47 protein-coding genes and 1 pseudogene (2 of these 48 running past the window's edge) are annotated in these 57,671 nt (G+C 39.2%); 23 read left to right on the top strand and 25 right to left on the bottom strand.

Features of this window, described 5'->3' with window-relative positions; all coding sequences use genetic code 11:
- The 8 genes from ADS77_RS05355 to ADS77_RS05315 form a co-directional block, all read left to right on the top strand.
- On the top strand, positions 1-2,814 hold the 3' portion of the coding sequence (locus ADS77_RS05355) for a hypothetical protein (RefSeq protein WP_054453297.1). 1,491 nt of this gene lie to the left of the window's left edge; 2,814 of the gene's 4,305 nt are visible here — the last part of the coding sequence; its start codon lies beyond the left edge, outside the window; its stop codon occupies positions 2,812-2,814.
- A 1-nt stretch (position 2,815) separates the two neighbouring features.
- The gene (locus tag ADS77_RS05350) at positions 2,816-6,928 is read left to right on the top strand and encodes a poly-gamma-glutamate synthase PgsB (protein WP_235575711.1); all 4,113 of its coding nucleotides are present in this window, start codon (positions 2,816-2,818) and stop codon (positions 6,926-6,928) included.
- A 318-nt stretch (positions 6,929-7,246) separates the two neighbouring features.
- On the top strand, positions 7,247-8,461 hold the full coding sequence (locus ADS77_RS05345; protein WP_152960586.1) for a DUF642 domain-containing protein: 1,215 nt from the start codon (positions 7,247-7,249) through the stop codon (positions 8,459-8,461).
- A 331-nt stretch (positions 8,462-8,792) separates the two neighbouring features.
- Positions 8,793-10,223: a peptide MFS transporter gene (locus ADS77_RS05335; protein ID WP_054453295.1), complete on the top strand. Its 1,431-nt coding sequence runs from the start codon at positions 8,793-8,795 to the stop codon at positions 10,221-10,223.
- Between the two features lie 439 nt (positions 10,224-10,662).
- Positions 10,663-11,709 carry a 4-hydroxyphenylpyruvate dioxygenase gene (gene hppD, locus ADS77_RS05330; RefSeq protein ID WP_054205112.1) on the top strand — a complete coding sequence of 349 codons (1,047 nt, stop codon included), beginning with the start codon at positions 10,663-10,665 and terminating at the stop codon, positions 11,707-11,709.
- A 152-nt stretch (positions 11,710-11,861) separates the two neighbouring features.
- Complete coding sequence (gene fahA / locus ADS77_RS05325; protein ID WP_054453294.1) at positions 11,862-13,175, top strand: fumarylacetoacetase; 1,314 nt, start codon at positions 11,862-11,864, stop codon at positions 13,173-13,175.
- Positions 13,176-13,328: 153 nt separating this feature from the next.
- Positions 13,329-14,486, top strand: coding sequence for a M23 family metallopeptidase (locus ADS77_RS05320; RefSeq protein WP_054205110.1), 1,158 nt, complete (start codon positions 13,329-13,331; stop codon positions 14,484-14,486).
- Positions 14,476-14,967, top strand: a complete 492-nt coding sequence (locus ADS77_RS05315) for a polymer-forming cytoskeletal protein (protein WP_054205109.1) — start codon at positions 14,476-14,478, stop codon at positions 14,965-14,967. Before ADS77_RS05320 ends, ADS77_RS05315 begins: the two co-directional genes overlap by 11 nt.
- Positions 14,968-14,984: 17 nt before the next feature.
- Here ADS77_RS05315 and ADS77_RS05310 read toward each other — a convergent pair whose 3' ends face one another.
- Entirely contained in the window at positions 14,985-15,455 is a 471-nt protein-coding gene (locus ADS77_RS05310; protein WP_054205108.1) for a hotdog fold domain-containing protein, read from the bottom strand.
- A gap of 183 nt (positions 15,456-15,638) precedes the next feature.
- Between ADS77_RS05310 and ADS77_RS05305 the strand changes: the two genes are divergently transcribed.
- From ADS77_RS05305 to ADS77_RS05295, 3 genes are read left to right on the top strand one after another with little or no spacing between them, the layout of a single operon-like run.
- A complete protein-coding gene (locus ADS77_RS05305) occupies positions 15,639-16,841 on the top strand; it encodes a multidrug effflux MFS transporter (protein WP_054205107.1) in 1,203 nt (400 codons plus the stop codon).
- 2 nt (positions 16,842-16,843) lie between these two features.
- Positions 16,844-17,476: a LysE family translocator gene (locus ADS77_RS05300; protein WP_054205201.1), complete on the top strand. Its 633-nt coding sequence runs from the start codon at positions 16,844-16,846 to the stop codon at positions 17,474-17,476.
- 17 nt (positions 17,477-17,493) lie between these two features.
- Positions 17,494-17,958 carry a methylglyoxal synthase gene (locus ADS77_RS05295; protein WP_054205106.1) on the top strand — a complete coding sequence of 155 codons (465 nt, stop codon included), beginning with the start codon at positions 17,494-17,496 and terminating at the stop codon, positions 17,956-17,958.
- 286 nt (positions 17,959-18,244) lie between these two features.
- Here ADS77_RS05295 and yegD read toward each other — a convergent pair whose 3' ends face one another.
- From yegD to ADS77_RS05260, 7 genes are all read right to left on the bottom strand, one after another.
- Positions 18,245-19,612, bottom strand: coding sequence for a molecular chaperone (yegD, locus tag ADS77_RS05290; protein ID WP_054205105.1), 1,368 nt, complete (start codon positions 19,610-19,612; stop codon positions 18,245-18,247).
- A gap of 64 nt (positions 19,613-19,676) precedes the next feature.
- Positions 19,677-20,564: a DNA ligase gene (locus tag ADS77_RS05285; RefSeq protein WP_082355607.1), complete on the bottom strand. Its 888-nt coding sequence runs from the start codon at positions 20,562-20,564 to the stop codon at positions 19,677-19,679.
- A 30-nt stretch (positions 20,565-20,594) separates the two neighbouring features.
- Entirely contained in the window at positions 20,595-21,251 is a 657-nt protein-coding gene (locus tag ADS77_RS05280) for an HAD family hydrolase (RefSeq protein ID WP_054205104.1), read from the bottom strand.
- Between the two features lie 60 nt (positions 21,252-21,311).
- Positions 21,312-21,611 carry a hypothetical protein gene (locus ADS77_RS05275; protein ID WP_054205103.1) on the bottom strand — a complete coding sequence of 100 codons (300 nt, stop codon included), beginning with the start codon at positions 21,609-21,611 and terminating at the stop codon, positions 21,312-21,314.
- Between the two features lie 112 nt (positions 21,612-21,723).
- The gene (locus ADS77_RS05270; RefSeq protein WP_054453292.1) at positions 21,724-24,015 is read right to left on the bottom strand and encodes a TonB-dependent receptor; all 2,292 of its coding nucleotides are present in this window, start codon (positions 24,013-24,015) and stop codon (positions 21,724-21,726) included.
- Positions 24,016-24,831: 816 nt separating this feature from the next.
- Positions 24,832-26,466 (bottom strand): methyl-accepting chemotaxis protein, encoded by a 1,635-nt coding sequence (locus tag ADS77_RS05265; protein WP_054453289.1) that lies wholly within the window; start codon positions 26,464-26,466, stop codon positions 24,832-24,834.
- A 231-nt stretch (positions 26,467-26,697) separates the two neighbouring features.
- Positions 26,698-27,567, bottom strand: coding sequence for a mechanosensitive ion channel family protein (locus ADS77_RS05260; protein WP_054205100.1), 870 nt, complete (start codon positions 27,565-27,567; stop codon positions 26,698-26,700).
- Between the two features lie 496 nt (positions 27,568-28,063).
- On the opposite strand from ADS77_RS05260, the gene ADS77_RS22505 reads away from it, so the two are divergent.
- From ADS77_RS22505 to ADS77_RS05240, 5 genes are all read left to right on the top strand, one after another.
- Complete coding sequence (locus tag ADS77_RS22505; protein ID WP_167349697.1) at positions 28,064-28,219, top strand: hypothetical protein; 156 nt, start codon at positions 28,064-28,066, stop codon at positions 28,217-28,219.
- Between the two features lie 269 nt (positions 28,220-28,488).
- A complete protein-coding gene (locus ADS77_RS05255) occupies positions 28,489-30,621 on the top strand; it encodes a M3 family metallopeptidase (RefSeq protein ID WP_054453287.1) in 2,133 nt (710 codons plus the stop codon).
- 85 nt (positions 30,622-30,706) lie between these two features.
- The gene (locus tag ADS77_RS05250) at positions 30,707-31,570 is read left to right on the top strand and encodes a carboxylate/amino acid/amine transporter (RefSeq protein WP_054453285.1); all 864 of its coding nucleotides are present in this window, start codon (positions 30,707-30,709) and stop codon (positions 31,568-31,570) included.
- Between the two features lie 80 nt (positions 31,571-31,650).
- Positions 31,651-32,994, top strand: a complete 1,344-nt coding sequence (locus tag ADS77_RS05245) for a glycerophosphodiester phosphodiesterase family protein (protein WP_054453283.1) — start codon at positions 31,651-31,653, stop codon at positions 32,992-32,994.
- Positions 32,995-33,155: 161 nt separating this feature from the next.
- Entirely contained in the window at positions 33,156-33,890 is a 735-nt protein-coding gene (locus tag ADS77_RS05240) for a dienelactone hydrolase family protein (RefSeq protein ID WP_054205199.1), read from the top strand.
- A 13-nt stretch (positions 33,891-33,903) separates the two neighbouring features.
- Here ADS77_RS05240 and ADS77_RS05235 read toward each other — a convergent pair whose 3' ends face one another.
- Positions 33,904-34,821, bottom strand: a complete 918-nt coding sequence (locus ADS77_RS05235; RefSeq protein ID WP_054453281.1) for a LysR family transcriptional regulator — start codon at positions 34,819-34,821, stop codon at positions 33,904-33,906.
- 144 nt (positions 34,822-34,965) lie between these two features.
- Here ADS77_RS05235 and ADS77_RS05230 point away from each other — a divergent pair, with 144 nt between their 5' ends.
- Together ADS77_RS05230 and ADS77_RS05225 are read left to right on the top strand one after the other, a co-directional pair.
- Positions 34,966-35,649, top strand: coding sequence for a type 1 glutamine amidotransferase domain-containing protein (locus tag ADS77_RS05230; protein WP_054205094.1), 684 nt, complete (start codon positions 34,966-34,968; stop codon positions 35,647-35,649).
- A gap of 105 nt (positions 35,650-35,754) precedes the next feature.
- On the top strand, positions 35,755-36,351 hold the full coding sequence (locus tag ADS77_RS05225) for a rhomboid family intramembrane serine protease (protein ID WP_054205093.1): 597 nt from the start codon (positions 35,755-35,757) through the stop codon (positions 36,349-36,351).
- Between the two features lie 19 nt (positions 36,352-36,370).
- On the opposite strand, the gene ADS77_RS05220 is transcribed toward ADS77_RS05225, so the two are convergent.
- Positions 36,371-37,408, bottom strand: a complete 1,038-nt coding sequence (locus ADS77_RS05220) for an endonuclease/exonuclease/phosphatase family protein (RefSeq protein WP_054453350.1) — start codon at positions 37,406-37,408, stop codon at positions 36,371-36,373.
- A gap of 410 nt (positions 37,409-37,818) precedes the next feature.
- Here ADS77_RS05220 and ADS77_RS22335 point away from each other — a divergent pair, with 410 nt between their 5' ends.
- Positions 37,819-37,959 carry a hypothetical protein gene (locus ADS77_RS22335; RefSeq protein WP_157601493.1) on the top strand — a complete coding sequence of 47 codons (141 nt, stop codon included), beginning with the start codon at positions 37,819-37,821 and terminating at the stop codon, positions 37,957-37,959.
- Between the two features lie 129 nt (positions 37,960-38,088).
- Here the strand turns inward: ADS77_RS22335 and ADS77_RS05215 are convergent, their stop codons facing one another.
- The 5 genes from ADS77_RS05215 to ADS77_RS05195 all read right to left on the bottom strand — a co-directional run bounded on the left by ADS77_RS05215 (position 38,089) and on the right by ADS77_RS05195 (position 42,465).
- Positions 38,089-38,619, bottom strand: coding sequence for a hypothetical protein (locus tag ADS77_RS05215; protein ID WP_082355606.1), 531 nt, complete (start codon positions 38,617-38,619; stop codon positions 38,089-38,091).
- Between the two features lie 87 nt (positions 38,620-38,706).
- The gene (locus ADS77_RS05210; RefSeq protein ID WP_054453279.1) at positions 38,707-39,087 is read right to left on the bottom strand and encodes a hypothetical protein; all 381 of its coding nucleotides are present in this window, start codon (positions 39,085-39,087) and stop codon (positions 38,707-38,709) included.
- 10 nt (positions 39,088-39,097) lie between these two features.
- The gene (locus ADS77_RS05205; RefSeq protein ID WP_054205090.1) at positions 39,098-39,565 is read right to left on the bottom strand and encodes a hypothetical protein; all 468 of its coding nucleotides are present in this window, start codon (positions 39,563-39,565) and stop codon (positions 39,098-39,100) included.
- A 433-nt stretch (positions 39,566-39,998) separates the two neighbouring features.
- Positions 39,999-41,654, bottom strand: a complete 1,656-nt coding sequence (locus tag ADS77_RS05200; protein WP_161803874.1) for a sensor histidine kinase — start codon at positions 41,652-41,654, stop codon at positions 39,999-40,001.
- A gap of 109 nt (positions 41,655-41,763) precedes the next feature.
- Positions 41,764-42,465, bottom strand: coding sequence for a response regulator transcription factor (locus ADS77_RS05195; protein WP_054453275.1), 702 nt, complete (start codon positions 42,463-42,465; stop codon positions 41,764-41,766).
- Between the two features lie 172 nt (positions 42,466-42,637).
- Here ADS77_RS05195 and ADS77_RS05190 point away from each other — a divergent pair, with 172 nt between their 5' ends.
- Entirely contained in the window at positions 42,638-44,782 is a 2,145-nt protein-coding gene (locus ADS77_RS05190; RefSeq protein WP_054453273.1) for a TonB-dependent receptor plug domain-containing protein, read from the top strand.
- A gap of 577 nt (positions 44,783-45,359) precedes the next feature.
- On the opposite strand, the gene ADS77_RS22050 is transcribed toward ADS77_RS05190, so the two are convergent.
- Positions 45,360-45,620 (bottom strand): hypothetical protein, encoded by a 261-nt coding sequence (locus tag ADS77_RS22050; RefSeq protein WP_152960585.1) that lies wholly within the window; start codon positions 45,618-45,620, stop codon positions 45,360-45,362.
- A gap of 277 nt (positions 45,621-45,897) precedes the next feature.
- Complete coding sequence (locus tag ADS77_RS05180; protein ID WP_054453271.1) at positions 45,898-46,425, bottom strand: GNAT family N-acetyltransferase; 528 nt, start codon at positions 46,423-46,425, stop codon at positions 45,898-45,900.
- Between the two features lie 558 nt (positions 46,426-46,983).
- Between ADS77_RS05180 and yghU the strand changes: the two genes are divergently transcribed.
- Together yghU and ADS77_RS05170 are read left to right on the top strand one after the other, a co-directional pair.
- Positions 46,984-47,823 carry a glutathione-dependent disulfide-bond oxidoreductase gene (gene yghU / locus ADS77_RS05175; protein ID WP_054205084.1) on the top strand — a complete coding sequence of 280 codons (840 nt, stop codon included), beginning with the start codon at positions 46,984-46,986 and terminating at the stop codon, positions 47,821-47,823.
- A gap of 643 nt (positions 47,824-48,466) precedes the next feature.
- Positions 48,467-49,849, top strand: coding sequence for an FG-GAP repeat domain-containing protein (locus tag ADS77_RS05170; RefSeq protein WP_054453269.1), 1,383 nt, complete (start codon positions 48,467-48,469; stop codon positions 49,847-49,849).
- Positions 49,850-50,198: 349 nt separating this feature from the next.
- On the opposite strand, the gene ADS77_RS05165 is transcribed toward ADS77_RS05170, so the two are convergent.
- The 8 genes and pseudogenes from ADS77_RS05165 to ADS77_RS05130 form a co-directional block, all read right to left on the bottom strand.
- Positions 50,199-52,832: a TonB-dependent receptor plug domain-containing protein gene (locus ADS77_RS05165; RefSeq protein ID WP_054453267.1), complete on the bottom strand. Its 2,634-nt coding sequence runs from the start codon at positions 52,830-52,832 to the stop codon at positions 50,199-50,201.
- Positions 52,833-52,975: 143 nt separating this feature from the next.
- The gene (locus ADS77_RS05160) at positions 52,976-53,431 is read right to left on the bottom strand and encodes a hypothetical protein (RefSeq protein ID WP_054453265.1); all 456 of its coding nucleotides are present in this window, start codon (positions 53,429-53,431) and stop codon (positions 52,976-52,978) included.
- Positions 53,432-53,433: 2 nt separating this feature from the next.
- A complete protein-coding gene (locus tag ADS77_RS05155; protein WP_054453263.1) occupies positions 53,434-53,724 on the bottom strand; it encodes an EF-hand domain-containing protein in 291 nt (96 codons plus the stop codon).
- Between the two features lie 110 nt (positions 53,725-53,834).
- Positions 53,835-54,506: a response regulator gene (locus ADS77_RS05150; RefSeq protein WP_054453261.1), complete on the bottom strand. Its 672-nt coding sequence runs from the start codon at positions 54,504-54,506 to the stop codon at positions 53,835-53,837.
- Between the two features lie 16 nt (positions 54,507-54,522).
- Complete coding sequence (locus tag ADS77_RS05145; RefSeq protein ID WP_054453259.1) at positions 54,523-55,998, bottom strand: ATP-binding protein; 1,476 nt, start codon at positions 55,996-55,998, stop codon at positions 54,523-54,525.
- Between the two features lie 243 nt (positions 55,999-56,241).
- A pseudogene (locus ADS77_RS05140) lies at positions 56,242-56,467 on the bottom strand (hypothetical protein); the annotation flags it as partial.
- A gap of 13 nt (positions 56,468-56,480) precedes the next feature.
- Complete coding sequence (locus tag ADS77_RS05135; protein WP_054453255.1) at positions 56,481-56,681, bottom strand: hypothetical protein; 201 nt, start codon at positions 56,679-56,681, stop codon at positions 56,481-56,483.
- 138 nt (positions 56,682-56,819) lie between these two features.
- A complete protein-coding gene (locus tag ADS77_RS05130; RefSeq protein ID WP_054205197.1) occupies positions 56,820-57,431 on the bottom strand; it encodes a flavin reductase family protein in 612 nt (203 codons plus the stop codon).
- 106 nt (positions 57,432-57,537) lie between these two features.
- Here ADS77_RS05130 and ADS77_RS05125 point away from each other — a divergent pair, with 106 nt between their 5' ends.
- Positions 57,538-57,671: the beginning of a DASH family cryptochrome gene (locus ADS77_RS05125; RefSeq protein ID WP_054453348.1), read on the top strand. It continues 1,186 nt past the right edge of the window; the window shows 134 of its 1,320 coding nt (coding positions 1-134); the start codon lies at positions 57,538-57,540; the stop codon falls past the right edge of the window.

Genomic DNA, 57,671 nt, shown 5'->3' with positions numbered 1-57,671 from the left:
ACACTAGTTCCTTATAACCCTGTACTTGAGCCTAATAGCTTTACATCATTTGATTCGATGCATTGGCAGCACCAGCTTGGAGAAGCGCAGTATTTAGCCAAAACAGATCCACTGCAAGCACTACTAGTTACTAAAAAATTAGTCTCAGTCCCTAGCGTTGAAATTGCAATTAAAGCATGGCAATTACGCATTACTATATTGATCAAGCAAGGTAGAAGCATTTTAGCTAAAAGTTACCTTGAGGGCCTATTTAAAAGCAGTGATAAACCAGCATTAAAATACTATGCCGGTGGCGAACTCCTTAAACAATACCAAGCGTTAGGGCAAGATTATAAACTACAAGGTTTATGCGCTAATGCACTCACTGAACTACCTGCATGTCGTAACATAACCATTGATTTAGCTATCAAGCAGCAAAAGAACTTATTTGCATTATGGCTCAGCCATGACTTAACGGCCGATGATGAATTAAACAGTAGCTTTAAACGTCTTAACTGGCGTGATTACAATAACACGCAAACACAGCAACAACTTATTTATGGCGTTGAGCATAGTGGACAGCAAACATTAACGAGTTCTGCAGCTATATTCCAAGCTTTTACGGTTACCCGCACGCAAGGAATAACATTTAAAGCTGTAAATCAGCCAATGACAATTGCATTGCGAGCTCGAAGTGAAAGTGTTCAAAATGGGCAATATAAAATGAGCTGGTTATACACCAGTCAGGGTAAGCAGCAGTCTTTATTGCCTATATTTTCTGACGTTAGTTCTACCACCGCTTTAAAAAACAGCGGTGAATTATTATCTATCGCCTCAGAAAGTTTACTCACTCTAAAGGTTGGTGAATCGATCAGGTTAACCAGTGATCACCCTACGTTTGTCACTTACAAAGTAATTCCTGCGCCGTTAGTAAATAGCTTTAACTATCAAAACATGGCAACCCCTCACTATTGGCAGACACCATTTATGTCATTGCTGTATGACTCTAGTGTGGATTTAAAGAGCCTTTTAAATAATACGTTATTCAAATTAGCTGAAAAAACATTAAGCATAAACGAGTTCACACAAGTGCTCGCCAAAGTACATGCTTTGAGTTTGCCTGTCGAACTGGAGTCTTTATATTCACGAGTACAAAGCTACGGTGAGTGGGAAGCCGTACCTGAATATGAGGATTTTGCAGGTACGCAACTAATCGCTGTAGACTCATTAAGTCAAGCAAGTTATAGCGACCAGCTTGCTCGTGCAAGTAGTCAAGAAGGATTTAATAATGGCTTAGTGCTGCGTCCTTTACATAGTATGTATATAGATTTAAGCCAGACACGCTCGCAACAACTTAGACTAAACTTTAACTTTTCGTCGGCAGAGTTATCTCAAGGTAATATTGCTAACGTGGCGCTAAACTTAGGTGATTCAGAAAAAACATGGTCTGTGCAACCCGATAAAATCACTTCTTTTGGCTTTAATAAATCAGAGTTAAATGACAGTGTGATCTCATTACGCTGGCTCAACCCTTACCTTTCACAAATTATGACAGTAAATGCACAAGAGTACCGTGATAATACATGGCAGGATCTCCCGCTTGCAAACAACCTGTTGTTTTATACCGTATTGCCTGATGCACATTTGATAGCGAAATTACCTGCAGATAGGCTAGTTAAGCTTGAGCAAATGCAGTTAAACATTGGTGAGGAACAAGTTGCTCAGCGTACCGAGCGTACATTTTTCCATCCTGCTGGGAAAGTTGAAGTGAGTACTGATAAGCTCAAATACGTCCGTCTTTATACATGGCAGCTGAGTAAAAGCAATCATAAAATATCGAATTATAAAGCGCCGACAAAAGTTGAAAAACAGTCGATTGTTTATCAACTGCCTGAGTCTGAAAAATCGCTACAAACTGAAGTCGCACGTTTTTCTCCAGATGATCTTAGTTGGCAGGCTTTTATAAATTATGATCGCCGCGGTATATTTGAATCCAGTGAAGATATAGCAACGCAAAATAACATTGATGTTGGCGCGCGTTTTCGTTTAATCAGCGATGAGAATTGGTATCGTCTCGATCTAAGTTACTCAATAAGCGAAAGCGATAAAGATACCATAGCAGTTGATATGTATCACTCTTGGCAAGATCATGACAGCCCTTGGTACGTCGATAGCGCATTAAAAACGCGGTGGCAGCCATCAACACAAGGGGCTGATAGCCAATATAGTGTCAGTACCTCTGTACAGGTTGGTCAAATTTGGCGCATAGATGAAAGTCATCGTCATCAATGGCAAGTAAGCCCCTTTTATAACTATAGCAGTGCAAATATAGATGATTTATTACTTGATCCAACTCTAAGCTCTGATATTTATAGTTTCTATCGCGAAGATCACCCATACGGTTGGCGTGGTGAATATCAATACCGTTATCAGCCATGGGTTGACAGCTATTTTAACTTCTTAGCGGGTAGCACATCTAATTCTGATTGGACCAGCCTAGACAGCTTGCGCTTTGGGACATCGTGGACTCAATACTATCAAGGTCATATTTTTCAAGCAGGACTTACCAGTTATTATAAATTTGCTGATAAACACAGACCAAATAATACCTGGCAATACATCACGAGTCTTGGCTGGCGTAAACAGGTTCCACTTGGAAGCCTATCACAAGGTTGGGTTAAATTACGTTGGGATCAAGACTGGTTTAGAAATGACCATAATATCAGTTTAGAATTTTCTACGGGTAACCTTGATAGCACTGGTTTTGAGGTTTTCTCTCATGACGAAATTATTTTTGAGTCGCTGCAACTCAATCACTTTTTAGAGCAAAATTAATATGGCCACAGTTGAGAAACAGATGACCCACAGCGAACTTAAAAAGCACTTAGAACATTTATTATTTGCCGATATTGCTAACTTTTGGCTCGATCTGTATCGCCAAAAATACTTACAGTTAGTCGATGATTTAGCTGATTGGGAGTTGATCCAAAACATCCCAGAAAATGAAGATTTAGATGCATGGCTGCTGCGTCAAGCTATTGCCTTCTTGCGCCACCAAATTGAGAAAAAACAACAGAGCTTACAAAAGTTAGATGCCGGATACTCTCTCTTTATAGAACGATTAAGCCACGCTGAAATGAGTGCCGAACGCGAGTTTCATATCCTTGATTATGCAAAGCAACTCGGTGGAACACCAAAGCAATTAAGCTTAGATAAACTTGCTTTCTCACGTTGGTTTGATGAGGGAGCGGTTATTAATCGCTATCAAGATAAAGTTGCCGAAATTGAACAGACTTTAAAGTTTTTAATCGGCAAACTGGGGGATTTAAGTAATCGTTATTTAAGATCATTTTCTAACAATATTGAAAAAGCATGGCAAACATTAGATTTAGAAAGCTTCTTTTTATTGTTATTGTCAAAAACTGACAATGAACATGTAAAGAATGCACTCTATCGCGCTCTGGCTAATCAAGTTCAGCTTATCCACACTTATAACGGCGCACCAGAACTTAGCGCAAGCCTCATTGAAACTTTAGTATTGGCACTAGAGAATAGCCACACACCTCATCTAGCACGATTAGATATTTTAGAAATTTTAATCCATCAACGCCCCACTTACCTACGCGTCTATATGGAACAGTTCATTAATGATGAAACTGAGGAATCGTTAACTTACGAGATCAAGTTATTCACCTTAGCTGCATTTGCCAAAATATTAACAAGCCAAATCAAATTAACACCAACATGTGAAAGTTTGCTTTTACAACTAGCTGAACATGAGTACCCTCGTGTACGGCAAAGTGTTATTGAGCAGTCATCTAGCTACAAATTATCATTTCAAGAAGAATTATTAACTGCTCGATTAAAAGCTGAAAGCCTTGATTCAGTTCGCTTTACATTAGTAAAACAGCTTAGCCACCCTCGCTTATGCAATGATAATTTTGCATTTAATTTATGGAAGCAGTTATTAAATGCCAAAGAAAGTATAGCGATAAAACGTCTAACACTTGAATTAACTGCACGTATTATGCTTAACCAACAACTTGAAACGGCTGAACCTGATGCGGTATTCACTGTATTCATCGAATGTTTAAACGCGCAATTAACCGCAGAACCCAATATTGCTATTCGCCGTTATATTACGCGGACCAGAGAGCAACTTGTTGCCTTTCAACATCAAAATATTATGGCTGAATTAGATCAAACGTTACCGCTATCTGCAGTCTCAACACTCAAACATGAAGATATTGATGAAGAATTATTAGGGCGTTTATTAAGTCGTAAAGCCCAACAGAATGAAGCCTTTAACGTTAGTAGCCGTGGTCACTCATGGCACATTAATAATGGTTATAAATATGCGTTTCGTTTGTGGCGTTTTATGCACGAGTGGCGCAACCCAAGCTCAGATAAGCGCCAAAGCTTTAACCACAGTAAAGCACGTAAGCCATCTGCATTTATGCACATTCCAAGCTGTACCGTTGCTGAAATCAGTGCCACCGATGTACCAGGAGAACCATTATTTGATGCTGTAGAACACTCAGCTCGCCCTCACCTGCCACTTCCTGATTTTTTACTTTCGGTATTAAGCCAAGATAATTTAAAACAAGCAGCCAAAACATATACTCCAGATGGAATTTTGTGTGTCCAGCCGCCAAAATCTTTATTTAAACGCATTAAAACTTATTTATGGTTATCTACACACTTTGATAGCTTAGATGCTCAGCGTAAAGGTAATGACATAGAGCAAGATAATTACTTAAGAGCTTTAGAAAAGCATGGCTTTGTTTTTGAATTTAAAGCATATGGTCAGCAGTTAGGCTGTCAATTTCAGGTTGAAGAAAACATAAGTAAACTCTATAAAAAGCTCAGTATATCGCCACTGCTTGTAAACATATGGCTAAACTTTAAAGAATACCTTTACTCAATTTATCAAAACAGTATTGGCCAACTCATATTCTTTGTTATCGGTTTTATGGTTTACTTTTGGGGCCGTCATATTCATGTAAGTCAGCGTATTCGATCTGATCGTAAAGCAATCCCAGTTAGTATTGGTGGCTGGGGAACCCGTGGTAAATCAGGAACTGAGCGCTTAAAAGCAGCACTTTTTAGTAGTTTAGCACTTAAAGTAATTACCAAAACAACCGGTTGTGAGGCTACATTAATTTACGCTCGTTCAAATGGAGAGCAATTTGAGGTGCCTTTATTTCGTCCATTTGATAAAGCGAGCATTTGGGAGCAAAGTGACGTCTTACATTTCGCAAAAAATGTCAAAGCTGACGTTTTTTTATGGGAATGCATGGGCTTAACACCACGCTATGTAAAAATTTTACGTCAATGGATGCAAGATAACTTTTCAACAATAACGAATGCATACCCTGATCACGAAGACATATTAGGGCCAACAGGCATTGATGTTGCAAAAGAGATGGCCAACTTTATAGCACCAAAAAGTCAGGTTTTCACAAGTGAACAAACAATGATGCCTGTATTAGAAAAAGACGCGATAAGTAAGCAAGCCAGTCTGATCCAAGTACATTGGGGTGATGGCTACCAGATAACCCCGGATATACGTGCTTTATATCCGTATGAAGAACACCCTGATAATATTGCTTTAGTATGTAAGATGGCCGAGCACATAGGTTTAGATAAAAACTTTGTGTTTAAAGAAACTGCGCAACGTATCATTCCTGATATTGGAGTTTTACAACATTTTTGCCCAGCTCCGTTTGAAAATTTTACAATGTCTTTTATCAATAGCATGTCTGCAAATGAACGCTTGGCAACATTAGAAAACTGGCGTCGCTTAGATTTATTTAGCTTAAGCCATGATCCAAGCAAACAAACCATAGCGCTAATAAATAATCGCAATGACCGTGTAGCTCGTTCAAAAGTTTTTGCACATATTCTCGCTGAAGATCTACCATTTGATAAAATGGTCGTTATAGGCACAAATGTTGATGGTTTTTATAGTTATTACCTACAAGCATTTGAAGAACGGATAATTAGAATCATCAACAATGATGATTTACAAGAATTTGAATCGTTATGTTCACAACTTCATTGTATTAAAGATGCAGAATCATTGGCGTTAGTTTTAAGCCACGCACTTAATTTTGATTGTTCGGCTTCAATGTTCATAAATATGAAACAGTTGCAGCAATTTGATGACTGGTTAACAGTTCAAGCACTAACGCTCAGCCCACAGCAGCGGTTGAATATACACGATGTATTCAATCACTATTTAAGCTATCAAAATATTTCGCCTTTATTGACCGACTTAAAAGCGAATCAAGCTGAATTACAAAAAATACTGATTACCCTTGTCAAAACTAAGTGTGTACTTGTAGATAACCCGCAAGTTACGCCTGATGAGCTAACGTTTAAACTTTCATCTTTAGCTAGGCCATATTGTCACCAAGTTGTTATTGGCATGCAAAATATCAAAGGAGCTGGTTTAGGCTACGTATATAGCTGGCAACAGTGGCAACGCATTCACGATAGTATAACGACCTTGCTAAACCCTGATAGCACAGCAGAGCAATTTAAAAAGACGCTGACTCGTTTATCTTTAATCACAAAGTTTAGCCAGTTAGAGCATGCTTATCTACACGATTCATTGAGCCGTATAAAGCAAATGCATCATGCACAAAATGAATACAGCCAAGCTGAGCTACTTCATATTAGTGAACGTTTAGAAAACTACTCGCATCTAGAATATGAAAATACGGAGTCTGTGCAAAAAAACCGGATTACTCGCTTTGCAACTCAAGTCGCAGAGTCATTCCTTGATGCTGGAGCCGCCGTGAAGCGTAAAAAAATTGCCAATCAGGTTTATAAAGATATTGCATCAAAACGTATTACGCTTGAAAAAGCGATTGAGGTACTTGGTAAGCTCAACCGCAATCAAAAGCCTGGATGGCTGTCATTTTCTAATAGCAGTAAAAAATAACCGCTATTTCATCACCTCTACTCATGTACAAACCTTTTAGTACTAGGGTTTGTATATGCTATTAAACTTACTTACTAGCAATGTAACTTGCTAAAAATAAAGAATAAAAAAATATTATTTTTTTATTCTTTATTTTATTTTTCTAACTCACTGTTTCAAAATGATTGTTGTACTGTTGCCTGTTTTTAATCTCCATAAACGCAATAATATTCATGCTCAGCATTTGACCAATGCCATAAAATATAGCACAATAGTATCATATTAAGTTAAACATCCTGTTAACATAATCAGATGTAATGATCTGGTAGGAGAAGAATTATGAAAAACTCAGTCTTTAAGCTTGCAGCTTTACCTTTATTACTTGCATCTAGTTTCACAATGGCTAGCACTAACTTAGTTGCTAATGGTTCATTTGAAGACACTGCTGCATTTTCTGGTTCATGGAGCCTATTAAATGAATTACCAGGATGGCAACGTTCGGCTAATGCAAATTTTGAAATTCAAACGTCTGCACTAAATATCGTAACAGCTCAAGACGGCTCTAAATACATCGAGCTTGATTCAACAGCTAACTACAGTGCATTTCAAACTCTTGCTACCGAAGAAGATCATAACTATGAAGTGAGCTTTTATTACTCAGCCCGTGTAAATGGTAATGAAACAACAAATAAAGCCGAAGTATATTGGGACGGTGAGTTACTAGATACGCTTAATGCTACAACCAAAGGCTGGACAAAATTTACTTACACTGTAAAAGCGAGTTCTACAGCAACTGAGTTAAAATTTGTTGGCGCAGGTGCATCCGATTCTGTTGGTGGATTTATTGATGATGTACAAGTAACAACATCATGTGCTTCTGGTTTATATGGCATCAATAACTTTGGCTCTAACGAAGATGGGTTTGTTTATCACTTTGATACACAAAATAATACCTACTCTACTGTTGCCGGTTTATCAAATACAGCATCAAACATTGCATCTCACAATGGCGTGTTGTACTTCATGGAACAGTTAGATAAGTCGACTAAAGAGTCTCAGGTTTTATCACTCAATCTTGCTGATAATACTCAAGCTTTAGTTACTGCAACTAATTCATACCCAATCTATCGTTCTGCAATGAATGCTGATGGCTTATCATTGCGTGCAACAAGTAAGACATACATGTACGATTTCGATATAGCGACGGGTGATAAAACAGTACTAGGCAAATTATCTTTCCCTGGTGACTCGTTTGCTGATGGTGATATTGCTTACTCTGCTGATAACAACATTCTATACGTACTAACAGGTAAAGCACTTTATACTGTTGACCAAGGTTCGTTAGCGTTATCTTTAATCGGTGAACATGGTGTTGACCAAGCGTCAGGTATCGCAATCGCCGCTGATGGTAGTATTTATGTATCTGGTCGTGTTAAAGGTGAAAATGCTAAAATCTTTATGCTGAACCAAAATACAGCTGTAGCGACATTTGTAATGGATGGCCCTTCACACGTTAATGATTTAACATTTGTTGATAGCAACTACTGCAACTAATCGCTGAATCTACTTTAAAAGCCAGTCAATGACTGGCTTTTTTGTTTCTATAAAAATACAAGTAAATACTTGTCTATACAATTTAACTTTATACGCATGTTCTTCAACGTGTAACACTTCCCCTAGTAAACCATGGTATGTATACTGATCCGCGATTGCAGCTAGGATAAGGGTGTGACTCTTACCTCTGAGTAATAACTCAGTTAGCAAACCATTACCTTAGCTGCATTACAATAATATTCACGGCCACCCGTTCAAACAGTGCCTTAAGCACGGAACGATCAAAGCAAAAATAAGGCCGTTATAACAAACATTAAGTTAGGAATTAAATATGAGTTCATTACCTAAGGCAGGTGATTTTTTAGGGCATCCTAAGGGGTTATTCCTGTTGTTCGGCACAGAAATGTGGGAACGTTTTGGTTATTATGGCATGCGTGCCATTTTGGTTCTGTATCTAGTAGCAATTGTACAAGATGGTGGCTTTGGTTGGAGTAATGCAGACGCCTTAAGCCTATACGGTACATTTACAATGGCTGTTTATATTACGCCACTGTTTGGTGGTTGGTTAGCCGATAACGTGCTTGGACAACGTAAAGCTATCGTAATTGGTGGATTATTGATGGCTGCAGGTCATTTTACCATGGGTATTCCTCATGATATGTTGGCAGGACAAGAAGAGAATATTTTCTATCTTGGCCTTGCCTTATTATGTTTGGGTAATGGTTTATTCAAACCAAATATCTCAACTATGGTTGGTGATTTATATCAAGAAGGCGATCAACGTCGTGATGGCGCGTTCACTATCTTCTATATGGGTATTAATATTGGTGGTGCACTTGGTCCATTAGTTGCGGGTTATGCGGCAGCGTCAATGGGTTGGCAATATGGCTTCATCGTAGCCGGTATTGGTATGCTTATCTCTGTAGCAATGCAAGTTATGCTAAGCAATAAATACTTAGGCAATATCGGTGTCGAGCCGGCAGTAAAAATTGCGCAAGCACAGTCAAACTCAAACACCAAAGAGCCTCTAACTAAAGTTGAAACTGACCGTATTAAAGTTATTTTCACTATGAGTGTATTTAGTATCATTTTCTGGATGGGTTTTGAGCAAGCCGGCGGGTTAATGAACTTATTTGCAAATGATTATACTGATCGTATGCTTTTTGATTTTGAAATTCCTGCATCATGGTTCCAATCATTAAACTCTATTTTCATTATCGTTTTTGCACCTATGGTTGCCATTATTTGGTTGAAACTTGATAAGCGTGAACCTGACTCGCCAATCAAATTCGCCATTGCTTTAATTTTCTTAGCACTTGGTTTTGTGACTATGATTTTAGCTTTATTAAGCCAAGGTGAAGGTGAACCATTACAAATCAGTATGATGTGGTTAGTGTTATTCTACTTATTCCATACGTTGGGTGAGTTATGTTTATCGCCAATTGGCTTATCAATGGTAAGTAAACTGGCACCACTGCGTTTAGCATCAATGCTAATGGGTATTTGGTTCTTATGTACCGCTGTTGCCAATAAGATTGCAGGCTTTGTTGGTTCATTCTTAGGTGAAGGCGAAGAAGCTCTCGATAATGCACTAGGTATTTTCATTGGTCTTGGCGCTACAGCGGTTATTTCAGCTGTGATCATGTACTTACTAAGCGATAAGTTAGTTAAGTGGATGCACGGTGCTGAAGGTCAACATGAACCGCATACACAAGAGCATATCTTAGCTGAAGAACTTGAAGTTGTAGCTGATAAGCAGTAATCGATACGTTATAAATTTAAAAACGGCACTTACATAAGTGTCGTTTTTACTTAAGGGCAATAAAATATGAATGATGTAAATAAATAAGTACACAACCGCATCGTTATTGCCATCCCAAATAGTGTTATATCTTAAATCCACCCTGCGCGTTCATTCTCTGTGAATCATTAATAAAACCATGTAAAATAACAACTTTAATAAATAACATGGCTTTTCTATAAGCTCAAAAACAAGGATTTATTACTTTTATAGATTATTGTGCTCTATACAGAATGCGTTTTAACCTGCATTAACCTCCCCCGAAAAGGAACTGTATCTTTTATTTTACAATTGCTCGCAAAGCTAAATAAATAGCGGCTCTTCCCCTAATCGCATTTATGGTTAATCATCTGCTGTATTAAATACAACAAGACGCAGTGCTTATTGCGGGAGAATTAAAATGAGTGAAGTAAATAACCCTTTAGGTTTAGTTGGTATCGAGTTTACTGAATACGCAACACCTGATGCAGATTACATGGATAAAGTATTTACCGATTTTGGTTTTTCAAAATTAAAGACCTTTAAAGGTAAAGATATTGTTTATTACAACCAAAACGATATTAACTTTTTACTAAATAATGAGCGCGATGGTTTCTCAGCTGAGTTCGCTAAAAGCCATGGTCCAGCAATTTGCTCAATGGGTTGGCGTGTTGAGAATGCACAAAAAGCATTTGAAACAGCAGTAGAGCGCGGTGCAAAACCAGCGACTGATTCAACGCATAAAGATTTACCATACCCTGCGATTTACGGCATTGGCGACAGCTTAATTTACTTCATTGAACAATTTGGCGATAAAGGCTCTATTTATGAGCAAGACTTTGAAGATCTAAGTGAACAAAACATTGTTGATGACAAAGGCTTTATCCGCATCGACCATTTAACTAATAATGTTTACAAAGGCACTATGGAAACATGGGCTAACTTCTACAAAAACGTATTTGGTTTTACAGAAGTTCGCTACTTTGACATTAAAGGTCAAAAAACAGCCTTGATCTCGTATGCACTTAAATCACCATGTGGCACCTTCTCTATCCCTATTAATGAAGGTAAAGGCAGTGATAACAACCAAATTGATGAATACCTTGGTGAATACAACGGCCCAGGCGTTCAGCATTTAGCGTTTCTAACTGATGACTTAGTAAGCTCGCTTGATAAACTTGATAAATCAACAATCGCGACTTTAGATATTATCCCTGAGTACTACGACACTATTTTTGACCGTGTACCGTGGGTTGCTGAAGATAAAGAAAAAATTCGCCAGCACCAAATCCTTGTTGATAGCCAAAGTGAAAATTGTTATTTACTACAAATTTTCTCTAAGAACTTATTTGGCCCAATCTTCATTGAAATGATCCAACGTGTTGATGACGGTGGCTTTGGTGAAGGTAACTTCCAAGCGTTGTTTGAATCAATCGAGCGTGACCAAGAGCGTCGCGGCGTTTTATAAACACCGTTTTTAAAATTTAAAAAGCAGCGTATTTCGCTGCTTTTTGTCGTTTCATCTGTTTTATAAATGACAATCTGATTTTCACTGTTTAAATCGCGCTATTTGTCACCATATCCCTGTAAAGCGTGACTGACTAAACCAAAGGAAATGTAATGAGTTTAATTAACGAAACCCATGATATAAATTTAACTAGCTGGGTAGCCTCAGCAAATGTTGCAAACGGTGACTTCCCTATTCAAAACTTACCGTTTGCAGAAGTACGCCGTAAAAATTCAAGCGAAGCATTTCGTGGTGCGGTTGCCATTGGCGACCAAGTTATCGACCTTGCAAAAGTAAACCAGCTAGCAATATTCAGCGGTGACGCGCAAATAGCCGTTGCAGCAGCAAGTAATGCAACGTTAAATGAATTTATGGGTTTAGGTCAGCAATACTGGTCAGCACTTCGTTTAGCACTGTCTAAAGCGCTACGTGAAGGCTCAGCAGAACAAGCTACATTAAGTGAAGCACTGATCGCACAAGCTGATATAGAATTCGCATTACCATGTCGCATTGGTGATTACACAGATTTTTATACTTCAATTTACCACGCAACTGCGGTTGGTAGCTTGTTCCGCCCTGATAACCCATTATTACCGAACTACAAATGGGTACCAATTGGTTACCATGGTCGTTCATCGTCAATCGATGTTTCAGGTCAAACTTTTCATCGCCCTAACGGCCAAACTAAAGCGCCTGATGCTGAAGTACCGTCGTTTGGCCCATGTAAACGTCTTGATTACGAGCTAGAGCTAGGTATTTACCTAGGTAAAGGCAATGACTTAGGTGATGCTATCGCGATTGAAAATGCAGAAAACCACGTATTTGGCTTCTGCGTATTTAATGATTGGTCAGCACGTGATTTACAAGCATGGGAATACCAGCCTCTTGGGCCGTTTCTTGCTAAAAACTTCGCATCAACGGTATCTCCATGGATTGTGACAACGGAAGCACTGGCGCCTTACAGAACATCATGGACACGCGATGAGAACGATCCACAGCCACTTGATTACTTAGAATCAACCCATAACCGTGAGCTTGGTGCTTTTGATATTAAAATGGATGTATTGATTGAAACGCAAAAAATGCGTGATGAAGGCCATACTCCTGCTCAAGTATCAAAATCAAGCTTTAAACACTCATACTGGACTGTGGCGCAAATGGTCACTCATCACACAGTAAATGGTTGTAACTTTATGCCTGGCGATATGCTTGGATCAGGTACACAGTCTGGTCCTACCCATGAAGAAGCTGGTTCACTGCTTGAGTTATCTCGTGGCGGCAAAGAAAAAATAACACTCAGTAATGGCGAGCAACGCAGCTTTTTAGAAGATGGCGACAATGTTGTTATGCGTGGTTGGTGTGAAGCTGATGGCTTTGCACGCATTGGTTTTGGCTCAGTAGAAGGGACTATCCTTCCTGCTAAGTAATTAAATAGCCAATATTTTTAATATCAGGTTAATAAAAAAAACGCTCATTTGAGCGTTTTTTTACATTTTAATTATTATAAATTACAATTTTTTTCTGGCTTTTTCAGCTCAAATTGCTATCTTAAATCGGTTAATAGCCAGTATTTATAAGCCATGTCAGTATTTATTAAGTCTTTTTATCATCGAGTTTTCCCAGCGCGACAGCTGTTGATCCGCCAAAATGGTGAGGTCAAACATGTCATATTGGCTCCTTGGTTACAAATTTGTGTCGCCCTGTCTATTTTAATTGCTTTAACTTGGCTTGCTGCATCTACACTTCAAGTTTACTCACAAACAAATAAAATTTCTGATATCGAGCAAAATCAATTATCAAAGCAACAACAATGGCAGCAGCAGCAAAGCGCCCAACAAATACAACACACCAAACAATTAGAGCAGCTGCGTATTCTTGAGCAAAAACATGCTTTGCTGCAAAGCATGATTGAGTCACTCCCAGAATCCATCAGTAAGCAAAATGATAATGTCAGTGACTCACCAATAAAAAATAGTGAACAACAAAGTGATTTCCATGCACCTCTTATTGACGAAAGTGACGAAAAAAACACGTCAGTAAATAATTTAAACTCGTTGACTGTAGATCAACGTTTTGTAGCATTGACGAACAGCTATGAACGCAGTTTTTTGCAATTAGAGGTGCAAATAGAGCAACGGCAACAGCATATTCTTACAATGCTCAAAGGTGCAGGCTTAGATACAGCATTAGCCAAGCGCTTAAGTTATGCAACGCCTAAAGCAGCTCAAGGGGGGCCGTTGGATTTATTTGATGAGTCGAAAATTCCTATGCAGTTTTTAGCCATCGCAGATAAGTTACTTTCTCTCAATGCACTTGAGAATTTTTTAAACGAATTACCCCACGCCCTTCCCGCAGCCGACTATTATATCTCTAGTAGTTATGGGTTGCGTAAAGATCCTATGAATGGCCGACGTGCTTTTCACAAGGGTGTTGATTTAGCGGGTTGGCATAAAACTGAAATTTTTGCCCCTGCTGATGGTATTGTTTTACGTGCCGGGCGAAATGGTGGCTATGGCAATTTTATTGAGTTACAGCATAAAAATGGCTTTGTTACTCGTTTTGGTCACTTGCATAAAATTAAAGTAAAAAAAGGCCAAAGCATTGCTAAAAATGATGTTATTGGTTTAATGGGTAGCACCGGTAGAAGTACGAGCACTCATTTGCACTATGAAGTATTACTTAATGGCAAACATGTCAATCCTGTAAAAATCACAAAGGCGCTCTCTCGTGTTCGGTAAAAAAAAATCTCCTGTGGGTAATTCATCAAGCTCACATTTAAAAAGAACTAATAATACGCCGTCGATTATCTCTGAAGATGTACGGTTAACTGGTAGCTTAGTGAGCCAAGGTGAGGTCCAACTTGATGGTCGCATTGATGGTGATGTTCGTGTTAATCATCTTGTGATCGGTACTACGGGTACGGTTGAAGGAACTGTCACCGCTGAAAGCGTTATAGTCAAAGGTAAAATCTTTGGCTCACTTAACGCAAGTAAAGTCGTTATTGAAAGCTCTGCACAAGTTCATGGTGATGTCTACCAAGATACATTGAGCATTGATGCTGGTGCTATTATTGAAGGTAATTTAAAACAACGTCATGAAGCTGAAACGGTCGCATTAATTAATAATGATACTGAGTCAAAATCAGAACTGACCTCAGTTCTTAGCGAAGGCGATAACGACTTGTCGTTTTTTAATAAACAAGCCGCAGAAAAAGAATAAAACACGCTGTCTTTAAGTTATTTTTTCTCAGTTATGTACATTGTTATATCTGCGGTGAACACCAGTTCATTGCGGGTATTATAAAGCTTTACAGGTACTACTAAATCTTCTTTATCGTGCCATTGTCTTGGCATCGGTATTTCAGCAATCGCAGTCACATCGGTATCTACTTTCGCCAAGTATTTTACCGTCATGCCCTTTGGAATCCAACGATGTGTTTTGCTTGGGACGGTAGCATCAACCATAACACCAGCACACAATTCAGCCAAGTTACACTGCGCAATAGCGTGAATAGTCCCTATATGATTAAACACCTTACGACGTTTTTTAACAACCGCACTGCAATGCCCATCGCGTAATTCAAGTATGTAAGGTTTTATAGAACCAAAATACGGCGCTTTAAAACATACCGCTTTACTAAAAAGCCAGTTTCCGTATGGTAACTTTGTTACTCTTCGCCAGATTTTTAACACAGAACCACCACTCATAGCTCAATCTCTACCACTGTAAATAAAATCAAAACTAACACATCAGACCAGTTATTCAAGGTTTAATAAACTGTCATTCATTCGTTAGCAAAAAAATTATCTTTCACTGACTACGTATGTACCTATATCTCCGCTTTCTTTTTTTCAATTAAGTTCTTAGAATAGCAGCCATAAGGAGCATTCATGCCAACAACAGATCCGCGTCGCCATCTTCGTGTTATTTTAATACTCGCTTTACTGGTTGTATTTTGCCCATTAGCGATTGATATATACCTACCAGCCTTTCCAGACATTGCGCATGCACTGAGCATTGATGAGCAAAAAGTACAGTTAACTGTCGCGATTTTTATGTTAACGGTTGGTTTAGGCCAACTTATTGCAGGCCCACTTGCAGATAAATTTGGGCGTAAACCTATCGCACTCGCTGGCATTATTTTGTATGGTTTGTCATCTTTATTGGCGTATATGTCACCGAACTTTACTGTATTAATGTGTGCTCGTGCATTGCAAGGGTTTGGCGCATGTGCCACTTTTGTTGTAGCATTTGCGATTGTGCGTGATACGTATGGCAGTGCTAAAAGCGGTCAAATGATCACTTACCTCAACGGAATTGTGTGCTTTATCCCTGCCCTTGCTCCTATTTTAGGTGCTTGGTTAACCGTGCAGTTTGGTTGGCGGATGAACTTTTTATTTTTAGCCGGCTTTGCGTGCGTAGGTCTTCTATTGACGTTGCTATTTTTCAAAGAGACTCGCCCAAGTGACAGTCATTACCAGGGGCACATATTAGACATACGCCGATTTGTGCCAATTATTACCACACCTGTATTTTTCTTTAATAGCTTACTGTGCATGGTAGCAATGTCAGCTATTTTAGCATTTGTAACACTAGCGCCTGGCTGGATCATGACCGAACTTGGTGGCACAGTCGGTGATTTCACTTTTTGGTTTACGCTCAATGCGATTGTCAGTATTGTCGCCAGCTTTATTGCGCCGCTCTATATCAAGCGTCACAGCCAAAAAGCATTAAAGTTAGGGGTTAGCTTGCTAATTCTATCAGGCGTGCTGGTATTAGTGATGAGCGAGCTCAGAACGGCCTTTACTTTTATGTTACCAATTTTAATAGCTGCATTAGGCTTTGCGCTAAGTTTAGGGTCTGCTGCGGGTATGGCATTGTCACATTTTCCTAAGCAAGCAGGCACTGCATCAGCATTAATTGGTCTAATGCAAATGAGTGGCGCTGGGTTACTAGTGATGCTTACGCAAGTACTGCCATTTAATGCCCCTGAGTTTATTGCTTTTCATCTACTGTTGTTACTGCCATTGTGGGTAGTATTGCTCAGTAAAAAAGCACATATTTACCACCCTACTCAAACGGCGCAACCATAATGCTGGTTAACTATGAATTTTTGTTATCTTTCTTGGCAGCAAGTTTTTTAATCGCAGTAGCGCCAGGGCCATCAAATGCATTTTTAATGGCACAAACATTCGCAAATGGCCGCGCTGCAGGCTTGCAAAGTGCATTTGGGTTTGCCTTAGGTGGTGTTGCTCATACTCTATTTGCTGTTGCAGGGTTAACTGCCATTTTAAAAGCCTCTGAAACCGCATATGCAACGGTACAATATGCTGGTGCCGCCTACCTTTGCTACCTTGGTATTATGATGCTTAAAAGCACCTTCAGTAATGCAACTGAAAACAGTGATGATAAGCCCAAAGTCAGTAATAAGGCGCAAAACGTTATGTTTCAAGCTATGATGACCGAAGTGCTAAACCCTAAAGTGGCGCTCTTTTTTATTGCGTTTATACCTCAGTTTGTTGATACGAGTTTATCAACGTCGACTACTTTTCAATTAGCATTTTTTGGTTTGCTTTACCCTCTTTTTGCTTTTCCAATCGACTGCACATATATTTATTTTGGCGATAAGATAGCAAACTACTTTCGCGATCATCCGCAAAGTCAAATTTGGATTGACCGCATAACAGGCGTCGTATTTATTGCACTGGCAATTAATCTATTAATGTAATAAAAATAAGAGTCAACATGGAACAAAAACAACAAACACTCCCAGCTCGTAAAAATATTGCGCTCGTTGCCCACGATGGAAAAAAAGCAGCGCTGCAAGCATGGTGCAGCAAACACAAGGATGACTTAAGTAGGCATACTTTGTATGGTACTGGCACCACTGGTCACTTAATTGAGCGTAATACAGGGCTTGAGGTTATCAAGCTATTAAGTGGCCCGATGGGGGGCGATCAACAGCTTGGCGCTAAAATAGCTGAACATGAAATTCATATGTTGATTTTCTTTTGGGATCCGTTGGCCTCTCAGCCCCATGATCCAGATGTTAAAGCCTTGCTACGTCTAGCTGCGGTATGGAATATTCCGGTGGCGTGTAATGAAGTTAGTGCTGATATGATATTAAGCTCGTCGTTAATGCACAGCGAGCTTGAGCGTACCTTGCCAGATTACGAAAAATACCTCGCAACCCGACAAGTTAATTTATAAGTTAAACTATATACCCAAGCCACCTCAAGATACGAGTTTCAGTTGGAATTAAAAGCGATTTAGGCAAGGCATTGATTGCAAATAATGGCTGTTCCCTTGTTAAAATCAATAACGCAGTATAAATCGCTTTTAAACCAACCCGCAGGGCGTTTCACAGGCACTTACTCTCATCGTTGTTACTTCTTAAAAGGGACTGCCATTGTTGCAAAGTAACGCCTTGATATTAAACCCCTGTGAAACGCTGAATTCTGCATCTTGAGGTGGCTTGGGTATAAGCTAAGTCTGCCTACTTATAAATTATATTAGCCCACTTGGTTAAACCAGCGGTGACACTACCAAAGTGATCACCGTTCACCATTTTTATATCGCCTAAGTGTTGTTGCAAGGCCGCTTTAATTAAGGGTGATTGTGCGCTACCACCAGTCAAATAAATAACATCTGGTGGTACACCCGCATCGCTAATTGCTTGCTTTGCTAAGGTCACTATTTGGCTGATTGAATCATCAACCGCCAGCGCTAGCTCATTGGTGCTTATTAATTTAATTAACTGCGGCGATAAAAAGCCCAAATCACACTCAAATGTAGCTTGCGAAGACAATGCAATTTTAGCAGCCTCCCCTTGCTGAACAAGTTGGTGACCTTGCTTGTTCTGCTGTAGCGTAATTAAACGTTTGAATAAGTCAGGTTCACTTACATCACGCAGCTGCGTTAATAACTCGCGGGTATGTGATTGCGCATAAAACTGACTTTGCAAGTTCACATCATTAATTTTACACGCTTGCCAAAACGCCTGATTCGGTAAAGGTAAGCCTGACTTAAACGTAGTACCTAAACCTAGTAATGGCATAAGTGCGTGGTAGCTCAGTGCAATGTCTAAATCATTACCACCAACACGTTTACCTGTATGCGCTAAAAAGTCACTATCACGATCATTATTATTACGAAAGCTTGGGCCCATTTGCACAAACGAGCAATCACTGGTCCCCCCGCCAATATCAATAACCAAAACTTTTTGGTCTTCGGTTAGGTCACTTTCATAATCAATCCCAGCTGCCAGTGGTTCGTATAAAAAAGCCACGTCTTGAAAGCCTGCTCGTTTAGCTGCGCGCTCTAAAATACCAATGGCTTGCTTATTTGACTCTTCCCCGCCCACTGCTTGAAAGTTCACAGGGCGACCTATAACGGTGTGTGTTAGTTGTTTTTGTAACGACGCTTCAGCACGCTGTTTTATTTTTAAAATCATCGCAGTCGCAATGTCTTCAAAAAAGTTAATTTGCCCTTGCTTTAAACCTGTAGCCCCAAAAAATGATTTAGGAGATTTAACAAAATAACCTTCTTCTGGAAATTGTACATATTCACTAATGGCTTCACGACCGATAAATAAACTTTCATCGCCAGGGACAAGATCTAAATCTGATTTAATGCGAGGCATCGTGTTAAGCAGCGCTTGGCGCTGAATTCTAAAGTCGCTTTCGTAAGCGGTGCCAGTTAAATGTTGTGCAACAAAATCAACGACTAATGCACTATGGTGCGTATATAAGGTTGAGGGTAGGTAAAACTTACCTTGCTCTAAGGGTACTAACTCAACTGTATTTTGAGCATTCATTACACCCATTGCGCAATTAGAACTACCATAATCAAAACCAACTACCATTATTTCACCGTTACTCACATCAAAAGGCCGCGCAATTTAGCACATTTAGTGATTTTTTGAAACGTTATTCAGGTGTGCGTACTCTTAAAAAACTCGCAAAACGAGGGAGCCCGTGCTTGGTAAAACCGTGATAACGGTAAGTAATTGTTACGCCTAATGCTGGTGGTATTCGTCTTTGTGCATCGCTAAATCCAGTGCCTATTGTAAACTCTAATCCATCACTATTTTTAACCCGCAAAGCGCCTAACATGCCCTGATACTTACCCTTACCTGGTAAGTGAGCAATAACCATGGCCTCATTATCAAAATACGGTTTGAGTTTTAATAACGAAGACGATCGACCATCACGGTGTTTTGCACTGGCTAAATGAAGCATAACGCCTTCAGCACCTTGCTGTACGGTGCGCTCAAAATACGCAGTAAGGGTTTCATTTGATGTAAACTGATGTTGTTTTACTGCGACAATGTGGGGCTGATTTATATTACTGACTAGTCGCTGATAATTTTGATAACGGACATTGAAAGGATTTACTTTATCTGGCATATCAAAGACACGATAACTGACCTTTCGCCAGTCATCATCATTTGGTTTTATAGTGCGTACAATGCCACTGAGTGAGGCAAAGTCTTGGTGTTTAGTCCAAAGTTCGCCATCTAACCACACGTTTGGTAATACATCCACAAACCAATGTGGCGCATTAATAGTGTTACCATTACGCGTTACAAATTGATTACCAGTCCAAATGGCTCTAACACCATCAAACTTTTCACTTACTAAATAGCGCGATACAGCAATATCATTATTTGCATCATATACATTAGCAAGCTGCACGTGAGGAGTGGTCGTTGATAACAACGTTTTAATCGCGTTTTTATCGTCATTTGCAGCTACGTTAACTTGGCTGAAAACAAGTACACATAACAATAACGCGTTATAAATCCTTTTATTCATCACGGTATCCTTACAGGGTTGATACCTACACTATAGTTTAATCTGTACCCATTGCCATAGTTGCTGAAGATTTTCAAACCGTGCAGTTGCTTTGCTCAAGTCATGGTTAAGCGTATGCTTATTGGGTATAGCCATAACACGAACTTGCGCATTATATGCAGCAGTAACCCCCGTGTGAGTATCTTCAATTGCAATGGCATTTTGCGCCGTAATATTAAGTGTGTTTAAAGCAAGTAAATAAGGATCAGCAGCAGGCTTAGGGTTAACAACATCATCTTTAGTCACCACACAATCAAATAATGTATAAAAGCCGTACCCTTTAAGAATAGGTAATGCCTCAGCGCGGGCACTGCCTGTTACGAGTGCCATTTTTAAACCACTTTGCTTTACAGCCAGTAAAACTTCTTTTGCATAGGGCATTAAAGGCGGTAAATGGTTTGATACAAATTCACTAAAGTAATCATATTTAGCTTTCGCCAGCGCTTTAGGAGTTATATCCAACTGATAATGCGCCACCACTTCTTTTGCGGCCTCTAATGTTGCCTTACCAGAAAAACGCTGACAAAATTCGTCTTCTTCGTAGCAAATACCATACTTGGCTAATACATCATTCCAACAATTAAAATGCACGCTTTCTGAATCAACTAGCGTGCCATCCATGTCAAATAAAACAGCCTTTAAAGTCATCCTCATTCCTTTATTTTTAATTATAAAAAAAGGCGCACATGGCACCTTTTATAATATATATTATTGCGTTAAACCCGCTGGTGGCTCTGCAAACGCTTCTGCGCCAGTCTCAACATCAACCAGCTCATAACCTCGCTCTTTTCTGATAACTTTTAATACCGGCTTTTCAAACGCTGTTTTAAGACGCGTTGCATCATCTTGCAATGCCTCTAACGTGTTACCAAATGGCGCTGCACCCGTTTCAGACCAGTTTGTTACTTTACCGTTTAGGTTGTATTCCACTTCGTGTATTTGATATTGCGCAGCATCGTCTTTTGTTGCTTCACAAAAAATAACTCGGTAATTCCAAAATCCAGCCATCACTATTCTCTTTAATTAAAAAACCTATACACATTACTTTAGCAGCAAAGCTTTTCAATATAAACGAAAAAACCCGCTAAGAAGCGGGCTTTATAATCAGATTACTAAAAGCTTAGAAAAACTTAACTTTAAATTCAGCGCCAATGTAACGCTCTTCATTAACCATACCTGTGTTGTTATTGAAGTCGACAGCACCGATTGCTTGTTGCTCATTAAACATATTACGCACGAATCCTGAAACTTCGTATTCATAATCGCCTTCTGACCAGTTATAACCAGCGCGTAGGCCCGTTTCTAACAATGCTTTACCTTCAAACTCAACTGACTCATATAAGAAAAAGTCAATTTTGCTACGGTACGAAACGTCGGCATATGCAAAGAAGTCACCATCAGCAAGTTCTTTCGTATAACGTAACGTTATGTTAGAAATCCACTCTGGTGCATGCGGTAAGTTATTGCCATCTAAAATTGCACGATCCTCAGGACCAAATTGGCCTGGTACTTGGAAAGTAGGATCAGTAACAGTGCATTGCCCACACACAGCAACAGCTAAATCGTTATCATCAAGTTCAGTTTTATTGTAACTTAAATTGAATGTAGCATTTAACTCATCTGTTAATACCCACTCTGTATCCAGCTCAAAACCGTAACCAGTCGTTTTATCAGCATTAATCAAGCGATTAAAGTTTGCACCACCACCAACAGCAGTTAATTGTTGATCATCCATTTGGAAATAGAAGATAGTTGCGTTAACACGACCACGGCCATCTAGCACATCAGACTTAATACCTGTTTCATAAGATGTCACAGTTTCTGATTTAGCAACAGTCACTTCATTACCAAATAAGATACGACCTTGTACGCTTGGTGCACGAAAACTGTTAGCAATACGCGTATACCAGTTAACATCATCATTCACTTTATAGCTTGTTGAAATATCCCAGCTGATATGATCATCATTTAAATCTTCAGTTAAAGATAACGCACCGCCACCAATTGGGCTTACAGTACGATTTGCAGAGAATTGTTTATCGTCATCTGAATAACGAAGGCCAGCAGTAACTTTTAAGTCATCTGAGATAGTGTAGTCAACAGAACCAAACACAGCCCATGCTTTAGTGTCTTGTTGTTGTAATACATAGCCATTTAACTTGCCATTTGCAGACGTGTCAAAGCTGTAGTTTTCAATAGTCAGTGCTTCATCAAAATAGAACACACCTACTTGGTAATTTACATCACCTGAAAAGTTACTCGATAAGCGAAGTTCTTGAGTATATTGATCATGATCAGGAATACCATCAGCACTTTCTGAGCTAAAAGGTATAAAACCAGGGCCCATTGGCGCGTCTTGACCATCAACTTTATAGCCACCGTAACCGCCATCGATGTCTGCACGAGAGAAAATCTCTGCACTTTCCCATGCTGAGATAGACGTAATAGTATGATTAGCAAGATCCCACTCAAGCTTTAAGCTTGCACCTTGAGATTCTACATGCTGAACAGCACGTGATACTGCATCTTGATAAATCACATCATGTTCGTAATTATCAACAAGCTCATTTGAGCCTTTTTCAATAACATTGGCGCGAAAAGCAATTGGTGAACCAATCATGTCGCGTACATGGTAGTTAAATAAACCAGTAAAGTCGTCGCCTTCATATAAAAACTGAATACGCGCTGCTTTATCAGTGTAACCGCCAAGGACATCTTTTTGTTCAAAACCAGGTGCACGATTATCGATATAATCGTCTTTATTTTGCCAAAGTACTGAAACTCGTGTTGATAAGCGATCTGTTAATGACCCACCTACTGCACCTTCAAAATCAACAGCACCTAGACTACCGTAAGAAACTGAGCCATAGCCATCAAATTCTTGACCTGGTTTTACTGTGTCGAACTTAACAAGGCCTGCCGGTGTATTACGACCAAACAAAGTACCTTGAGGACCACGTAAAACTTCTACGCGCGCCACATCAAAAACAGGAAAGCCTTTTAAAATAGCATTTTCTTGCACAACTTCATCAACAACTAACGAAACAGGTTGTGAAGCATTTAAATCAAAATCGGTATTACCTAAGCCACGAACATAAAAGCGTGGGAATGAACGACCAAATGAAGACTCAATTGATAAGCTTGGAATTTTCGCATTCATAAAACGAATGTCCATACCTGCAGAGCTGTAGGCATCTAAGCTGTCACCTTGTAACGCAGAAACAGCAACAGGGACTTCCTGTGCATTTTCTACACGCTTACGCGCGGTGATTTGAATAACTTCTAATTGGTTGTTTTTCTCAGCAGCTGGCGTTTGCTCAGCAGCAAGAGTTGAAAATGAAGTACCTGCTACAGCAGAGAACAACGTTGCATTAATTAGGGTTGCTAACGTAGATCTTTTCATTGCTTTCATGTCGGGGTTTAACCTTTTGTATGCACTCTTGTTCAACGGTTGGGGTGTTGCGCCAAATTCACTCGGCGGGCTCGGCCAATTTTTCGCGCCTTGCAGTAAGCTGCGCGGACCTCTTTGTCGAGAGTGCAAAACGAAGTAAAGAGGCTGAACGAACGCTGAAGATTATAACACTGTATGACAGTTTTGCTGCATAAATATGTACAATAAGATAAAGTTTTTACAACAAATACCGACAAGTTAAGCGAACTTAGGACACTTTATGCAATTATTTTTATTTTATGCGGACATATGTCCTATCAACTATCGAGTTAAAAATTGTAGGGAATCCCGCAGATCTATTTAATAACTATTTGCATTGTAAATTTAGGTACGAATTATTTACGCTGAATACGATTTGATTTATCCTTACTTCCTCTATACCAATAATTGAAGTGTGCATATTTTAAGTTATAGATTAATGAGGACTTTAGTTTCGATATACCCAAGCCTCCTCAAGATACGAGCGTCGTTGGAATTAAAAGCGATTTAGGCAAGGAATTGATTGCAAATAATAGCTGTTCCCTTTTAAAATCAATCCCTTATAAAAGTAACGCAGTATAAATCCCTTTTAAACCAACCCGCTAGGCGTTTCACAGGCACTTACTCTCATCGTTGTTACTTCTTAAAAGGGGCTGCCATTGTTGCAAAGTAACGCCTTGATATTAAGCCCCTGTGAAACGCTGAATTATGCATCTTGAGGTGGCTTGGGTATAAAATGCGATAAAAACTCTTTTCAGGTTGGCTGAATTAATGCCAACCTGAAAAGGGATATATTATTTATAATTTAAACTCGCCAACTAACCCGTTGAGTTTTTGCGACATCTCACTTAACTGCTCACTTGATTGATGTGTATGCTTTGCACCTAATTCAGTTTGCTCTGCAATCGCTGATATCTCTGTAATATTGCCACCTATGCTGGTCATTGCGTTTTGTTGATCATTCGTTGCTAATGCAATGTCTTCGCTTATTGTAAATAAAACATGCACAGCTTCGTCTATTTGCTGTAATGTTTGTGTACACTCGTGACTCACAGATAACCCATATTGAGTTGCAGAATGGGCTTGTTGCATTTGCTCAACGGTTAACCCCACTCTTGCTTGAAGTTGCTCAATCATTAGTTGAATACTCCCTGTCGACTCTTGAGTACGTTTAGCGAGCGTTCTTACTTCATCAGCAACAACCGCAAAACCACGACCTTGATCACCCGCTCTCGCGGCTTCAATTGCTGCATTTAATGCTAATAAGTTAGTTTGTTCTGCCACCTGTCTAATGACATTTAAAATATCACCAATTTGCTCTGATGCTGTTTGCAACTCTAATACAGCCAATTGTGCTTGCTCAACATTGCCTGCAACTTGTGTAATGGAGTTAAAATTATCCTCAACATGTTTCAAGCCCTGTTTGCTGAGCAACTCAACATCTTTTGTCGTTTGTAAACTCAACGCTGTTTGTTGGGTGATTGAATGAGCTTGTGTGCTTAGTGATGCTATATTATTTGCAACCTGAACGGTTTGTTCTTTTTGTTCTGCAATACCCACTTGTATTTGACTCGTCACACATGCTAATTCTTCAGCCTGTGAGGCAAGTGTACTGGTGTTGCCATTAATCACACTTAACACATCTTTGAAGTCATTATTCATATTGTTAAAGGCGCACGCCATGATTGAGAGCTCATCTTTACCATCGCTTTTTAAACTAATTGTGAGATCTTTATTTGCAGCAATTTCACTCATTGAATAAGTTAGCTTAGCAAGCGGTTTAGTAATATTTCGGGCTATGTATAAACCTAATAAAACCAGAACCACTATAGAGCCAAATGTACTTATTAAACTTATTTTGAGCTGTTCATTAAACTCCTCTTCAATATCATCTAAGTAAATACCTGTAGCAATAGCCCATTGCCCACTACCTAAACGTTTTACAAATGAAGTTTTTTGTTCAAGTTCTACAGATCCTGGTTTTGGCCATTGATAATAGACAAAGCCCTGGTTATACAGGCGAGCCATTTTTACAAATTGCGTAAATGCAGACGCGATAAAAGGCTTTTCATGTGTAGTCATCGATAAATCATTTAATTGTGGTTTTATGGGATGCATAACCATCTTACCGCTAAGATCAAACAAGAAAAAATAACCACTTTGCCCGTAACTTGCTTGTTTAACTAAACGCTTAATTTCATCATTACGTGCTTGTTCAGTAAGCTCAAAATTACTCTCAAGAGCTTTAAATTGACTTTCTATACTATCAACTAATAATTGAGCACTATTCTTACGCTCAATGAGCATACGGTCTTTTAAATCATAGGCATTGTGTATTTGTAAAATCAAAATAATTAAGCTGGCAAAAATAATTATGAGACGAAGTTTAGCGGATACTTTTAAGTTATTTAAACAGTTGGTTAGCAATTTCATGGGTATTCCGGATTAATGACGACACAGAGTAAAAACTCTCATTAAGCACGCAATTGTACCCTTTTAAAGAACATTTAATATAGACACATAGCCTTTTAGCAACCTTAAAATATAAACAGTGGCTTAACGTATTGATAATAATTATCTTTTACAGTGGCGTTAATTGTAAAGAAATGTAACTGAAAGAGGAACATTGCGAATTCCTCTTTTTGTTAATAAGATGAATTAGGTTTATAAAGAGCGCTTACGCATTAGTGCGATTTCCCCATCAATATGAATATCACGTTGTGGAAATGAAATGGTTACTTCATGCTCTGCAAATATTTTATAAATACTAAAACGAATATCACTTCGTACTTGACGCAGCATACTCTCAGATTCAGCACAAACCCAAAAAATAGCATTAAAAACAAGTGAACTATCAGCAAAGTCATCAAGTAAAACTGATGAACTTGGGGCAGGTAATATCGCTGAATGTTCTTTTAAAACTTGTTTTATTAGCCGTTCAACGAGTAATACATCCGAACCGTACGCAACACCAACACTGACTGAAGAGCGCGCGTTGCGATCAATTAACGTCCAATTGGTTACCGTATTTTCCAAAAGCTGGCTGTTAGGGATCAGCATATGCACACCATCGTTACGGCGAATTCGCGTAGAGCGGGTATTTATGGTTTCAACAACGCCTTTTGCATCTCCGACTTCTAAAAAATCACCTATACGAATTGGGCGTTCCCACATTAATATCCAGCCGCTAATAAAGTTATTAATAATGTTTTGTGCACCAAAACCCACACCAATGGCAATGGCACCAGAGACAAAAGCAAATGCGGTAAGCGGGATATTGAGAACCTCGAGCGAGGTAAAAATTAAAATCGCGATACTTAGCACTAAATAAATACGCGTAAATAAAAGCACCGCATCGGGGCTCATTTTTCGCGCTAACAAGGTTTTTTTAATAAGTCGTCCGATGCGTGTTACCAAAAACCACATTGCAAAAATAATCAGTGGCACTTGAATAACTTTCGCCACTGTAATATTGACCTCTCCGTAGCTAAAAAGCACAAAAGATAAGTAATGATAAATTTGTTCTAAGGTCATACGGCTTCCGCAAAAAATAATAAATGTGTTCAGTGTTCGCTAAGTTTAGCACGTCATAATGAGTTTTAAGGAGAAGTTAAATGCGCACAACGCACTTTATGAACAAATTATTAACATTCACTCACAGTCAGTGCTATATAAATAATAATAGCTTTAATGAGTATAAGGAGAGATTAATGTCACAATTAGGGCGTGTTGACCTTTGTGGATTGAAATTTGTTCAATCTAGGGGTGATTTAATCGCGGCGCGAGGTTTGTAACCTAGTGGGCTAAGTAAAAATCGAGCAACAAAGAGTCAATCGCCCCTAGAAAGAACCCTTTGGGCAGCGCATGTTTGGCATTTATACTGCGTTATCGCCTATTTATGGGGAACAACCACACTGCATAGGCACTGCCTTGCCTAAATACCAAACATACTGCAGCAAAATCAATAACAAAAGGTCAACACGCCCTAACCTTAAATCAAAAATTAGCCACTTTGCAGCCACTCGTTGATATGAACTTATTTGAATCGAGCCTTGAGTACCGCAATAAAATTTTATGTTTATTGGCCGAACAAGAAAATACGCTAAATTTAATTAATAAAGAATTTGGCCACGAACAACCACCCAGCTTTAGTAGCGAAAAAAAGTTTGTATTAGGTTACAACTAATTTTGCCACACACAGTGTCTTTTCCATCCAGTCCAACCTAATTGCCGCTTTATTGTTACATCGATAATAAAGTGGTTCTTTTATTTTGACTTTTTTATCTACAAAACGTGCTTTTTGCGCTCAATCCCCCCGTTAAATCGATAAACTTGATTGTATATACATGAAAATTTGTTAACTTATGGAAGTTAAATACCCAAGTCACCTTAAAATTCAGAATTTAGGTGATTTTGGTATACCCACGCTATCTATTTTCATTTAACGGAGTTCTCATGCGTAAGACCTTAATAGCAACAACGATTGCTAGTGCAGTACTATTATCTGCTTGTGGTTCACAAGAAACAAAACAAACCACAGAACAAGCGAGCGAAGTGCAAACCGTCGCCGTTGATAACGTATTGATGAAGCCAAGCCCATTACAATATATGGCGCCAGAATTTGATAAATTTGGCACTAAAGATTACGAACCCGTTTTTGACGCGGGTATTGCGCAACAAACAGCACAAATTGCGACAATTGCAAATAATCCAGAACCTGCAACCTTTGCTAATACACTTGTTGAGTTAGAGCTATCAGGTGAACTACTTGATCGTGTATCAACTGCTTTTTATAACTTATCAGGTTTGATCTCTGATGATGAGTACCAACGCATTGCAGCAAAAATGGCACCTGTGCTATCTGCACATTCTGATGATATTTATTTAAATAAAGCATTATTTGCACGTGTTGAAAAAATCAATAACAACAAAGCTAGTTTAAACGCAGAAGATCAACGTCTTGTTGAATTTTACTACACTAAATTTGTTAATGCTGGTGCAAAATTAGATGAAGCGCAAAAAACTAAAATGCGTGAGATCAATGCTGAGCTTGCAAAACTATCAACTGCTTTTTCACAAAACGTATTAAAATCGTTTAAAGAAGACGTTGTACTTGTTACTGATAAAAGTGAATTAGCGGGCCTTTCTGATGGTCACATCGAAAGCTTAGCGGCTGCGGCTAAAAAAGCAGGTAAAGAGGGTTACATGATCACCCTTGTAAATACCACGCAACAACCTATTTTGAGCAGCCTAGAAAACCGTAAACTACGTGAACGCGTATTTAAAGCGTCATCTACACGTGCACAAGATACAAATGGCCCTATCATCATCAAAGAAACCAACTTACGCGCACAAAAAGCGGCGCTGCTTGGTTACAAAGATTGGGCATCTTATGTAATGACTACGCGTATGGCTAAAACCACTGAGAACGTGTACGGCATTTTAGATGACTTAGCACCAAAAGCTGTAGACAAAGCAAAGGCTGAAGCAGCTGAAATTCAAAAAGTGATCAAAGCATCAGGCGAAAAATTTGAGCTACAACCGTGGGATTGGGCTTACTACTCTGAAAAAGTTCGCCAAGCGAAATACGACCTAGATCCAGCGCTTGTTAAACCTTACTTTGAAATGCAATCAGTGATCCATAACGGTATGTTCTTCGCAATGGAAAAACTATACGGTATCACTTTCAAAGAGCGTAATGATTTACCGGTATATCATGAAGATGTAATGGTATTTGAAGTATTTAACGAAGATGGCAGTGCAATTGGTTTATTCTACATGGACCCATATGCACGTGAAGGTAAACGTGGCGGTGCTTGGATGAGCGCATACGTTGGTCAAAGTGGCTTAAAAGGCACTAAACCTGTTATTTATAATGCGCAAAACATACCAAAACCTGCAGAAGGTCAACCAACATTAATGACGTTCTCTGAAGTAACCACTATGTTTCATGAGTTTGGTCATGCGGCGCACGGTTTATTCTCAGACGTTAAGTACCCAAGCCTAGCGGGTACTGCAACAGCACGTGACTTTGTTGAGTTTCCTTCACAAGCACATGAAGATTGGAATATTGAACCAACAGTACTTGCTAACTACGCTAAGCATTACAAAACGGGTGAGCCAATTCCAAAAGAATTATTGGATAAAGTACTTGAGTCACAAAACTTCAACCAAGGTTTTGGTACAACAGAGTATTTAGCGGCGGCATTACTTGATATGGAATGGCATTCATTCGGTGCTGATAAAGTTGTAACTGACGTACAAAAGTTTGAGCATGATGCACTTGAAAAGCATGGTATTGCTTACTACCCGGTACCGCCACGCTATAAGTCTTGCTACTTTAGCCACACATTTGCTGGTGGTTACTCTGCAGGTTACTACGCTTACCTTTGGACTGAAGTATTTGCAGCTGATGCATTTGCACACATGACAGAGCAAGGTGGTCTAACCCGTAAAAACGGCGATAACTTCCGTAAAGAGATCCTTTCAAAAGGTAACAGCCGCGATTTAATGCAAAGTTACATTGAATTCCGTGGTCAAAAACCAACAACTGACGCGTTATTAAAGCGCCGTGGTTTAGTTGAGTAATAAAGCACACGTAAACCAAAAGCCCGCATACTGATGCGGGCTTTTTTGTTATAGTGGCTTTTTTCCACAATACCTAAAAATCATAATGAGCTACCTTTTTGCAGTCACCCTACTTTGGGCCTTTTCGTTTAGTTTAATTGGTGTGTACCTTGCCGGCCAAGTTGATGCCTGGTTTAGCGTATTAATGCGTGTAGCCTTAGCAACAATTGTATTTTTACCCTTTTTGAAGTTTAAACAAATTCCCAGCCAGTTGATCGTAAAGCTAATGCTCATTGGCGCTGTGCAGCTTGGAATTATGTACAGCTTTTATTATCATTCATTTTTATACTTAAGCGTGCCAGAAGTATTACTATTTACAGTAATGACCCCGCTTTACATCACCTTGTTAAATGACGCGATTGAGCGGCATTTTAATCCACAATTTTTTGCTGTCGCACTGCTTGCAATTGCTGGTGCTATTGCCATTCGTTATCAAGGTATTGATGAAGACTTTATACTTGGCCTATTGTTAGTCCAAGGCGCAAATCTATGCTTTGCCACCGGGCAAGTGACCTATAAACGCTTAATGCGCGATAGTAACATTGCACACCAAACCGTATTTGGTTGGTTCTTTATAGGCGCGCTTATTGTCGCTAGTATCTGCTTTGCTTTATTTGGTAACACTGAAAAACTTCCCACCACTACAACTCAATGGGGTGTATTAATTTATCTGGGTATTGTTGCTTCTGGGGTAGGTTATTTTGCATGGAATAAAGGCGCAACACTTGTCAATGTTGGGGCGCTTGCCGTAATGAATAACGTACTTATTCCCGCTGGTATTTTAGTTAATGTTGTAATTTGGAATCGCGACGCCGATATTATAAAACTCAGCCTAGGTGGTGCGATCATTTTATTGGCACTCGTGCTTAATCAGTATCTAGATAAAAAATCGGCAACACCTAAGTACTGACCTAAAACTGTCACTAAAAGTAATTACTCTAGGTAGATATCGACACCCCAATCGTTTTTAATTAATTAGTGGAATAAAAAATGAAGCATGCAGCCCCTTTTATTGGCTTGGCATTATTTAGCGCGGTATTAATTGCATTGTCAGGTTGTGATGATGATATTAAAATCGTCGACAAAGAAATCGTTGTCGAAAACACCCAGCTTAAGATTGTTGAAGTCCCTACGCCTATTATTGTCAAAGTACCTGAAGGTGCAGCGCCAGATATTCAACTGGGCACACGCCCTTATTTTCTTATTAATGATATGCAACAAAGTCCGCTAAAAGAACAACTGGCCAGTTGCAGCGAAGGGCCATTTTACCGCACTGATTTTTCAATAGGTCACCGCGGTGCACCAATGCAATACCCTGAGCACACTAAAGAATCTTATATTGCAGCTGCTCGTATGGGAGCTGGTATTGTGGAGTGTGATGTTACATTCACCAACGATAAAGAACTGGTTTGTCGTCATTCTCAATGTGATTTACACACCACCACAAACATTTTAGCTATTCCTGAACTTGCCGCTAAGTGCAATGTGCCTTTCACACCTGCCGATCCTGTAAACGATATCGCAGCCTCTGCAAAGTGTTGTACCAGTGATATTTCATTAGCTGAGTTTTTAACCCTTGAAGGTAAAATGGATGGCGCGAATAGCAAGGCCACAACAGTTGCACAATATCTGCAAGGCACACCGAGTTGGCGCACGGATTTATACAGCGCACACGGTACATTATTAACGCATAAACAAAGTATTGAACTGTTTAAAGAGTTAGGCGTTAAAATGACACCAGAACTTAAAGCCCCTCAGGTAAGTATGCCATTTAATGGTTTTACCCAAATGCAATACGCGCAAAAAATGCTGGATGAATACACGCAACTTAATGTTGAACCTAGCCGTGTTTACCCGCAGTCATTCAACCTTGAAGATGTTAAATATTGGATTAATACAAACCCTGAATTTGCAGACAGAAGTGTTTACCTCGATGGACGAGATAGCAATGCGGGCTTTGACCCTAATAATGCAGATACTTGGCAACCTAGCATGGCTGAGCTTGTGAATCAGGGCGTTAAAATTATTGCACCGCCAATATGGATGCTACTGAGCATTAATAGTGACAAAAAAATCGTTCCCTCAAAATATGCAGTTAATGCCAAAGCAGCGGGGTTAAATATAATTACTTGGAGTTTGGAGCGCTCGGGGCCACTTAAAAATGGCGGTGGTTATTATTATCAATCCATTACGGATGTGATCAATAACGATGGCGATATGATGAATGTTGTTGACGTGCTTGCACAAGATGTAGGTGTTATTGGTATATTTTCAGATTGGCCAGCAACAGTCAGCTACTACGCAAGCTGTAAAAAAATGCCTGCGAGTATTTAACTTTAGTCCAAGTTAAGGTTATTCAAATTATCACCGAGTCCAACATTATGTTGGGCTCGCATATTTTTCAAGGCCACACACTCGTCCACTGACTCACTGTGCGTTATTATAAGCAAAATTTAAGTTTACCAATTGCATTAAATTGGCATAAAAGGCACATTATGATCATTCAACACCACAGCCATGATATCGCAACAGACACAGGTATTATGCGCACCAGCGTGTACCGTCCACAGGCCGGTGGCCAGTTTCCCGCCATTATTTTTTACTCTGAAATATTTCAACAAACCGCACCAATTGCACGCAGTGCCGCACTTTTAGCAGGTCATGGTTTTGTTGTGTTAGTGCCTGAGGTATTCCATGAGTTGAATCCGCTTGGTACTGTGCTTGCTTATGACGATGCAGGTAAAGATAAAGGGAACGCTGATAAATGGGCTAAGCCATTAGAGTCACACGACAGCGATACTCACGCGATGATAAACTTTGTACAAACTCAAAATTACTGCACCGGTGCTGTCGGCGCGATGGGTGTATGCATTGGTGGCCATTTAGCCTACAGAGCTGCGCTTAATCCTGCCATTAAAGCCGCTTTTTGCTTATACGCTACTGACATTCATAGCGACACATTACCTGCAAAAGCAGGCAATAACTCGTTTGAACGCATGAAGGATATCCAAGGTGAGATTCACTTTATTTGGGGCAAGCAAGACCCACATGTGCCAAAAGAAGGACGTGCTAAAATTTATCAACACGCTGTAACTAGCGGTATTAATTACCAGTGGCAAGAAGTAAACGCCCAGCATGCCTTTATGCGTGATGAAGGCGAGCGTTATGACCCAGCCCTTGCTATTGCCATGTATCAGCAAGCTGTTGCGTTATTTAGCCGCACTTTGTAAGGTTAAAACACTTTTAAAATTGCATACCCAATGCGGTATGCTTTTTTACAAAGTAATCTTTTAAATAATCGATAAACAATCGTAGCTTTTTAGAACCCGCGCCGCCTGGCGGAAACACACCATAAAGCTCAATGTCTTTACTTTTATATTCATCCAGTACAATTTCTAATAGCCCAGCTTGTACTTTAGGCCATGCATCATAAAGTGGGATCCGCCCAATGCCGTGTCCGGCTTCAACAAAGGCAGTACGCGCAGCGGCATTATTTGTACTTAAACCGCCTTGCATTGTGAGACTGTGTTTTTTACCGTCTTTTTTAAGGGTTAAGGTTTTACTGCCAAGCTGATACACCACCCATTGATGCTCGCTTAATTGCTCTGGCGTTTTAGGCTTACCAAAGTGGGCAAAATAATCTGGCGAACCACAAATACATGTACTCATTGTCGTGAGCTTAGTTGCCTGTAAATTTGAGTCGCTCAGCGACACACCTCTTACAGCAAAATCAAAACCATTTTTAATAATATCAATCACATCATCTGTTAGCTGTAGATCTATATTGATTTTAGGGTATTGACGTTTAAAGGCATTAATTGCTGGCACAATAAGTTGCATGCCAACATTTACTGGACAGCTTATTTTTAATAACCCTTGAGGTTCATTTTTAATGTTTTCAATTTGTAGATTTGCCGCATTGGCTTGCTCGGTGATGATTCGACAACGTTCATAATAAGCAATGCCAGCCTCGGTTAATGCCATCGTGCGTGTTGAGCGATTTAATAAGGTTACTTCAAGCTGAGTTTCTAATTTTTTTAAGTGATAACTAGCCACAGCACGGGTTAACCCTAATTGCTTTGCAGCTGCGGTTAAGCTGCCCTGCTCCACTATTTGTGCAAATACCACCATACTTTTTAACTGCTCAAACGATACCTTCATAACATCTCCTAAATTCAACTTTGCAATTGTATCAATTATTGAATCAATAAAGTTAAATTTATCATCGTTGTTTAAATATATCTCAGGGCATATAGTTATCTACAAGCTAAGTTAATAATTCAATTCATCAGAAGGAATATCGTTATGGCTAAAAAAATACTTATGGTACTTACCTCACACGCAGAGCTAGGTAACACAGGCGAAAAAACAGGGTTTTGGGTAGAAGAATTTGCAGCCCCTTATTACGCATTTATTGATGCTGGCGCAAAAGTGACCTTAGCATCACCACAAGGCGGCCAACCACCGATTGACCCTACAAGTACGTTATCTGACTTTCAAACTGATGCAACTAAACGTTACGACAACGACAGTGCAGCACAAACGTTAATGGCAAACACACATGTCCTTAGCGAAGTAAATGCCAGCGATTATGACGCTGTATTTTACCCAGGTGGCCACGGCCCATTATGGGATTTAGTGGATAACACTGATTCGATTACGTTAATTGAAGATTTTATTAAAGCACAAAAGCCTGTTGCTGCAGTATGCCACGCCAGCGCTGCATTTCTAAATATTAAAGGTGCTGATGGTAATGCATTGGTTGCGGGTAAAAAAGTGACAGGCTTTAGTAATACCGAAGAAGCAGCAGTCCAACTGACTGATATAGTGCCTTTTTTAGTCGAGGATGAGTTAATCAAAAAAGGCGGCGATTATCAAAAAACAGATGATTGGGGCGTATTAGCATTAGAAGACGGCCTTGTTATCACGGGTCAAAATCCTGCCAGCTCTGAACTTGCAGCTAAAAAGTTATTAACTAAGTTAGGTTAAACTCAATTTAGCTTACATCAAAGCCTTGCCCACTGGGTAGGGCTTTTCATTTAGGCATCAAGATGGGTATACTCTGGCAAATCCATTTTCAATTTAAGCTTATGTATGCCAACTAAAAAAAGCTCTTTGAGCATTCCTCCTTTAGCCAGTAAACGTTTTGCCATTGTAGGCATTATTTTATTATGCACGTTGCTGCAAATCGCCAATAGCGTACCCGGTATTAACTTAAATGGTTTAGGGATCTATCCTCGTAATTTAACTGGGCTAACAGGCATATTTTTTGCCCCCTTTCTACATGGTGGTTGGGTGCATCTATTAAGTAATATGGTCCCTTTTGCGGTGTTAGGTTGGCTAGTATGCCAGTACAGTGTAAAGCGCTTTTGGGCTGTATTTGTTTTTACTGCACTTACTGGTGGTTTACTGGTTTGGCTATTTGGTCGAGCAAATATACACGTAGGTTTAAGCGGGGTACTTTACGGTTTATGGGGCTTTTTAATTAGCTACGGCATTATGCACCGTTCATTTAAAGCCATTTTGATTAGTGTATGCGTTGTGTTTTTATATAGTGGTTTTATTTGGGGTGTATTACCACAAAGACCGCATATATCGTTTGAAAGCCACCTATTTGGCGCCATTGCCGGAATATTTATTGGCTATTATTTTGCAAAACAAGATAAAAAAAGTAACAGCCGTAAGCTGTGAATAGGCAGGCTATGCTAAATCAAGCACGCAACGTTAGTGTAGCCATCACTACAGCGTGATCGGTGCTTTGGTCATCACGCTCAAAGTCAGGGTTTATCAAGTGACGGTCATAGGTGTGGTAATTACTTACTTCATAAAAACTGTCATGGAAACTCGCATCAAACTCACAAGACAGTAAAATATAATCAAGTACTGAGCTGCTGGCCCCATAGTAATGTGTTGGCACACGATGTGGCTTTTTTGGGGGGTGAGGTTCAGGTTCTATGTTGTCACTCACCTCTTTTGCAACCCCCGTATTTACAAGTGACCTTACATACAAATCCCATGCATCACTTAAACAATATTTTGCAAGGTAGGCACGACAATCAAACGCAGGGGCAAATCGTAATGAGTCAGTAAGCAAATGACTTAATACACCATCGGCTAGGTTATTGTTAAAGTCGCCCATTAATAGCATCGGGTTTTGCGTGGCCTCACGCCGCGCTATCATTTCAACCATCAGTAATGTAGCTTCTGTTCCGCGTTGTATTGTTGAGCCCCAGCCACCAGCAAGTGTTGCTTTTAAATGCTCTATAATATTTTGCTCAGGCGCTAATTGGTTTGGTTCTTCAACCTCAATCATCGAACGTTTAGATTTAAAGTGCACCACATAACAATCAGTGTTACCAATGTGCGGTAAATCAACCGTGGCTCTGAGTACTTTGCGACTAAACGAAAAGTCAGCTGCTAAACCAAGCGTTTGCGCAAGTTCATTGTCATGTCGAACAACACCGACCTCTGTAATTGGAAAGCGCGAGGCTATAGCGACCACTGGCCGTTTATAAATAAAATCATCAATTACTTCTGGCTCATCTATCACTGCAAAATATGCATAACCTTGCTTATGCATAAGCGCTTTTAACGGATCAATACTAAACACTTCTTGAAAGCCTATAACATCAGGTTGCTGCTGATTTAAATAATCACTAATCCAGCGCTGTTTTTTAGCCCACTGCTGTGCGGTATAAATGCGTTCAAATTCATAAAACGCATTAGGCGGCTCAAGGTAATTAAACAGGTTAAACGTCGCAACTTTCAACTCTGTATTATTTAGCACCACCGTATCTTTGCTAGCTAAAAGTACTGAGTTATTACTTGTTTGTAATTCACTGTTGTTGATAACGTTCACCCGCCTAAAAGTTAGAAAACAATTATATACCCAAACCACCTCAAGATGCATACTTCAGCGTTTCACAGGGGCTTAATATCGAGGCGTTACTTTGCAATAATGGCAATCCCTTTTAAGAAGTAACAACGATGAAAGTAAGCGCCTGTGAAACGCCCAATGGGTTGGTTTAAAAGCGATTTATACTGCGTTATTAATTTTAACAAGGGAGCAACCATTATTTGCAATCAATGCCTTGCCTGAATCACTTTTAATTCCAACTGAAACTGTATCTTGAGATGGCTTGGGTATAACATAAACACATGCTTGAGCTGGAAATACAAGATAATGATGAAGGTATTACCCAAGAGCAAGAAAGCAAAATTTTTGAGTTATCCTATCGTGGCGGTAACAAATTAACCCGCACCACGCAAGGCACTGGCATTGCGTTGGATTCGCGCTAGTAAGCGAGCTCATTGTTGCACAACATGGTCAAATTAAAGCAACCAGAAGAAAACCCAGTCTTGCCATGCGGCTTTCATTTCAGTCTAAATGTTGAATGATTGGAGTTTACTCAGAAAAGCTTTCTACTGTTATTTAAATCTGTCAAAAATACGAAAAAATGCATCATCAGCTTTTTTAGACATAATCTCAAATGGTGATCTTTTTTTGTATTTTATACACCTAAACATCACCAAGTATAAGACCAAAGCTATGGCAATGTTCGGCCATGCGTTAAGTTCCCACTGATACTTCCAAGATAAAGTTACAACCTCTGAAAAAGGTGATAAGTAAGAAAGTGGCCATTGATATCCATCAGGACCTTTAGATCCGATTAAGTCGCAAACTAGATGTAAATGAAATAACAAAAATGCCATACAAGCTACTTTAAACTTATTGATGCTAGCAGTTATATACGCAATGCACGTAACGAATAAGCAAAATCCTAAATTATGTAGCGAATGATGCCATTCACCCCACAAATTTGAGCTGTGCCCAGCCATCCTCAAAATTGGATCAATCAACAACCCAACACCGTCTATATCTGGAGCTATACCAGAAATCGTAATTATACGTCGCTCTCTCACCCTTCCCTTTATCAGGTTTGATGAAAGCCAACTCATTATAAAGTGACTGCTAGGGCTGATATCTATACTCCATTAATTTAGCGTACTAATAAAAAATCATTCGAATTTAATTACTTACCTAGCTCATTTATTAATATACATGGTGTAAGTAAATGTCACTTTATTATCCTTTGTATTATATGCAGATTCAGACACTTCAGCCTTAAGCAACGCTTTTTTTATACATCGAGCATGCATGCTTTTTTCTTCAAAATTCAGGAATTTAAGGCCATCTATCACTCCGTCTTTTGTAACATTAAACTCTAGTTCAGCGAATGTGTTAGTAACGCTGCATGCAGCAGGCATAGGGCAACGTAAATGTAAGAAATCGTGATTAAAAATAGCCGTTTTACTATTAACATAAATCACTTCAACTAAAGGAGCATTAAGCTTTACAATTGTGTCATCACTACATGATTTAATAACACCGTAATGAATAGGCAAAGCTAAAAAAAGACTCAACATGAAAACACCTTTATTCACCAAGCCAATTATATTTGGCATCTTTCACTATTTTATTAAATTCGGACAGGGTTATTTTCCCACTGGCTAAATCGTCCTCAGCAGGCCATACAATTTTTATGTATTTAGTTTCTATATCAGCAAGAATATAGCCTAATTTCCTTTCTGTTATTTTGTCATTATGAAAGTGCTGCATTGCTAATTTTTTATTCCACCGTTGACCTTCAGGCGGATCTGGTAATGTAAAATCGAGGGTGAGCAATCTTTTATCCGAGATTATATATCCTTTTGCAACAGCATCTTCTGCACATTCATACAAAACATAATCAATCGAATCGTGTAGGCCATAAAAATGCCAATCAAAACCTGCTGTACATCCGCCGACTATATTGCCTTTATCGTCATTTATATCGATAGTTCTTTGCGCACATCCCGAAATAAACAATAAACTAACGATGATCGTGAACAAGCTTTTGTACATATATACCCAAGCCACCTCAAGATGCAGACTTCAGCGTTTCACAGGGGCTTAATATCAAGGCGTTACTTTGAAACAATGGCAATCCCTTTTAAGAAGGAACAACGATGAGAGTAAGTCCCTGTGAAACGCCCAACGGGTTGGTTTAAAAGCGATTTATACTGCGTTATTGATTTTAACAATAGAACCACTATTATTTGCAATCAATGCCTTGCCTAAATCGTTTTTAATTCCAACTGAAACTCGCATCTTGAGGTGGTTTGGGTATAAGCCTCTTACAAGAAAATATTAACAGTCAATAATTTCAATAGATTAACAGCCAATAATTTGCATCTCAACTGCATTTCATATTTAGTGTTTTAAACTCAAAAAAAGCCAAAGGGGTAAGGCGCTGTTTCACTCAGGTATTTATTTTTGCTTTTATACACTTAAAAAATCACTGCCTCTTACTTTTAAACCGTATTTTTATTGATAGGCCTGGCGACATGCGTTGTGCCTCAATGGTGCCTTGCTGCGCTAGAACGAGTTCATTAACCAGTGCGAGCCCGATCCCAGTTCCTTGTGTTGAGCGTGTTAGTTCTGAACCTCCTCGATAAAATAATTCAAAAATTTTACGTTCTTGTTCAGCACTAATCCCATCACCATAATCACGAAATTCTATCACGATGAAATCTTTATTTTTAGGATCCGGTTTAAAATGAATATCTATTTTCTTACGTGTGTAATCTTGTATTTTATCGCTATCAAAGAACTTAATGGCATTATCGGTTATGTTAATAACCACTTGCGAAAATGCATCTAGATCAACTAAGAGTAATGCTCTTTCAGGTTGTTCAAACTCACTCGAAATGTTTATTTTAAAGTCGCTTTTAATTAATAAAGACGACACTTTTGATTCAATCATGTCGATTAAAATACTGAGTTTGGTGTAGTGCGCTTCAACACTATGTTGTGGTTGATTAAGCTTTGAAAGTTGCAATATATTATCGATTAAACGAGAGAGCCGTTCACTCTCGCTGTGTATAAAGTCGTAATAATCTAACTTATACTGTTCTGATGGCACCATGCCTGACTTTAGCATTTCTGAATACATGCGGATTGATGTTAAAGGTGTCTTAAGCTCATGACTCACTGAGGAAACAAAGTTTAGCTGCTGCTCTGCAAGCTTTAGTTGTTTGACCCCTAAACGGTAAAAGCCATAACAGCCAATGACAATGCCAAGCATCAGCAGCATCATTAAACCCAGATTATAAGTGGCAGCTGTGGGTAAAATAAATTTTGAGGTTGAATAAGTAAGCTGATGGTCTTTAAAAGGCCACCTTAATTCATGGCTGTTTATGGCCCGTTGACTATACACAGATGATAATTGCATTGGCTGGGTTATAGTTGCCTGAGTGATAGTTGCTTGGCTTTGCGCGTTTCCCTGATAAATAAAGTAGCCTTTATCTGAGCCCGTTAACGTAGACTTTAATGTAATGGCTATCGTGTTGTTAAACTGCACTGTCGTTAGCATTCTTTTAACTTGATTGTTTAAGTATGCGCTTACATCGATGACATAACCTTGTAACTTTTGAATGTTATTTACATGAACAACGCGATAAAAAACAAGGTGCCCGGGTACATCCGATAATAAAAGAAACTTCTCATTATTTACAGATAGTCTATTGTTAATGAGTGCTTTTAGTTCATTTGACTTGGCGGTTATTGTATATAATTTTGACACGAGGCTTTTACGTTTTATCGTCTCATCATCATCTTGAGCGGTTATTAAACTGTGGGTATCGCGTATAAAATCAGGCCAGACAGGGCTGTTAAAATTGCCATCTTGGTCAACTTGAAAATAACCTAAAAGTCCGTCATATCGAGTATTGTATTCTAGGCTTGAAAGAGGCGATTTTTCTTTGGTTACGTGTTTATTGTTCGGATTATAAATATGTTGGTAGTAATCAAACGCGAGTGTGCTCAACGCGTTATCAAAAACCACTCGCTTAAATAACCGCAAGTTTAGCTGCGAGGTTATTTCTTCGGTTTTATCTTGATACTCGGTTAAAAGGTCTTTTTCAAATTGATAGTAACCTTTAATGAACACCATGCTAATTGGCGCTAATAAGAGAAACAAACAAACGAAGGTAAAACAACGCAGACGGTTAACACGCTGTTTGTAGCTTAATAATCGCTTATTTAAGAGCTGTGGCTTCATATTACGATTGTCGACTAAAAAGCTGATACCCTTCGCCTCTTAGGGTGACTAGATATTCAGGTGTTTTTGGGGCGCGTTCAATTTTTTTTCTTATTTTAGCGATGTGAATATCCACAGTACGGGTGTCTAGGCAGTCGGTTGATTTATATCCCCACACTTCTCTTAATAGTTCATCGCGTGATACGGGGGCTTTTTGCTGGTTTAAGTACGTTAAAATATTCACTTCTCGACGTGTATAGCGCACGGCTTGTTTATGAGATGTTCCCGTTAATTTTTGCATGCAAATACTCACATGCTTGCCAATATTGAGTTTGTTGTTATTGCTAGATAAGCCTGAGCGCCTGATTAAAGCCGTGACTCTTAATACTAATTCAGACGTTGAAAACGGTTTTGCCAAATAATCGTCAGCGCCTAAGGTAAGGCCATTAATAATATCTGCCTCTGTATTTTTTGCAGTCAGCATTAAAATAGGCTGAACTTGGGATTGTACTCTAATGGCATTGCATATCTCAAAGCCATTCATTGATGGCAGCATCACATCTAAAAGAATACAACTGTGTTGCTTTTCTAACGCGCGGCTTAATCCTTTTTTTCCATCCATTTCACTTTCAACATCAAAGCCATGAAATACAAATAGATCAGTTAAGCCACGTAATATACTCGGTTCATCTTCGATGATGAGCAGTGTTGGTTTAATATTCATATTATTGTTTTTTAAATCCTTCACTTATGCAATCTGGACTATATCACCCTTTTTAAACGTTATAATGCAAAGTTTTGTAAAACTTTTACTGCGTTAATTTTACCTTTTGTGCCTATTTGAAGGTGCTGAGACTGATTAAGATAACCCTGAATTAAATAACAGGGATCTAACAATGACAAACCGCGATACTCACCCAAATTTATTGTATAAGCGCTGTGCGTTATATCAGGCTATTTTATCCACCGTTTTGATTGGTGGCTCAAGTATGTTACTTGGGTTTTCAACCAGCAGTGCTGCAAGTGAACCCGTCGCCAATACGCAGCGGTATGAAGCGAGTTCCTTTATGGCGTTAGATCCTCAAACGTTATACGACATTTTAGAAAATACCCCCGGTGCAAATACCCTATTAAGTAAAATGAACAGCGCATCAGAAAGTCGCGGTTTTGGTTCGTCCGGCGATCAAATTTTGATAAACGGTAAACGTATGTCGGGTAAAGAAAATAATATTACGAAAGAGCTCAATAATATTCAGGCAAAGGATGTTGAGTACATTGAATTGATCCGCGGGACTCGCTCTGATTTAGATGTTCAAAGTAATGGATTAGTGATTAATGTGGTACTTAAACAAGATATAGATACATCTATTCTTTGGACACTGGGCACGGTTAAAACAGCTGATATAAAGCCATATACCACAGGTTCTTTGACTTACAGTGCAAGCAAAGGCAATTTAAAATATAGAGTTGGCTTAAACCACTACGTCAATACAACTGAAATAAGCTCAGAAGAAGTGTTTACTTCCCCAAAGCTAGTTGACACACAAACGAACGCCCGTGTCCGCGAGAATATATACAAAGCAAGCCAGCTATCAGCAAAACTAGAATATGTATATTCAGATAAAACCGCTATGCAACTCACAGCCATTTACGAAAAAATTAAAGTCGATGCACTCACTGCCAATGACAGTGAATTTTTAACCTCAGACACATTTGAAAGCAAAGTATTACAGTACGATTGGGGTAGAGATAAGTGGGAGGTAAGTGGCGATATTACCCATGATTATAATGATGCCCATCAGCTAAAACTGTTATTTATTAGTAATCAGGCGGATTCTGATGATAAAATTTGGCACCGTATTTTGCAAGATGGTGATGTATTTAAACCAAATTATAAGTTACCACGTATTTATACCTCAAAAGAAAATGTTCTACGTACCAATTGGCGTTTTAACCTTAATAAAAGCCATACTTTTGACTCTGGCTTTGAGGTGGCGATAAATCAGCTTAATGAAAATTTACAATTTATTCGTCAAACAGGCGCGGCTTATCATTCGACTGAATTGAATGATATTAAAGAAACACGTTATGAAGCGTTTAGTAATTATAACTTTGCCATTTCTCCTCAGTTAAACCTACAGTCGTCTTTGGTTTATGAACGCTCGACTATTAATGTAGCGACAGATTTATCCGTGATAGAGGAGACATTACAAAACGCAAAAAGTAACACAGCTCGCACATTTAACTACCTTAAACCACGCTTAAACCTGCGCTATGATTTTAATGATATTTACCAGATGCGTTTTAATTACCAACGAACAGTCAGTCAACTTGATCTTAAAGATTTTGTGCCAAGGTTTGATAGTTACGAGTCTCGCCTTGAAGAAACCAACCCTGATTTAAAACCCCAAGTGCGTGACGAGCTATCAATCGCGTTTGAAAAGCAGTGGCAATCGACCGATGGTAGTTTTATTGTGACGCCTTACTACCATAAAATAAGCGATTTAATAAATGAAGTGTTATTAGCTAAGCGCTCAGGTGACGGTAATATCGATAACGCTAAAGAGTATGGTATTGAGTTTGATACATACTTTGGATTAGAGACGTTTGGACTAAACAACACCTTGATCAGTGCTAATTATACCTGGCGAGATAGTGAGGTAATTCATCCTTTTACCGCTGAAAAAGCCCCTATCGAGCGAGTCAGTAAAAACACTTGGCAGGTAAAGCTAAACCAAAACGAAATTTTACCTGGGCTATCGATGAGTTTAACACTCGAAGATAAAAGCCGTTATATGTTTTACTATTATAACTATCAGGGCAATGTTGATACTAAAATCACTGCAAATGCCTTTATTGATTATCAAATATCGCAAAATTTAAAGTTGCGCTTCAAAGGTGATAACTTACTCAATGATAGGTACACCGTTAATAAAGCGCGCTATACAGGATTATTTACGCAAAGTCAGTATTTAAGGCAAGAGCAACGTGCAAATGAACGCGCACCTCGATTTTCATTAACCTTAACCGGCCAGTTCTAGGTTGGGTGTTTAGCACACTAATTATTTAGTCGTTAAAATGACAAAAATAGCATTGCTGCTTTTGTCATTTTTTACTGTTTAATTAGCATGCTCATTGAAGTTAGTTGAATGTAATCTACCAATTACATGCGCCAGCACTGAACTTTTTTATAAAAATACCGGCCTCTGTGCAGCGAAGCGCTTCTGAGTTTTCGGTGGTGCAATTCACTTTAACCTTGGTGTAACACCATTCGCGGCTAAAGCCTATTCCTACGACCTGACTCCTACGAAAAAACTAATGGGGTCAAAATTGGAACTCAGTGATGATTGAGCCATCCATAAAAATAAATTCACAACGAGTATTCAACAAGCTCGTTAGAAGATAACCAATAAATAGGGGGTATTACGCGAAACTGCAACTTAACCCTATTATTTAAGGTAGAAAGCACTCTGTTCTTGGCTTCATAATTACTGAGCAACCGCTCATAACTCAAAAACGATAGTCTATTTTCATCAACGTATTTTTCTAAGAAGTATAATTAATTTGTTACATCTCTATCATTAAAATGAACATATGAATAATCAACACATAAAGCGATCATTTACCTGCTTTTTTAAATTCTAATGGGCCTTTTTTCCCTCCTGATGTGTAATGCCCTGTGAGCATTGTACCGTCTTCAGAAATCGTTAACGTATGCATACCTTCGGTAGTCCAACCTGGTATTTTCTGAGTTACTTTTACTTTATATTCAATCGTATTACCTGTACGAGTGCCTATACCGTATTCAACTAAAGGCAACCCTTTAAACTCAACGTAATGCGTTACGTATATTAATTCAGCGTCTTGGGATATGATCATGTGACCATTACTAAAATTGCTGTTATTTACATCCTCCCAGAGCCCATTGACGTTTAGAGAATGCAATTTTTGAGCTTGAATTGGCAAGCTTATAGTGGTGATGAGAATACAAAATACAATAAATGACGTAAATTTTACCAACGTTAATTCCCTTTAAGTTTAACTCTAATTCATTGTTAACAATCTATCTTTTGCAGGTATTCAATGCAATTAAAAATCCCTATACAATCACATTATTGCAAGCAAAACCTAGCAATATAAGAATACTAATCGATTGTTATAAATCAGATTTACATAATCCGTAAATATAGTCATCAACATATTCCCCCTTGATTATAACGTTTTGTTTTAAACAACCTTCGCGAATAAAACCGTTTTTTTCTAATAGCTTATACGAATTAGAATTACCAACTGAACAGGTAGCCACTAATTTATTGAGGCCTAGCTCGAGTAAAGCAAAGTGTTTAATTAAGTTTAATGCCTCGCTAGCAAACCCCCTTCCCTGAGCACTTGGTTTGATCATAAAACCGACCTCTGCAATACGTGCTTCATGACTCGTAATTTTAAGGCCAATATTACCAAGCTTTTCACCCGTGGTTACTTCGGTGATACCAAGCGATAACCAGCCATCACTGTCCATAGTCCAAGGGCGTGATTTGGCAATAAATGCATCGTTAGCTTGTTCAAAAGTACATGGGTCATACACATGTTCCATCATCGCTGATGACATTGATATTTCAATAAATAAATCTAAATCAGACTCATCCAACGGTGATAGTTTTATTCTTGCCCCAGCTATGTGCATGCAGCGTCCTTCGGCTTTACTTTTATTGGTACCAAACCATAGCCGAGTTCCTATTATGGTTCAATTGTTTAGTGTAAGTCATGGGTGCCTCTGATTTCATGTTTTTATAGGGGGATGTTTTTATAAAAGCACATAGAGTGAGTTTTGCTATCTTTTTAAAAGTAAAATACTAGGGCGTGTTGACCTTTGTGGATTGAAATTTGTTCGATCTAGGAAGAACCCTTTGGGCAGCGCATGTTTGGCATTTATACTGCGTTATCGCCTATTTATGGGGAACAACCACACACCATAGGCGCTGCCTTGCCTAAATACCAAACATACTGCTGCAAAATCAATCACGAAAGGTCAACACGCCCTAGCAACAAAATAACTTAAACTCGGAACTTTAATTGGCATCTATACCCACACTAAGCGCATAACCGTGCTTATTAAATATACTGTTATTTTTGAGTGTTGAAATTCAATCTTACTTCCTTTGTTGGTTATGATCATCTACAGTGGGTTGTTCGTAATGTTCTTTATACCCTAATTTGTACAACCCATGTTTAAGGAGTTTTTATGAGTAACAGCGAAGACTATACACCACCCACAGTATGGCAATGGGATGCTGACAATGGCGGCGAGTGGGCTAAAACCAATCGCCCTATTGCTGGAGCAACCCACCAACAAGAGCTACCCGTAGGTGAGCACCCTCTACAGCTGTATTCTCTAGCAACCCCTAATGGTCAAAAAGTTACCATTATGCTCGAAGAGTTATTAGAGCTTGGTTTAACTGATGCAGAGTACGATGCGTTTTTAATTAAAATTGGCGAAGGTGACCAGTTTGGTTCTGGGTTTGTAAGTGTGAACCCTAATTCAAAAATTCCTGCTCTTATGGATCACACCACAACTCCTAGCACACGCGTGTTTGAGTCTGGGGCTATTTTGCAGTATTTGGCTGAAAAGTTTGATGCACTCGTGCCGAGCGATCACACCAGTAAAGCTGAATGTCGTAATTGGCTATTTTGGCAAATGGGATCTGCGCCCTACTTAGGCGGTGGTTTTGGCCACTTTTACGCGTACGCACCGCATAAAATGCAATACCCTATTGACCGTTTTACTATGGAAGTTAAGCGCCAGTTAGATGTGTTAAATCGCCATTTAAGCGATCACGATTATATGGCTGGTAGCGAGTATTCTATTGCCGATATTGCGATTTGGCCTTGGTATGGCTCTTTGGTATTGGGCAATTTATATGACGCTGCTGAATTTTTAGATGTTGAGTCATACACACATGTAATGCGCTGGGCTAAACAAATTGAACGCCGCCCAGCAGTTAAACGTGGCCGCCGAGTTAACCGTGTATGGGGGCCCGATGAGGAGCAACTCGCACAGCGCCATAGTAAAGATGACTTTTAGTAGAGTGTAGCTAATACCCATACAATGCGCTTGAGCTCAATAAGCCACGCGCATTTACGCTATATACCCAAACCACCTCAAGATGCAGTTTCAGTTGGAGTTAAAAGCAATTTAGGCAAGGCATTGATTGCAAATAATGGTTGTTCCCTTGTTAAAATCATTCCCTTATAAAAGTAACGCAGTATAAATCGCTTTTAAACCAACCCCTTGGGCGTTTCACAGGCGCTTACTCTCATCGTTGTTACTTCTTAAAAGGGACTGCCATTGTTGCAAAGTAACGCCTTGATATTAAACACCTGTGAAACGCTGAAGTCTGCATATTGAGGTGGCTTGGGTATACCCTAAACAGTGTGCGCATCAATTGATGCGTTTTTTACTTGTATCATCAGTATTACCCGCCCTAAAAACACACCGCTAAATAATCCATAAAGCGCACTAATTGTAGCCATAAACGACATGCTATTGGTGATCGGTACACCATGAGGTTAATGCGCTTTGAGTTACTAACATTTATAAGCAAAGATAAATTAACATCTTCAAACAATTACTTACAAAACATTTGTTGTACCAAACCGTGCTTTTGTTAGCATTTAAGGCCAAAGCTTAAACACAATAATTACAATACGTTTACAAGGAATTGAAAATGCTTAAAACAACGGCTACTTTAACACTACTCGCCTTTAGCCCATTATTACTTGCAAGCCAGCAGCTTGTGATTAAAACCACAGAACAATTAATAACGACTGACTCTTCAGTGCTTTTTGCCTACAACTCAGAACAGAATCAATTAGCCAAAATTGATATTGAAAACACTAAAAACTATGCGCTAACAGTACCCGATAACGCGCTTGGTTTTGACGTTGCAAAACTTGCGAATACACCGCACCCGCAAGCACTTATTTTAACTGCCGATGGCGTATATATTAGCCAAAAAGAACACAGCACATTGTTATTCAAATATACCTCAGTTTTAAATCGATTAACCAGTGATAAGCTTAATAAGGTTAGCTTTGTTGTTGATGTAAATCTTGATGGCCTGAGTGATATTTTACTGCCCGATATTGAAACCAGTACGGTTTACATTCAAGATCAGCTTGGTAAATTTACCCCTCATACCTTTAAAAAAGAGTCCTTGTTTAATGGTCAGTTTAACGACAACCATTTAACTCTTGATATTGATATAAGCACCGCCCCTACAACGATTGATATAAACCGCGATGGCTATGTTGATTTAGTGTTTAAAAACGCACAAAGTGCCCGTGTTTTATTTGCCACAGAGCAAGGCTTTGCAAGTAAGGTTACGCCACTGACATTACCAGTAAGCATTGGTAAAATGGATGACGGCAGCAAAGTAACAATCAATCATTTTGCTGATATAAATCACGACAGCTATTTAGACTTTATTATTGCCCAAATGCCTAAAACGAAAGGCATGGATGCGCTTGATGCGACAGTCACTCGTAGCCTTTATTTAGGCCAAGCGGATGGTAGCTTTAGCAACCCTATAAGCTTACCGAACACCAGCGCCATGGGTGAGTTAATATTTGAACATGATTTAGATAACGATGGTTTAATTGACTTACAGCGGTTAGATGTTGATTTTGGCTTTGGGACCATTGCCTCGATGGCTATGGGCGGCGGTGATACCGACGTAGATATTGATTTCTCATTTTTTAAACAGTTAAATACAGGTAACTTTTCAGAGAAACCAAACGCAGACTTCGAAGTTGAAGCCCCGCTTTCTATGTCAAATTCAGGCCCTGTAGAGCCTCTTAAATTAGCCGATATAAACGGCGACGGGTACATTGATGCGGTTTATAGATACAATAAAAAAACCTTAGGCATTTATTACGGTGAGCAAAACAACTTGTTTGCTTCAAAACGTAAAAAAATCAAACACGCGTTACCAACACACCCAAGGGATATTTTATTGGTTGATTTAAATAACGACTCTAAACACGATTTTGTATTTAAATTTACTGAAGAAGATGGCACCAGTAAAATAACCACTCTGATAAGTAAGTAGCTTATATACCCAAATCACCTCAAGATTCAGAATTCAGCGTTTCAAAGGGGCTTAATATCAAGGCGTTACTTTGTAAGAATGGCCGTCCCTTTTAAGAAGTAACAACGCAGAGAGTAAGTACCTGTGAAATGCCCTGCGGGTTGGTTTAAAAGCGATTTATACTGCGTTACTTTTATAAGAGATTGATTTATAAAAAGGGAATAACCATTCTCTGCAATGCCTTGCCTAAATCGCTTTTAACGCCAACTGAAACTGCATCTTGAGGTGGCTTGGGTATAGATATACAGCAAAGTGCATAAACGCACTTTGCTGTAACGTGAACTTAAATTACACGCATCACTAAATTGCTTTAAAAGTTAATATTTAACTTAATGTAGCCTCTTCTACCAAGTAAATCATACGTCATCACATCTGTATTAGCGTCGTTCCATGAGGTTAAAAAGGGAGCTTTTTTATCAAAGATGTTGTCTATACCCATGCTGATAGATGTATCTTGAGTTATAAAATAACGCCCTTGAACATCACTGTAGGTAACACTTTCAACCGCGCGGCCAATTGGACCACCGCCATTTACATCACGCGCACCACCAATGTAACGCATAGCATAATGTGCTGACCACGCATCCGCTTTTACAGTGATCCCTAAATTAGCGCGCCATTTTGTATAACTGCCTTGGTCTTCAGTAATGTAGCCTAACAGGCTTTGCGTTGCTTGCCCTGCAAAAGGCGTGTTTTCATGCTTGAGTAACCGCGTGGCATCTAACTCAAACTGGCTGCTTAAACCAAAAATATCAGCGGTGTAACGTGTATTAAAATCAACCCCACTAACCGTTTCAAACGCAGCATTGACTGGGCGCTGACTCAATGAATTTATTTGCCCCGTTACGGCGTGGCGTGTAAAAGTATTACAGTAAGCGCTGTAAAGCGCTGGGTTGGTGTAACACAACTTCAAGGTGTCAGAGCCATTAACCGAGGTAATAGCGTCTTTTACGTCTATATCAAAGTAATCGAGTGTAGTCGATAACCCGTCAATAAAGTGCGGCTGCCAAACTAGACCTAGTGTAAGTGTGTCTGCCGATTCAGGTTTTACATCTGGGTTTCCACCGACTGAAGTTCGTACCGTTGTGCCATCTTGTGCAAAATCAGTAGGGAGCCCGGCGGCTAAACAATTAACCGCAATTGCGCCAGTTGCGTTTTCACAGGGATCGATAGTTCGAAGGTTCTCCGCATTTGTGCCACCAAATAACTCGGTTATCACCGGCGTTCTAAATGCTGTTGATTTAACACCACGAAGCATTAAGTCATCCGTAATTTGCCATGTAAGCCCGAGCTTATAAGTCAGTTTATTGCCAAAGGTACTGTAGTCTGAGTAGCGTGTTGCTAAGTTTGCTTCAAGGCTTTCAAACAATGGGATGGCAAGCTCAATAAAAGCTTCATTTACATCATAGTCACCATTAATACTGTCTTCTCCACCATTGGCAAGAACCGTTGAATCAGGATTTCGCCAGCCGCTTTCTTCACGCCTTTCAAGCCCAGCGGCAAAGGCCAATGTACCTGCGGGTAACTCAGTGATGTCACCCGATAAGTTAAATGCCAATGATTTTAATTGGTTGCCACCATTGCCTTCACGGCGATACTTTACGTAATCAATCACTTCATTACTTAATTCACCAACACCAAACCAGTCGCCACACGGAATGGCAGCACCAGGAGTATAACTGCATACTGTATCATCTAGCGTTTGTGCGACCTTGGCTTTATCTTGATCAAACGTCCAGCCGTCAGTGCCAGTGTTACGTCCATAGTTATAAGCAACTTCCCACTGCCAATCATTTGCTAATGTGCCATCAAACCCAATAACAATACGCGCTGTGTTTGTTTCTTGAAAAAAATACGGCGCACCAAGCTCTACATTACGCCTACGAGTTAGCTCTAAGTCTTGCCCTGTTGGGTTATAAGCAAACTCTTTAGAGACCTTAATACCGCTAATACTGCGTGGTGTCACTATTTGCTCTGATTGGCGATTACTGTATTGCGCTTCTGTAAAAAAGTTTATGTTACTTGTCAGTTGGTAATTGAGGTTAGTCGATAGGTTAATACGTTGGCTTGGGTTTACTGCATTTAAATAAGGGATCCATGTAAAACCGTGTTTTGCTATATCATACGCTTCAAAACTATTACCATCGCCTTGCGGGTCTTGATTAAATTGCACACTGCGACCATCAGCCAGTAGTGCTCGCCCACCAGCGGTTGTTGCACTGCCAAAACAATTTAATTGGCTACTGCCATCTGCATTTACTTTCTCATTTTTAGCGCAATCTATACGGTCTGACTGCCTTACTGCCTCGGTATTTATATAGCTCGCACTAAAAACAAAATGGCCGCGATCAAACTCACCGCCTACATTAAAGCTAATTTCTTGGCTTTGCCCGTCACCTTCATCCCCAGCGCCTAACTTTGCAGTAAATTCAGCACCATCTAATTGCGTTTTAGTGATGATATTAACCACACCGGCAACAGCGTCAGCGCCATAAATGGCAGATGCGCCATCTTTTAGTACTTCTACGCGTTCAATAATTGAGGTTGGGATCATATTTAAATCAACCGCACTATTGGCTCCCGTACCACCGTTTACAATTCGTCGCCCATTTAATAATACTAGCGTGCGTTTAATCCCCATACCGCGCAAGTTTACCTGTGCCGATCCATATCCTCCACTTGTCCAATAGGCATTGGTCGCATTACCCGCAACGCCCGCTGAAAACGACATGCGTTGCAATAAATCTTCAACATTTACAATGCCTGTTTGAGCAATTTGTGTTGCGTCAATCACGGTTACAGGACTGGCTGTTTCAAAATCAGTGCGTTTGATGTGTGAGCCGGTCACATTAATGCGCTCAATATTATCGGTCATTTCATTTGCTAAAGTATGCGATGTGGCTAATGCGGTAGCGATGGCACAAAAGGCCATAGGGTTATTCATGTGTACTGCCTATTAAAAATTTTATTATTAAAAATAGGAGCTTATGATATAGACTTTGCTGTTTTTGAAAATGCGACAAATTGTCGCACTATAGGAACAAGCAACCCGTTATTTGCCCGTAATTAACTGGTTACTAATTGGTATTATACTTTTACACTCAGCAATGAATCACTTTGACTTAAACCGAACTTTTCTTGCACGGACGCTAAAATTGATTCTTTATCGTCATCATTAAGTTGATCTGAATAATTTGCGAGCAATTCATCTAAATAGCTAACCACTTCGTCAGTGTTAACTTGTTCAAAGCCTCCTTGTGGCGCAGGCCCCGGTGGTCGCCCTCCTTCTGGGCGACCCATTTCACCAACTAGAGCCGCATCAAAACCGGCTTCGGCCATCAACGACTCCATTTCTTTGCCTGGCTGAATACCTGCATCCTTAAACGTCGCAACTATCGTCTGTGCATCTTCAGCGGTTAACTTTTCAGGATCAAATCCAGATAAAGTGTCATTCACCAATTGAGTTTGCTCACTCGAAAGTGATTGAGCCTTTGGACGTTGCATAGGCTCAAAATTAGTACTTGAAGAAATATTACTGATCATAATTAATCTCCTTTACGCTGACGCTGAGGGGGTTTATGATTTTTAAATTCTTGTTTTGAAATTTCACCATTTTTATCAGCGTCAATTTCATCAAAAATCATTTGAATATCATCCGCACCCGGAGGGCGTTTTTGAGCACTAAACTCATTAAAGTCAACACCACCACTGCCATCACTATCAATGGTTGAGAAATCAGGACGAGGTGGTGGCTTGCCCTCTTTTTTAGCGGCAACTTGCGCTGTAAAAGTGACACATAGAACAGTGAGTAATGCGATTGCACTTAACGATTTCATAATTCAACCTCTTGCATAGTAGGGTCAGTGAGTCTCTTTATAAGAACTCAAGTTAACGACATACAAGCGTATTATTAAAAAACGCAAACAATGTGCAACAAATAAGGAAGTTAGGGTTTTACAAAACGATAACCCACGCCGTAAACAGATTGAATAACACTATCATGCTTGCATACTTCATCGAGTTTTTTTCGTAACTTTTTAATATGGCTGTCAATGGTACGAAAACTCACAATACGCTGATCGGCATACATATTATTCATTAAACTTTCACGATTAAAAATACGGTTAGGTTTATCAAATAACGGTTTAAATAACTGAAACTCAACACTGGTCAGCGTTACTGTTCGCCCTTTGTATTGCACACTAAAAGTGTTTTCATCTAAAAGCATGTCGGTGATTTGCTGTGGCTTTACAAGCTCACTGCGCCTCAATAACGCTTTAACCCGCGCAACGACTTCCGCATAACTAAAGGGTTTGCATACATAATCATCCGCTCCCAGCTCTAAACCCAATAGACGGTCTATTTCTTCCACTTTGGCTGACACCATCATTATGGGCACTGACGAGCACTGTCTAATTGCTTTACATAATTCAATACCACTGATGCCTGGTAGCATCACATCAAGCAAAATAACACTGGGGTGGTTGTCTTTAAGCCAAGGAAGAACATCATTACCATGATGAATTTGATGAGTCTCAAAATGTTGACTAAGTAAAAAATCACTCATTAAATTAGCGAGCTTCACTTCGTCTTCTACAATTAATATTTGGGGGGGCATTGGGACGGTCACTAATTTATGTCTCCACGGGTAAGCTAATAATAATACCTAAACCGCCTAACGGCGAATTGATAGCTGTGATCTCACCTTGATGAGACTGCACAATGTGCTGACATAGCGATAAACCTAAACCAGAACCTCCTTGTTGACGGTTGCGAGCATCATCTACGCGGTATAAGTATTCAAATAAATGGCTAAGATGCTGATCGTCAACACCAACCCCATTGTCTGTTATTTTTATCTCAACGTAATCTTGATTTAAGCGCTGCGTCATTTGCACTGTTAGCTGAATAGCTGAGCACTGTGCGTAGTGTACTGCATTCATTAAAATATTATCAAAAAGCTGCATTAAGCGTGTTTTGTCTGCCAATAATGTTATTTTATGGCTATGAATTTTTATTACAAATTCGATATTATGTTGATTAAAAATAACAACGTACTTTTGCTCAACTGAACGAAATAGTTCATCCATTAATAATGGCTGCATATTAAAATGCATACCACCGAGCTCTGCACTATTGAGCATATGCAAATCATCTATTAATCTTTTTAGGTGCAATGCTTCATCGTTGGCTGAACTAATATTCTTTACGGTTAGCGGCCTCACTCCTAATAGCATTGCTTCAAGTTCACCCATTAAAATGGTGATTGGCGTACGTAATTCATGTGAAGTGTTTGCCAGCCAACGTTTACGGGCTTCTTCGTTGCGTGCCAAAGTAAGTGCTAACGTATTGTAATCTTCACTTAACTGGCCTAATTCATCATGGCGATCCAGCTCTAATTTATACTGATAGTCCCCCTGACTAAGGTGATGCATTCCTTGTGCAATTTGCTTTACTGGGCCTACTAAATGACGTGCTAATAAAAAGGTAATTAATAGCGTAAATAATAGTGCTGCCAATGCGATTAGCCATAGGTAAGTAGTTTGCTGCTCTAAAAAGTCGAGTTCGTAGCCATCTATCAGTCCTTTTCGCTTAGAAACAGCAATGAAACCAACCACTGTATCAGCGTCGTAGATTGAAATATTTCGATACGTTAAATCTGCTTTATATAACCCTGCAATGACCTGTTTATTATTATCCAGTAACGCATAGTGCGCTTCATGACCGGGTGGTAATCGTAGTTCACCGGCAAAAGAAGGATCCATAGGTGGGCGATGCTCCCCACGAGGTTTTGGCATAAACCCAGGCCGCTGAGAGGCTTTATTGATCTGATCTGGTGTTCTTGAAGGCAAAAACTGACTTTCTTTTAATTGCTTTCTGATCAAGTGAAAAAAGCGGTGATTTTCCCCTTCAAAGTTTTTCCATGATGATGTTTTTTGGTATTCACGCGCTAGTTGACTAGCCAATGGCTGCAATGCTTTAACTTCTTTAGCGTTGACATAATCAACCATGCCTTGGCCAATACTCCACTGCATAACTAAAACTAATCCGGTAATTAAAATAAAGCTAAAACTAAATAAAATTAAAAATAACTTATTATGTATTTTCATCAATATCGCTTATTAAAAAGGAAGGTGTCCGTACCTTTTAGGAAATAAAATGCTTACTGACTTGGCGTTAATACGCTATGAATAGGAAAAATTTCAAATTTGTAAGTCACTAACTCTTTAGTTTGGTCATTAATATACAAGGTGGCCAGAATTTTTTTATCTTGCACAGCCCAATATACCCATGATTATTTAGTGTCACTGAAATAGCATTGACCCCTGCATACACCACGTAACTGGGCACTTTGAATGTACTGAGCCATCATGATTTAACATATCGGCTAAACAACTGGTATAAAAGTGATGATGGTATTCGCCATTTGCTGCACGCCCGCCACATATATCAACATCGTATTGCTCTGCGATAGGTGTAGCGTATATCATACATTTTGGCCATAACTCATGCATCGCCACAGTTAAAAATACTGGTGCCATTGACCATTAAACCAACTGCGCCTAAACCTGTTTCACACACGCTTTCATTTCTACATCTGTAACTTGAGGTCATTGTTTTTCAGCTTCAAACTTTTTTTAAATTCAATACTTACGAATTCACGAAGCACCCTTTCATCAGCGTCCTCTTCAAATAAATCAGAAATAATCCCTTGAATTTCATCTGGCGTATCAAAACCGCCCCAAACATGAGTCTTAATAGTATCTAATATATATTGATTCACTTCATTCATGTTATTTCCCTTTAACAAAATAAATACAGGCGTAGTTATTGATAATTTGTTAGAACGCTAATCTTTATACTTGAATTCAAGAACTAATAACGTCTTCTCAAAGCTCACTTTCAACTTTTTAAGATGATAGATTACACTTTATATACTCGGCCGATTTAATTCAAATATACTCTGCGTTGTGGCAAAATAATCTCCGCCTAATTTACCAACGGCATTCAAAGCTATAGGGTTGATATAACCGTCAGTTAATACACGCTCATCAATGTAAATTCCCACAATGTCTAATAGCATCATTTGTCCGCCGCTGGGCTCTTTTGAAATAGAGATTACTTCACGTAGCGTACACTCATAACGTACTTTGGCAGCTTTTACACTTAATGGCTGCACATATTTACTAGTCTCTGAGGTAATACCAGCCGCTTCAAATTCACTCACATTTGTTGGGTAATTTGCGCAACTTTGATTCATTTTTTCAACAAGTTTATGGCTAACAATATTCACCACACATTGCTTAGTGGCTAATAGATTACTTAGGGTGTCTTTATTACTTTTATCACTGGGGTTTACTTGTGTCACACTTAACACTGGCGGGTTAACACTGGCGACGGTAAAAAATGAATATGGTGCAATATTGTCAACTCCAGTTTCACTTACCGTACTTATCCACGCAATCGGCCGTGGCGTGATCCCGCCAACCAGCTTACTGTAAACACTTTTTTGCTCTAATGGATCAGTTAAATCAAAATACACCATCACCTCTTTAAAAATTAAATTTAACGTACTAATAAACGTGTTTTTACTTTGTTACGTATTGAACTCAAAGTAAATAAAAATGACTGTATTGGCACATTATTTTATGACACATTCTTTATATTGGTTTACCCATGATTTGCGGCTCAACGACAATCAGCTATTAAAATTAGCCTGCGAGCAAAAGACACCATTGAGTTTTGTGTACTGCGTTGACCCTAAATGGTTCAAAACCACCCG

Origin of the sequence: Pseudoalteromonas porphyrae, assembly GCF_001298125.1 — a bacterium.
Lineage (GTDB): Bacteria > Pseudomonadota > Gammaproteobacteria > Enterobacterales > Alteromonadaceae > Pseudoalteromonas > Pseudoalteromonas neustonica.
Note: the sequence above shows the minus strand (reverse complement) of the source record. Positions and strands in the feature narration are given on the sequence as shown.

Excerpts from the sequence above, each read along its gene's own strand:
- ADS77_RS05350 (WP_235575711.1), top strand. The coding sequence starts at position 2,816 with ATGGCCACAGTTGAGAAACAGATGACCCACAGCGAACTTAAAAAGCAC.
- ADS77_RS05345 (WP_152960586.1), top strand. The coding sequence starts at position 7,247 with ATGAAAAACTCAGTCTTTAAGCTTGCAGCTTTACCTTTATTACTTGCA.
- ADS77_RS05335 (WP_054453295.1), top strand. The coding sequence starts at position 8,793 with ATGAGTTCATTACCTAAGGCAGGTGATTTTTTAGGGCATCCTAAGGGG.
- hppD (WP_054205112.1), top strand. The coding sequence starts at position 10,663 with ATGAGTGAAGTAAATAACCCTTTAGGTTTAGTTGGTATCGAGTTTACT.
- fahA (WP_054453294.1), top strand. The coding sequence starts at position 11,862 with ATGAGTTTAATTAACGAAACCCATGATATAAATTTAACTAGCTGGGTA.
- ADS77_RS05320 (WP_054205110.1), top strand. The coding sequence starts at position 13,329 with ATGTCAGTATTTATTAAGTCTTTTTATCATCGAGTTTTCCCAGCGCGA.
- ADS77_RS05310 (WP_054205108.1), bottom strand. The coding sequence starts at position 15,455 with ATGAGTGGTGGTTCTGTGTTAAAAATCTGGCGAAGAGTAACAAAGTTA.
- ADS77_RS05305 (WP_054205107.1), top strand. The coding sequence starts at position 15,639 with ATGCCAACAACAGATCCGCGTCGCCATCTTCGTGTTATTTTAATACTC.
- ADS77_RS05295 (WP_054205106.1), top strand. The coding sequence starts at position 17,494 with ATGGAACAAAAACAACAAACACTCCCAGCTCGTAAAAATATTGCGCTC.
- yegD (WP_054205105.1), bottom strand. The coding sequence starts at position 19,612 with ATGGTAGTTGGTTTTGATTATGGTAGTTCTAATTGCGCAATGGGTGTA.
- ADS77_RS05285 (WP_082355607.1), bottom strand. The coding sequence starts at position 20,564 with ATGAATAAAAGGATTTATAACGCGTTATTGTTATGTGTACTTGTTTTC.
- ADS77_RS05280 (WP_054205104.1), bottom strand. The coding sequence starts at position 21,251 with ATGACTTTAAAGGCTGTTTTATTTGACATGGATGGCACGCTAGTTGAT.
- ADS77_RS05275 (WP_054205103.1), bottom strand. The coding sequence starts at position 21,611 with ATGGCTGGATTTTGGAATTACCGAGTTATTTTTTGTGAAGCAACAAAA.
- ADS77_RS05270 (WP_054453292.1), bottom strand. The coding sequence starts at position 24,015 with ATGAAAGCAATGAAAAGATCTACGTTAGCAACCCTAATTAATGCAACG.
- ADS77_RS05265 (WP_054453289.1), bottom strand. The coding sequence starts at position 26,466 with ATGAAATTGCTAACCAACTGTTTAAATAACTTAAAAGTATCCGCTAAA.
- ADS77_RS05260 (WP_054205100.1), bottom strand. The coding sequence starts at position 27,567 with ATGACCTTAGAACAAATTTATCATTACTTATCTTTTGTGCTTTTTAGC.
- ADS77_RS22505 (WP_167349697.1), top strand. The coding sequence starts at position 28,064 with ATGAACTTATTTGAATCGAGCCTTGAGTACCGCAATAAAATTTTATGT.
- ADS77_RS05255 (WP_054453287.1), top strand. The coding sequence starts at position 28,489 with ATGCGTAAGACCTTAATAGCAACAACGATTGCTAGTGCAGTACTATTA.
- ADS77_RS05250 (WP_054453285.1), top strand. The coding sequence starts at position 30,707 with ATGAGCTACCTTTTTGCAGTCACCCTACTTTGGGCCTTTTCGTTTAGT.
- ADS77_RS05245 (WP_054453283.1), top strand. The coding sequence starts at position 31,651 with ATGAAGCATGCAGCCCCTTTTATTGGCTTGGCATTATTTAGCGCGGTA.
- ADS77_RS05240 (WP_054205199.1), top strand. The coding sequence starts at position 33,156 with ATGATCATTCAACACCACAGCCATGATATCGCAACAGACACAGGTATT.
- ADS77_RS05235 (WP_054453281.1), bottom strand. The coding sequence starts at position 34,821 with ATGAAGGTATCGTTTGAGCAGTTAAAAAGTATGGTGGTATTTGCACAA.
- ADS77_RS05230 (WP_054205094.1), top strand. The coding sequence starts at position 34,966 with ATGGCTAAAAAAATACTTATGGTACTTACCTCACACGCAGAGCTAGGT.
- ADS77_RS05225 (WP_054205093.1), top strand. The coding sequence starts at position 35,755 with ATGCCAACTAAAAAAAGCTCTTTGAGCATTCCTCCTTTAGCCAGTAAA.
- ADS77_RS22335 (WP_157601493.1), top strand. The coding sequence starts at position 37,819 with ATGCTTGAGCTGGAAATACAAGATAATGATGAAGGTATTACCCAAGAG.
- ADS77_RS05215 (WP_082355606.1), bottom strand. The coding sequence starts at position 38,619 with ATGAGTTGGCTTTCATCAAACCTGATAAAGGGAAGGGTGAGAGAGCGA.
- ADS77_RS05210 (WP_054453279.1), bottom strand. The coding sequence starts at position 39,087 with ATGTTGAGTCTTTTTTTAGCTTTGCCTATTCATTACGGTGTTATTAAA.
- ADS77_RS05205 (WP_054205090.1), bottom strand. The coding sequence starts at position 39,565 with ATGTACAAAAGCTTGTTCACGATCATCGTTAGTTTATTGTTTATTTCG.
- ADS77_RS05200 (WP_161803874.1), bottom strand. The coding sequence starts at position 41,654 with ATGGTGTTCATTAAAGGTTACTATCAATTTGAAAAAGACCTTTTAACC.
- ADS77_RS05195 (WP_054453275.1), bottom strand. The coding sequence starts at position 42,465 with ATGAATATTAAACCAACACTGCTCATCATCGAAGATGAACCGAGTATA.
- ADS77_RS05190 (WP_054453273.1), top strand. The coding sequence starts at position 42,638 with ATGACAAACCGCGATACTCACCCAAATTTATTGTATAAGCGCTGTGCG.
- ADS77_RS22050 (WP_152960585.1), bottom strand. The coding sequence starts at position 45,620 with ATGATCATATCCCAAGACGCTGAATTAATATACGTAACGCATTACGTT.
- ADS77_RS05180 (WP_054453271.1), bottom strand. The coding sequence starts at position 46,425 with ATGCACATAGCTGGGGCAAGAATAAAACTATCACCGTTGGATGAGTCT.
- yghU (WP_054205084.1), top strand. The coding sequence starts at position 46,984 with ATGAGTAACAGCGAAGACTATACACCACCCACAGTATGGCAATGGGAT.
- ADS77_RS05170 (WP_054453269.1), top strand. The coding sequence starts at position 48,467 with ATGCTTAAAACAACGGCTACTTTAACACTACTCGCCTTTAGCCCATTA.
- ADS77_RS05165 (WP_054453267.1), bottom strand. The coding sequence starts at position 52,832 with ATGAATAACCCTATGGCCTTTTGTGCCATCGCTACCGCATTAGCCACA.
- ADS77_RS05160 (WP_054453265.1), bottom strand. The coding sequence starts at position 53,431 with ATGATCAGTAATATTTCTTCAAGTACTAATTTTGAGCCTATGCAACGT.
- ADS77_RS05155 (WP_054453263.1), bottom strand. The coding sequence starts at position 53,724 with ATGAAATCGTTAAGTGCAATCGCATTACTCACTGTTCTATGTGTCACT.
- ADS77_RS05150 (WP_054453261.1), bottom strand. The coding sequence starts at position 54,506 with ATGCCCCCCCAAATATTAATTGTAGAAGACGAAGTGAAGCTCGCTAAT.
- ADS77_RS05145 (WP_054453259.1), bottom strand. The coding sequence starts at position 55,998 with ATGAAAATACATAATAAGTTATTTTTAATTTTATTTAGTTTTAGCTTT.
- ADS77_RS05135 (WP_054453255.1), bottom strand. The coding sequence starts at position 56,681 with ATGAATGAAGTGAATCAATATATATTAGATACTATTAAGACTCATGTT.